Annotated in this window: 49 protein-coding genes and 1 riboswitch; of the genes, 22 read left to right on the top strand and 27 right to left on the bottom strand. The window is 68.0% G+C overall.

The window, feature by feature from the left end:
* Positions 1-44 precede the first annotated feature (44 nt).
* A complete protein-coding gene (locus tag N5D30_RS12880) occupies positions 45-1,358 on the top strand; it encodes an ATP-binding protein (RefSeq protein ID WP_220815704.1) in 1,314 nt (437 codons plus the stop codon).
* Positions 1,359-1,508: 150 nt separating this feature from the next.
* On the opposite strand, the gene rimK is transcribed toward N5D30_RS12880, so the two are convergent.
* Complete coding sequence (gene rimK, locus N5D30_RS12875) at positions 1,509-2,414, bottom strand: 30S ribosomal protein S6--L-glutamate ligase (RefSeq protein WP_220815705.1); 906 nt, start codon at positions 2,412-2,414, stop codon at positions 1,509-1,511.
* Entirely contained in the window at positions 2,411-2,845 is a 435-nt protein-coding gene (locus N5D30_RS12870) for an ATP-dependent zinc protease (protein WP_279909365.1), read from the bottom strand. The genes rimK and N5D30_RS12870 overlap by 4 nt, the downstream gene beginning before the upstream one ends.
* Before the next feature lie 134 nt (positions 2,846-2,979).
* Between N5D30_RS12870 and N5D30_RS12865 the strand changes: the two genes are divergently transcribed.
* Positions 2,980-3,366 carry a S4 domain-containing protein gene (locus tag N5D30_RS12865; protein WP_279909309.1) on the top strand — a complete coding sequence of 129 codons (387 nt, stop codon included), beginning with the start codon at positions 2,980-2,982 and terminating at the stop codon, positions 3,364-3,366.
* 1 nt (position 3,367) lies between these two features.
* Here the strand turns inward: N5D30_RS12865 and N5D30_RS12860 are convergent, their stop codons facing one another.
* From N5D30_RS12860 to N5D30_RS12850, 3 genes are all read right to left on the bottom strand, one after another.
* Positions 3,368-4,165, bottom strand: coding sequence for a phosphatase PAP2 family protein (locus N5D30_RS12860; RefSeq protein ID WP_279909308.1), 798 nt, complete (start codon positions 4,163-4,165; stop codon positions 3,368-3,370).
* A gap of 100 nt (positions 4,166-4,265) precedes the next feature.
* The gene (locus N5D30_RS12855) at positions 4,266-5,141 is read right to left on the bottom strand and encodes a formylglycine-generating enzyme family protein (protein ID WP_279909307.1); all 876 of its coding nucleotides are present in this window, start codon (positions 5,139-5,141) and stop codon (positions 4,266-4,268) included.
* Complete coding sequence (locus N5D30_RS12850; RefSeq protein WP_279909306.1) at positions 5,138-5,977, bottom strand: SUMF1/EgtB/PvdO family nonheme iron enzyme; 840 nt, start codon at positions 5,975-5,977, stop codon at positions 5,138-5,140. Before N5D30_RS12850 ends, N5D30_RS12855 begins: the two co-directional genes overlap by 4 nt.
* 182 nt (positions 5,978-6,159) lie before the next feature.
* Here N5D30_RS12850 and hslO point away from each other — a divergent pair, with 182 nt between their 5' ends.
* Positions 6,160-7,053, top strand: coding sequence for an Hsp33 family molecular chaperone HslO (hslO, locus tag N5D30_RS12845; protein ID WP_279909305.1), 894 nt, complete (start codon positions 6,160-6,162; stop codon positions 7,051-7,053).
* A gap of 159 nt (positions 7,054-7,212) precedes the next feature.
* Positions 7,213-8,754 carry a phosphoenolpyruvate carboxykinase gene (locus N5D30_RS12840; RefSeq protein WP_279909304.1) on the top strand — a complete coding sequence of 514 codons (1,542 nt, stop codon included), beginning with the start codon at positions 7,213-7,215 and terminating at the stop codon, positions 8,752-8,754.
* Between the two features lie 362 nt (positions 8,755-9,116).
* On the opposite strand, the gene N5D30_RS12835 is transcribed toward N5D30_RS12840, so the two are convergent.
* From N5D30_RS12835 to gshB, 7 genes are all read right to left on the bottom strand, one after another.
* Complete coding sequence (locus N5D30_RS12835; protein WP_279909303.1) at positions 9,117-10,388, bottom strand: dihydroorotase; 1,272 nt, start codon at positions 10,386-10,388, stop codon at positions 9,117-9,119.
* The gene (locus N5D30_RS12830; protein ID WP_220815712.1) at positions 10,388-11,389 is read right to left on the bottom strand and encodes an aspartate carbamoyltransferase catalytic subunit; all 1,002 of its coding nucleotides are present in this window, start codon (positions 11,387-11,389) and stop codon (positions 10,388-10,390) included. The genes N5D30_RS12835 and N5D30_RS12830 overlap by 1 nt, the downstream gene beginning before the upstream one ends.
* A 9-nt stretch (positions 11,390-11,398) precedes the next feature.
* Positions 11,399-11,905 carry a bifunctional pyr operon transcriptional regulator/uracil phosphoribosyltransferase PyrR gene (pyrR, locus tag N5D30_RS12825; RefSeq protein ID WP_279909302.1) on the bottom strand — a complete coding sequence of 169 codons (507 nt, stop codon included), beginning with the start codon at positions 11,903-11,905 and terminating at the stop codon, positions 11,399-11,401.
* A 21-nt stretch (positions 11,906-11,926) separates the two neighbouring features.
* Complete coding sequence (gene ruvX / locus N5D30_RS12820) at positions 11,927-12,352, bottom strand: Holliday junction resolvase RuvX (RefSeq protein ID WP_220815714.1); 426 nt, start codon at positions 12,350-12,352, stop codon at positions 11,927-11,929.
* A complete protein-coding gene (locus tag N5D30_RS12815) occupies positions 12,349-12,915 on the bottom strand; it encodes a YqgE/AlgH family protein (RefSeq protein WP_279909364.1) in 567 nt (188 codons plus the stop codon). The genes ruvX and N5D30_RS12815 overlap by 4 nt, the downstream gene beginning before the upstream one ends.
* Positions 12,916-13,000: 85 nt before the next feature.
* On the bottom strand, positions 13,001-13,903 hold the full coding sequence (locus tag N5D30_RS12810) for an energy transducer TonB (protein ID WP_279909301.1): 903 nt from the start codon (positions 13,901-13,903) through the stop codon (positions 13,001-13,003).
* Positions 13,904-13,990: 87 nt separating this feature from the next.
* Positions 13,991-14,950, bottom strand: coding sequence for a glutathione synthase (gene gshB / locus N5D30_RS12805; protein WP_220815716.1), 960 nt, complete (start codon positions 14,948-14,950; stop codon positions 13,991-13,993).
* A 222-nt stretch (positions 14,951-15,172) separates the two neighbouring features.
* Between gshB and pilG the strand changes: the two genes are divergently transcribed.
* From pilG to N5D30_RS12755, 10 genes are all read left to right on the top strand, one after another.
* Positions 15,173-15,580, top strand: coding sequence for a twitching motility response regulator PilG (gene pilG / locus N5D30_RS12800; RefSeq protein ID WP_021698994.1), 408 nt, complete (start codon positions 15,173-15,175; stop codon positions 15,578-15,580).
* Between the two features lie 45 nt (positions 15,581-15,625).
* Complete coding sequence (gene pilH, locus N5D30_RS12795) at positions 15,626-15,991, top strand: twitching motility response regulator PilH (protein ID WP_043216118.1); 366 nt, start codon at positions 15,626-15,628, stop codon at positions 15,989-15,991.
* 47 nt (positions 15,992-16,038) lie between these two features.
* Positions 16,039-16,575, top strand: coding sequence for a chemotaxis protein CheW (locus N5D30_RS12790; protein WP_220815717.1), 537 nt, complete (start codon positions 16,039-16,041; stop codon positions 16,573-16,575).
* Between the two features lie 84 nt (positions 16,576-16,659).
* Positions 16,660-18,702: a methyl-accepting chemotaxis protein gene (locus N5D30_RS12785; RefSeq protein WP_220815718.1), complete on the top strand. Its 2,043-nt coding sequence runs from the start codon at positions 16,660-16,662 to the stop codon at positions 18,700-18,702.
* A 68-nt stretch (positions 18,703-18,770) separates the two neighbouring features.
* Positions 18,771-19,634, top strand: a complete 864-nt coding sequence (locus N5D30_RS12780) for a protein-glutamate O-methyltransferase (protein WP_220815721.1) — start codon at positions 18,771-18,773, stop codon at positions 19,632-19,634.
* A gap of 22 nt (positions 19,635-19,656) precedes the next feature.
* On the top strand, positions 19,657-27,615 hold the full coding sequence (locus N5D30_RS12775) for an Hpt domain-containing protein (protein WP_279909300.1): 7,959 nt from the start codon (positions 19,657-19,659) through the stop codon (positions 27,613-27,615).
* Entirely contained in the window at positions 27,608-28,627 is a 1,020-nt protein-coding gene (locus N5D30_RS12770) for a chemotaxis protein CheB (protein WP_279909299.1), read from the top strand. Before N5D30_RS12775 ends, N5D30_RS12770 begins: the two co-directional genes overlap by 8 nt.
* A 28-nt stretch (positions 28,628-28,655) precedes the next feature.
* The gene (locus N5D30_RS12765) at positions 28,656-29,126 is read left to right on the top strand and encodes a chemotaxis protein CheW (RefSeq protein WP_220813721.1); all 471 of its coding nucleotides are present in this window, start codon (positions 28,656-28,658) and stop codon (positions 29,124-29,126) included.
* Position 29,127: 1 nt separating this feature from the next.
* Positions 29,128-29,919 carry an AraC family transcriptional regulator gene (locus tag N5D30_RS12760; protein WP_279909297.1) on the top strand — a complete coding sequence of 264 codons (792 nt, stop codon included), beginning with the start codon at positions 29,128-29,130 and terminating at the stop codon, positions 29,917-29,919.
* A 79-nt stretch (positions 29,920-29,998) separates the two neighbouring features.
* Complete coding sequence (locus tag N5D30_RS12755) at positions 29,999-30,610, top strand: LysE family translocator (protein ID WP_279909296.1); 612 nt, start codon at positions 29,999-30,001, stop codon at positions 30,608-30,610.
* A 1-nt stretch (position 30,611) separates the two neighbouring features.
* On the opposite strand, the gene N5D30_RS12750 is transcribed toward N5D30_RS12755, so the two are convergent.
* Positions 30,612-31,331: a 16S rRNA (uracil(1498)-N(3))-methyltransferase gene (locus N5D30_RS12750; protein WP_279909295.1), complete on the bottom strand. Its 720-nt coding sequence runs from the start codon at positions 31,329-31,331 to the stop codon at positions 30,612-30,614.
* Between the two features lie 123 nt (positions 31,332-31,454).
* Complete coding sequence (locus N5D30_RS12745) at positions 31,455-32,861, bottom strand: adenosylmethionine--8-amino-7-oxononanoate transaminase (RefSeq protein WP_279909293.1); 1,407 nt, start codon at positions 32,859-32,861, stop codon at positions 31,455-31,457.
* A gap of 406 nt (positions 32,862-33,267) precedes the next feature.
* Between N5D30_RS12745 and N5D30_RS12740 the strand changes: the two genes are divergently transcribed.
* Both N5D30_RS12740 and N5D30_RS12735 read left to right on the top strand, forming a co-directional pair.
* Complete coding sequence (locus N5D30_RS12740) at positions 33,268-33,822, top strand: cytochrome b (RefSeq protein ID WP_279909292.1); 555 nt, start codon at positions 33,268-33,270, stop codon at positions 33,820-33,822.
* 18 nt (positions 33,823-33,840) lie between these two features.
* On the top strand, positions 33,841-34,413 hold the full coding sequence (locus N5D30_RS12735; RefSeq protein WP_279909291.1) for a YceI family protein: 573 nt from the start codon (positions 33,841-33,843) through the stop codon (positions 34,411-34,413).
* Between the two features lie 312 nt (positions 34,414-34,725).
* Here the strand turns inward: N5D30_RS12735 and N5D30_RS12730 are convergent, their stop codons facing one another.
* The 7 genes from N5D30_RS12730 to ahcY form a co-directional block, all read right to left on the bottom strand.
* Positions 34,726-36,597, bottom strand: coding sequence for a DEAD/DEAH box helicase (locus tag N5D30_RS12730; protein WP_279909290.1), 1,872 nt, complete (start codon positions 36,595-36,597; stop codon positions 34,726-34,728).
* Positions 36,598-36,854: 257 nt separating this feature from the next.
* The gene (locus N5D30_RS12725) at positions 36,855-37,238 is read right to left on the bottom strand and encodes a DUF805 domain-containing protein (protein ID WP_279909288.1); all 384 of its coding nucleotides are present in this window, start codon (positions 37,236-37,238) and stop codon (positions 36,855-36,857) included.
* Positions 37,231-37,701: a hypothetical protein gene (locus N5D30_RS12720; protein WP_279909287.1), complete on the bottom strand. Its 471-nt coding sequence runs from the start codon at positions 37,699-37,701 to the stop codon at positions 37,231-37,233. The genes N5D30_RS12725 and N5D30_RS12720 overlap by 8 nt, the downstream gene beginning before the upstream one ends.
* Position 37,702: 1 nt before the next feature.
* Positions 37,703-38,053, bottom strand: coding sequence for a hypothetical protein (locus N5D30_RS12715; RefSeq protein ID WP_279909285.1), 351 nt, complete (start codon positions 38,051-38,053; stop codon positions 37,703-37,705).
* A 188-nt stretch (positions 38,054-38,241) separates the two neighbouring features.
* Positions 38,242-39,618 carry a nucleotide 5'-monophosphate nucleosidase PpnN gene (gene ppnN / locus N5D30_RS12710; protein WP_279909283.1) on the bottom strand — a complete coding sequence of 459 codons (1,377 nt, stop codon included), beginning with the start codon at positions 39,616-39,618 and terminating at the stop codon, positions 38,242-38,244.
* Positions 39,619-39,731: 113 nt separating this feature from the next.
* A complete protein-coding gene (metF, locus tag N5D30_RS12705) occupies positions 39,732-40,577 on the bottom strand; it encodes a methylenetetrahydrofolate reductase [NAD(P)H] (protein ID WP_220812336.1) in 846 nt (281 codons plus the stop codon).
* A gap of 101 nt (positions 40,578-40,678) precedes the next feature.
* Complete coding sequence (ahcY, locus tag N5D30_RS12700; protein ID WP_279909282.1) at positions 40,679-42,088, bottom strand: adenosylhomocysteinase; 1,410 nt, start codon at positions 42,086-42,088, stop codon at positions 40,679-40,681.
* 8 nt (positions 42,089-42,096) lie between these two features.
* Positions 42,097-42,225, bottom strand: a riboswitch (S-adenosyl-L-homocysteine riboswitch).
* Positions 42,226-42,439: 214 nt separating this feature from the next.
* On the opposite strand from ahcY, the gene N5D30_RS12695 reads away from it, so the two are divergent.
* Positions 42,440-42,844: a hotdog domain-containing protein gene (locus N5D30_RS12695; protein WP_279901710.1), complete on the top strand. Its 405-nt coding sequence runs from the start codon at positions 42,440-42,442 to the stop codon at positions 42,842-42,844.
* 62 nt (positions 42,845-42,906) lie between these two features.
* Positions 42,907-43,356 (top strand): cytochrome c, encoded by a 450-nt coding sequence (locus tag N5D30_RS12690; protein ID WP_279909281.1) that lies wholly within the window; start codon positions 42,907-42,909, stop codon positions 43,354-43,356.
* On the opposite strand, the gene N5D30_RS12685 is transcribed toward N5D30_RS12690, so the two are convergent.
* The 6 genes from N5D30_RS12685 to N5D30_RS12660 all read right to left on the bottom strand — a co-directional run bounded on the left by N5D30_RS12685 (position 43,350) and on the right by N5D30_RS12660 (position 49,586).
* Entirely contained in the window at positions 43,350-43,907 is a 558-nt protein-coding gene (locus N5D30_RS12685; RefSeq protein ID WP_279909280.1) for a YbhB/YbcL family Raf kinase inhibitor-like protein, read from the bottom strand. The genes N5D30_RS12690 and N5D30_RS12685 overlap by 7 nt on opposite strands.
* A gap of 76 nt (positions 43,908-43,983) precedes the next feature.
* The gene (locus tag N5D30_RS12680; RefSeq protein WP_279909279.1) at positions 43,984-44,790 is read right to left on the bottom strand and encodes an AraC family transcriptional regulator; all 807 of its coding nucleotides are present in this window, start codon (positions 44,788-44,790) and stop codon (positions 43,984-43,986) included.
* 179 nt (positions 44,791-44,969) lie between these two features.
* A complete protein-coding gene (gene ligB, locus N5D30_RS12675) occupies positions 44,970-46,631 on the bottom strand; it encodes an NAD-dependent DNA ligase LigB (RefSeq protein ID WP_279909278.1) in 1,662 nt (553 codons plus the stop codon).
* 72 nt (positions 46,632-46,703) lie between these two features.
* Positions 46,704-47,093 (bottom strand): DUF1090 domain-containing protein, encoded by a 390-nt coding sequence (locus N5D30_RS12670; protein WP_279909277.1) that lies wholly within the window; start codon positions 47,091-47,093, stop codon positions 46,704-46,706.
* Between the two features lie 293 nt (positions 47,094-47,386).
* Positions 47,387-48,577: a methionine adenosyltransferase gene (gene metK / locus N5D30_RS12665; RefSeq protein ID WP_279909275.1), complete on the bottom strand. Its 1,191-nt coding sequence runs from the start codon at positions 48,575-48,577 to the stop codon at positions 47,387-47,389.
* Between the two features lie 13 nt (positions 48,578-48,590).
* Complete coding sequence (locus N5D30_RS12660) at positions 48,591-49,586, bottom strand: metalloregulator ArsR/SmtB family transcription factor (protein ID WP_279909274.1); 996 nt, start codon at positions 49,584-49,586, stop codon at positions 48,591-48,593.
* 171 nt (positions 49,587-49,757) lie between these two features.
* Here N5D30_RS12660 and cptA point away from each other — a divergent pair, with 171 nt between their 5' ends.
* The 4 genes from cptA (at position 49,758) to N5D30_RS12640 (ending at position 55,259) form a co-directional block, all read left to right on the top strand.
* Complete coding sequence (gene cptA / locus N5D30_RS12655) at positions 49,758-51,539, top strand: phosphoethanolamine transferase CptA (RefSeq protein WP_279909273.1); 1,782 nt, start codon at positions 49,758-49,760, stop codon at positions 51,537-51,539.
* 169 nt (positions 51,540-51,708) lie between these two features.
* Entirely contained in the window at positions 51,709-53,643 is a 1,935-nt protein-coding gene (locus N5D30_RS12650) for an autotransporter domain-containing SGNH/GDSL hydrolase family protein (RefSeq protein WP_279909272.1), read from the top strand.
* Positions 53,644-53,802: 159 nt separating this feature from the next.
* A complete protein-coding gene (locus N5D30_RS12645; protein ID WP_220812325.1) occupies positions 53,803-54,309 on the top strand; it encodes a sigma-70 family RNA polymerase sigma factor in 507 nt (168 codons plus the stop codon).
* Entirely contained in the window at positions 54,306-55,259 is a 954-nt protein-coding gene (locus N5D30_RS12640; RefSeq protein ID WP_279909271.1) for a FecR family protein, read from the top strand. Before N5D30_RS12645 ends, N5D30_RS12640 begins: the two co-directional genes overlap by 4 nt.
* The last annotated feature ends 48 nt before the right edge of the window (positions 55,260-55,307 follow it).

Genomic DNA, 55,307 nt, shown 5'->3' with positions numbered 1-55,307 from the left:
GATTCGCGAGCGGTGCTCGCTCCTACGAGATGTTCCCGCGCGCCATGAAAACCCCCCTCTGGTTTCCACAAAGCTTCTTCGCCCGCACGCTCTGGCTGGTGCTGGTCGTCGTGCTGTTCTCCAAGGCGCTGACCCTCGTCTACCTGATGATGAACGAGGACATGCTGGTGGACCGCCAGTACAGCCACGGCGCGGCGCTGACCCTGCGCGCCTACTGGGCGGCCGAGCCCGAGGACCGGGCGCACATCGCCGAGGCGGCGACCCTCACCCGGGTCTCGGCCGACAAGGTGCCGGCCACCGAGCAGCACTGGCCCTATTCCGAAGTGTTCCTGCGCCAGATGCAGTCCGAGCTGGGCGCGGACACCGAGGTGCGCGTCCGCGTGCAGAGCCCGCCGGCGCTCTGGGTGCGGGCGCCCAGCCTGGGGCCGGACTGGCTCAAGGTGCCGCTCTATCCCTACCCGCTGCGCGGGCAGCGGATCTGGAGCGTGCTCGGCTGGTTCCTCGGCATCGGCCTGCTGTCCACGGCGGCCGCCTGGATCTTCGTCGGCCAGCTCAACGCGCCACTCAAGCGCCTGGTGTTCGCCGCCCGGCAGTTCGGCCAGGGGCGCAGCGTGCGCCTGCCGGTGAGCGACACGCCGAGCGAGATGACCGAGGTGTACCGCGCCTTCAACCAGATGGCCGAGGACATCGAGCAGGGCGCGCGCGAGCGCGAGCTGATGCTGGCCGGCGTCTCCCATGACCTGCGCACGCCGCTGACCCGACTGCGCCTATCGCTGGAAATGCTCGGCGGCGACGTCGAGATGACCGAGGACATGGTCCGCGACATCGAGCACATGGACACCATCCTCGACCAGTTCCTCGCCTTCATCCGCGACGGCCGCGACGAGCGGACCGAGCCGCTGCTGCTCGACGAGCTGGTGCGCGAGGTGGTGGCGCCCTACAACCAGCAGGAAGACCGGGTGCGCCTGTGCCTGGAGCGGGTACCGGCGTTCCCGCTGCGCCGGGTGTCGATCAAGCGCCTGCTGGTCAACCTGCTGGACAACGCCCTGCGCTACGGCGGCCAGAACGTCGAGGTGGTGACCAGCCTGGCCGGGGACGAGAGCGCGCCCTACGTGGTGCTCAGCGTGCTCGACCGCGGCCCCGGTATCGCCCAGGAGGAAATGGGCGAGATCTTCAACCCCTTCATCCGTGGCGACCGCGCCCGTGGCGGCAAGGGCACCGGCCTGGGGCTGGCCATCGTCAAGCGCATCGCCGCCCTGCACGGCGGCAGCGTGGAGCTGCGCAACCGCTCCGGCGGCGGCCTGGAGGCGCGCATCTGCCTGCCGCTGGGCCTGCTGCTGCCGCGCGACGCCAGCTAGGCTGCATCAACCCCTCTCCCTGCGTGGGTGAGAGTTTTCCAGGCAATTCCGAGTGGCTGGCGGCACCCTCACCCCAGCCCTCGGCTTTGGCATCCTGCGTCGCCCTACCTCCTGCATCCATGCAGTCGTCTCCCAAGGGGAGAGGGAGCTTCAGCCTCTGCCCCTGGTCCGGGTCTGCCCCGGCATGGCGTTCTTCTCCAGATACTGGATGATCATGCCGGCCACGTCCTTGCCGGTGGTGGTCTCGATGCCCTCCAGGCCCGGCGACGAATTCACCTCCATCACCAGCGGCCCGTGGTTGGAGCGCAGGATGTCGACCCCGGCCACCGACAGCCCCATGACCTTGGCCGCGCGGATGGCAGTCATCCGCTCTTCCGGGGTGATCTTGATCAGGCTGGCCTCGCCGCCGCGGTGCAGGTTGGAGCGGAACTCGCCGGGCTTGGCCTGGCGCTTCATCGCCGCGATCACCTTGTCGCCGACCACAAAGCAGCGGATGTCGGCGCCGCCCGCTTCCTTTATGTACTCCTGCACCATGATGTTCTGCTTCAGGCCCATGAAGGCCTCGATCACCGACTCGGCGGCCTTCTCCGTCTCGCACAGCACCACGCCGATGCCCTGGGTGCCTTCCAGCACCTTGATCACCAGCGGCGCGCCGTTGACCATCTGGATCAGGTCGGGAATGTCGTCCGGCGAGTGGGCGAAGCCGGTCACCGGCAGGCCGATGCCCTTGCGCGACAGCAGTTGCAGCGAGCGCAGCTTGTCCCGCGAGCGACTGATCGCCACCGACTCGTTGAGCGGAAACACCCCCTGCATCTCGAACTGGCGCAGCACGGCGCAGCCATAGAAGGTGACCGAGGCGCCGATGCGCGGGATGACCGCGTCGAAGCCCTCCATGGGCTTGCCGCGGTAATGGATCTGCGGCTTGTGACTGGCGATGTTCATGTAGGCGCGCAGGGTGTCTATCACCACCATCTCGTGACCGCGCTGCACGCCGGCTTCCACCAGGCGACGGGTCGAATAGAGACGCGGGTTGCGCGACAGAATGGCGATCTTCATTGGGCACCGGAGGCGAGAGGGAACTGGGGTTTGTCTTGGACGTAGGTGAGCGCGGGGTTGACCACCAGCTGGCCGTCGATCAGAGCGTGGGCGCCGAGCAGCACGCGGTAGCGCATGGTCTTGCGGCAGGCCAGGGTGAAATCCACCGCCCAGCTGCGATCACCCATGGCCAGCGTGGTGGTGATCACGTAGCGGGTCTGGGCCTGGCCGTTGGAGCTCTTGATGGTCTTCACCGTCACCACCTTGGCCTCGCACGGATGGCGGCGCTGCACCAGGGTGCCGAAGTGGGCGGTGAAGCGCACCCAGCGCACGCCGTCGCGCTCGAAGGGCACGATGTCACTGGCGTGCAGGGTCGAGGTGCTGGCGCCGGTGTCGATCTTCGCGCGCAGGCCGATCATGCCCAGTTCGGGCAGGTTGATCCACTCGCGCAGGCCGATCACAGAGAGATGGTCGAAAGTCTTCAATGCAGGCTTTCCCGGGAAATTCGCAGGAGTTTAGCTGTGCCATGTGACAACGGCATCAGGCAAGATTCGAACCTTGATCGACAAGATTTCGCGGAACGAGCATGAGCGACAGAGACGACGACAAGGTGCGCCTGGACAAGTGGCTGTGGGCCGCGCGCTTCTACAAGACCCGCTCGCTGGCCAAGGAGGCCATCGAGGGCGGCAAGGTGCATTGCCGGGGCGAGCGCTGCAAGCCCGGCAAGGAACCCAGGGTGGGTGACGAGTACGTGATCCGCGCCGGCTTCGACGAACGGACCGTGGTGGTGCGGGCGCTATCCGTGGTGCGCCGCGGCGCGCCCGAGGCGCAGCTGCTCTACGAGGAAACCGCCGACAGCATCGCCCGCCGCGAGGAGGCCGCCGCCCTGCGCAAGGCCGGCGCGCTGGGCGTGCAGACCGAGGGCCGGCCGAACAAGAAGCAGCGCCGGCAGATCCTCGGCCTGCGCGACTGACTCAGCGCCGCTGCAGCACGCCCCAGCGGCCCACTGCCGGCAGCCGCTGCAGCCAGGGCAGCAGCGGCTGACTGCAGCGCTCCAGGCCGGCGGCGACGAAGCCGGCCAGCGGCGTGCAGTAGCCCCAGGCGAAGGCCAGTGCGGCCAGCAGCACGCCACCGACGGCGACGTCCTCCAGCCAGTGCGCGCCGGCCATCAGGCGCGGCAGGGTGCAGAACAGCACCAGGGCCTGGCTGGCCCACAGCTTCCAGCCGCGGCAGAAACAGGCCATGAACAGGCCCCAGACGAACAGCACCGAGGCGTGGTCGCCGGGGAAGCTGCGGCTGGAACGGTCCTTCACCTCGAAGACTCGCTCCAGGCCGGGGAAGGCGTCGCTGAGCCGATAGCTGCCGGGGATCAGCTCCGACGGACTGGCGTGCTGCCAGTGCATATGCCCGACCAGCTTGCTGAACATCGTGCGCAGGAGCACCAGGATCAGCATCAGCGCGAGCACGTGGAACAGCGCGCGGCGGCTCTCGGCGCCGCGGAACGCCCAGCCGTGATGCAGAAGCAGGGCGAGCATCAGCGCACCGACCAGGATGTCCCACAGGCGCGTACTGCACAGCGCCCACAGGGCATCCCACAGGGCGCTGTGGCCGAGGGTGCCGTGCAGGGCCAGGAAGAAATGGGTGCCGGCCTCGCGCCACACCTGGCGACCGGCCTCTGGCACCCAGCTCGCCAGCAATGCGAGGGCCAGCAGGTGCAGACCGAGGAACGCCGGCCATCGCCAGGCGGCCTGGATGCGTGGGGTTTTGTCCATGAGATACCTCTTCCTTTAGTTACGGGGGCGAGGGGCGTTTCTAACGGCCCTTCAACGGATTGTCATGCTTTTCGGATGAGCGTCATGTCTGGCCGCGACTTCACCCGGCGTCCCCGGGTGTCCGGGCGAGGCGGAAGCCGATGGTGCCGGCCCGGTCCCCGGCCGGCGAGCGGTAGCGGGCGCCGGCGCGCAGGAGCGAGTCGACGTTGTACCAGGAGCCGCCACGGAAGACCTTGTTGGGCTCCTTGACGAATCTGCCGCCTTCGATGCGGGCGATATCGCTGCAGTCGCGGGTCCAGGCGCTGCCATCGGACGGTGCGCCGGTGTAGTCGTCGTGCCAGCAGTCCTGGACCCACTCCCAGGCGTTGCCGTTCATGTCGTGCAGGCCGAAGCCGTTGGCCTGTTTCTGGCCAACCGGGTGGGGTTGCCCACCGCTGTTGCCGCTGTGCCAGGCCAGGGTGCCCACCTCGTCGCCGCCGCAATGGGTGTGCTGGCCGCCTGCGCGGCAGGCGTATTCCCACTCGGCCTCGGTCGGCAGCTGCCAGCCCTCGCCGTGGACGAGATTCAGCCAGTCGATGAAGTCCTGGGCATCGTTCCAGCTGACATGCACCACGGGGGCGTCATCGCCCCAAGCGTTGCGGGCACGGAATTCGTTGCTCAGCAGCTCCTGGCGTCCGGCCGCAACGACGAACTGCATGAACTGCCCCAGGGTGACTTCGGTGACGCCGATCTGGAAGGCGGGGACGTGTACGGGATGCTGCGGACTCTCGCTGTCGTCGGCGGCGAACAGGAAACGGTCCTGCTCGGCTGCGGCACACTCATCGGTGGTGCAGGCACCCATCAGGAAGTCGCCGGCGGCGATGGTCTGCATCCTGATGCCCAGCGGTCCGCCCTGTTCGTCGGGAAGGTCAGGGGCGCAGCCGTACAGGATCAGGGCTGTGGCTATCGTCAGCAGCGGGGCGCAGCGGCGGCTCATGGTGCGCTCCGGCTGTCGATGGGTGTGCGGGCGAGACGGAAGCCCAGCGTGTCGTACTGGGAGGCTGGAAACGCGTGGCTGCGCCAGGCCGCACGCACGACGAAGTCGTAGGTGTCCCAGCTGCCTCCGCGATAGGTCCGGGCGACGAAGGGGCTGTTGTCGTCGCAAGGTGCGTTCCGGGCGCTGCCGTCGGCCGGGGCATTCCGGTAGCTGTCGTGCCAGCAGTCCTGGACCCACTCCATGGCATTGCCGCTCATGTCGTACAGGCCGAAGGCATTCGGCCGCTTGCCGGCGACCGGCTGCGCCAGTCTCAGCGGCGAGTTGCCCGGGCCGCTGTTGCTGGTGTACCAGGCCACCGCGCCGGCGTCGTCGCTGCCGCAGTATCTGTGCTGGCCGCCGGCACGGCAGGCGTACTCCCATTCCGCCTCGGTCGGCAGTCTCCAGCCGCCGCCGTGATGTTCGTTCAGCCAGGCGATGTAGGCCTGGGCGTCGATCCAGCTCACTGCGACCACCGGCACCTGGTTGCCGCGGCGGTTGTATTCGAGGAAGCGGTCATTCACCAGATCCGTGCGTCCGGCCTCGGCGAGAAAGGTCTTGTACTGGCCGAGGGTCACTTCGGTCCGGCCCATTTGGAAGGGCGCCACCTGTACCCGTCGCTGCGGCATTTCGTTGTCGTTGGCCTTGGGGTCTGGGTTCGGGCATCCGTCGCCCGCGCAGGAGCCCATCAGGAAGCTGCCACCGGGAATGTCCAGCATGTCGACGGGATCGGCGGCGTGGGTCGCAGCGCAGCAGAGGCTCAGTGCGAGCGGGGCGCAGCGGCGGATGAGGCTGGGCATGACAGCTCCTGATGAAAGGGTGCAACCGTGGGCCGTGGCGCCGAAGGCTGCCACTGGGGAAGGTTCGCTTGGAGGTAGGCGACATTGTCCCTAGAATTGTGCCCTTCATTGTGCGAGCGCTGTCGCGTTATATCGCGGCGGTACGCTTGCCAGTCATTGTCATGCCCTGCGCGGTTCCCGTCATGCCTACCTACGATTTCACCCAGCGTTTCCTCTTCGATGACACCGACGTCCGTGGCGAAATGGTCAGCCTCGCCGAGAGCTACCAGCACGTGCTGGCCAAGCATCCCTACCCGCAACCGGTGGCCCAGCTGCTCGGCGAGATGCTCGCCGCCGCCGCCCTGCTGGTCGGTACCCTGAAGTTCGAGGGGCTGCTGGTTCTCCAGGCGCGCTCTTCCGGCCCGGTGCCGCTGGTGATGATCGAGTGCTCCAGCGAGCGCGACGTGCGTGGCATCGCCCGTTACGACGCTGAGGCGGTGGATGCCGGCGCCGGTCTGCGCGAGCTGATGCCGGACGGCGTTCTGGCCTTGACTATCGACCCCGCCAGGGGCCAGCGCTACCAGGGCATCGTCGAGCTGGAGGGCGACAGCCTGGCCGACAGCCTGACCGCCTATTTCGCCACCTCCGAGCAGTTGCCGACCCGCTTCTGGCTGCGTGCCGACGGCCAGCGCGCCCGCGGCCTGCTGCTGCAGCAGTTGCCGCCGCACCACCAGGCCGAGCCGGAGGAGCGCCAGGAGAGCTGGAACCACCTGCTGACCCTGGCCGATACCCTGACCGCCGAGGAGCTGCTGGGACTGGACAACGAGACCGTGCTGCACCGCCTCTATCACCAGGAGTCCGTGCGCCTGTTCGAGCCCAGCCCGCTGCAGTTCCGCTGCAGCTGCTCGCGCGAGCGCTCGGCGAGGGCCCTGGTCAGCATCGGCCAGGCGGATGCCGAGGCTCTGCTGGAGGAAAGCGGCGGCCAGGTGGAAGTCGACTGCCAGTTCTGCAACGAGCGCTATCTGTTCGACGCCAGCGACGTCGCCCAGCTGTTCGCCACCGGCGACAGCCAGGCGCCGTCGACGACCCGTCACTGACGCCCATAGCCTGGCTCTATCGAAAGCATTCATGGACAAGAGGCTGCCAAGAACCTCGCTTTTCTGGCATACTCCCGCGACTTTTTTATCGATGTAGTGCGTTACGTGGCTCACTACACAACGTTCGGAAGACTCGGCCGCCGGCCGACGGGGACCCAAATGACGCAAGCCAACACCGCCGTTTACACCGACATCAGCGCTGCCCAACTGGTCGAAGAGGCCATACGCCGTGGCGAGGGTGAGCTGGCCGCCAATGGCTCTCTGGTTGTCCGCACCGGCCACCGTACCGGCCGTTCTCCGGTCGATCGCTTCATCGTCCAGGAGCCGAGCACCGAGGCCAAGATCGCCTGGGGCAGCATCAACCGTCCGTTCCCCGCGGACAAGTTCGATGCCCTGTGGGACCGCGTCGAGGCCTTCAACGCCGCCCAGGATCACTTCGTTTCCTACGTCCACGTCGGTTCCGCCGCCGAGCACTACCTGCCGGTGAAGATGACCACCCAGACCGCCTGGCAGAACCTGTTCGGCCGCTGCCTGTTCATCAACCCGGAAACCTACAACCCGGCCGGCAGGGACGAGTGGCAGGTCCTCAACGTCGCCAACTTCGAATGCGTGCCGGAGCGCGACGGCACCAATTCCGACGGCTGCGTCATCCTCAACTTCGCCCAGAAGAAGGTCCTGATCGCCGGCATGCGCTACGCCGGCGAGATGAAGAAGGCCATGTTCTCCGTGCAGAACTTCCTGCTGCCGGAAGCCGACGTGCTGCCGATGCACTGCGCCGCCAACATCGGCGAGGAAGGCGACGTGACCCTGTTCTTCGGCCTGTCCGGCACCGGCAAGACCACCCTGTCCGCCGACCCGAGCCGCTACCTGATCGGTGACGACGAGCACGGCTGGGGCGAGGGCGTGGTGTTCAACATCGAGGGCGGCTGCTACGCCAAGTGCATCGACCTGTCCGAGAAGAACGAGCCGGTGATCTGGAAGGCCATCCAGTTCGGCGCCGTGCTGGAGAACGTGGTGCTCGACGAGAACCGCGTGCCGGACTACGCCGACGACAGCCTGACCCAGAACAGCCGCGCGGCCTACCCGCTGGAGCTGGTCGAGAAGCGCAGCGAGAAGAATCTGGGCGGCGAGCCGAACGCCGTGATCTTCCTGACCTGCGACCTGACCGGCGTGCTGCCGCCGGTGTCCATCCTCAACGAAGAGCAGGCGGCCTACCACTTCCTGTCCGGCTACACCGCGCTGGTCGGCTCCACCGAGATGGGCAGCGGCGGCGGCATCAAGTCGACCTTCTCCACCTGCTTCGGCGCGCCGTTCTTCCCGCGTCCCGCCGGTGAGTACGCCGAGCTGCTGATCAAGCGCATCCGTGGCTTCGGTTCCAAGGTGTACCTGGTCAACACCGGCTGGACCGGTGGCGGCTACGGCGTCGGCAAGCGCTTCAGCATCCCTACCACCCGTGGCGTGATCGCCGCCATCCAGAGCGGCGCGCTGGTCGGTGCCGAGACCGAGCACCTGCCGATCATCAACCTGGACGTGCCGAAGGCCGTGCCGGGCGTCGAGACCGGCCTGCTCAACCCGCGCAGCACCTGGGCCGACCAGAACGCCTACGACGAGGCCGCCAAGACCCTGGCCAAGCTGTTCATCGACAACTTCCAGAAGTTCGACGTGTCCGACGCCATCCGCAACGCCGGGCCTCAGCTGTAAGCCGAGCGCCCAGTGACGAAAAAGCCGCCCTCGGGCGGCTTTTTCATGGCTATCTTCCCGTGCGTGTTGCGCGGTCAAGCCCCTTTGTCTGAGCGCTGTAGCTGTATGCTCCTGGATTATTCCCCTCCCAGCGCAAGTGCTATCCCGCCTGTACGGGAATGATGCTCCTCGGCAGGAGTGAGTCCTATCTCTACCTCGTCATCCCCGCGCAGGCGGGGACCCAGAACGTGTTGGTGGCGCAATCCCGCTTTTGTGGGAGCGGCTGGGTGGGCTGCGACATTCGCGGATAAATCCGCTCCCACAAGGTGTGCAGCATTTAACGGGGTATAGCCTTCTTCATGTCCGGCGGATTTTCCGCCGCGTCAGCCCTGATAGCTGACGCGGCCGTCCACCAGGGTGTAGCGCACCCTGCCCGGCAGGCAGTGGCCGATGAAGGGGCAATTGGCGCCCTTCGAATGCCAGGTTTCCCCGGCCAGGGTCTGGCCCTCGGCGTCGAGCAGCAGCAGGTCGGCCGGGGCGCCGACGGCCAGACGGCCGGCAGGCAGGCGCAGGGCTCTGGCCGGGCCGGTGGTCAGGCGCGCCAGCAGGGTCGGCAGGTCGAGCAGGCCGTCCTGCACCAGGGTCATGGCCAGCGGCAGCAGCAGTTCGACGCTGCTGATGCCCGGCTCGGTGGCGCCGAACGGCGCCAGCTTGGCATCCGCCTCGTGGGGCTGATGGTGGCTGGCGATGGCGCCGATCACGCCGCTCTTCACCGCCTCGCGCAGGCCGTCGCGGTCGAACGCGGTGCGCAGCGGCGGCTGCACGTGGTAGAGGCTGGAGAAGCCCAGCAGCGCCTCGTCGGTGAGGATCAGCTGGTACATCGCCACGTCGGCGGTCACCGGCAGGCCGCGCGCCTGGGCCGCGGCGATCATTTCCGCGCCGCGGGCACTGGTCAGCTGGCTGAAGTGGGCGCGCACGCCGCTCTGCTCGACCAGCAGCAGGTCGCGGGTCAGGGCCACGGTCTCGGCGCTTTCCGGGATGCCGGCGAGGCCGAGGAAGCTGGCGGTGGCGCCCTCGTGGGCCAGGCCGCCTTCGGCCAGGTCGGCGTCCTGGGTGTGGAATACCACGGTCAGGTCGAAAGTGGCGGCGTATTCCAGGGCGCGACGCAGGGTGCGGTTGTTGACCATCGGTGCCAGGCCATTGGCGAAGGCCACGCAGCCGGCGTCGCGCAGGGCGACCAGTTCGGCCAGTTGTTCGCCGCCCAGGCCCTTGGTCAGCGCGCCGATGGGGAACACCTTGGTGTGGCCGGCTTCCTGGGCGCGGTCGAGGATCAGTTCGGCCACCGCCGAGGTGTCCAGCACCGGCTTGGTCAGCGGCGGGCAGCACAGGCTGGTGACGCCGCCGGCGGCGGCGGCCAGGGTCTCGCTGGCGATGCTGCCCTTGCGGCTGTAGCCCGGCTCGCGCAGGGCGACGGACAGGTCGACCAGGCCGGGGCTGGCGACCAGGCCGCGGGCGTCGATGGTCTGGTCGGCTTCGAAGCCGGCCGGCGCCTGGTCGAAGGCGGCGATCTTGCCGCTCTCCAGGTAGAGGTCGCGGACCTGGTCCAGGCCGCTGGCCGGGTCGATCACCCGGGCTCCGAGGATTCGGCTGCGCATCAGTTCTGCTCCTCGGCGTTGAGTTGGCGCTGGGTGGCCTGGCCGCTCATGGCCATGGACAGCACGGCCATGCGGATGGCGATGCCGTAGGTGACCTGGTTGAGGATCACCGACTGCGGGCCGTCGGCCACCGCCGACTCGATTTCCACGCCGCGGTTGATCGGCCCCGGGTGCATCACCAGGGCGTCCGGCTTGGCCTGCCGCAGGCGCTGCTCGGTCAGGCCGTAGAGGCGGTAGAACTCGCCCTCGCTGGGCAGCAGGCCGCCCTGCATGCGCTCGCGCTGCAGGCGCAGCATGATCACCACGTCGACGTCCTTAAGGCCCTCGGCGAAGTCGGTGTAGACCTTCACCCCGTACTGTTCCACGCCGACCGGCAGCAGGGTCTTCGGCCCGATCACGCGGATGTCCGGGCAGCCCAGGGTCTTCAGCGCGAGCATGTTGGAGCGCGCCACCCGCGAGTGCAGGATGTCGCCGACGATGGCCACGGAGAGGTTCTCGAAGCCGCCCTTGTGCCGGCGGATGGTGAGCATGTCCAGCATGCCCTGGGTCGGGTGCGCGTGGCGCCCGTCGCCGCCGTTGATGATCGCCAGGTTCGGGCACACGTGCTCGGCGATGAAGTGGGCGGCGCCGGAGTCGGCGTGGCGCACGACGAAAATGTCCGCGGCCATGGCCTCGAGGTTGCGCAGGGTGTCGAACAGGGTCTCGCCCTTGCTGGTCGAGCTGGTCGACACGTTGAGGCTGATCACGTCGGCCGACAGGCGCTGGGCGGCCAGCTCGAAGGTGGTGCGGGTGCGCGTGGAGTTCTCGAAGAACACGTTGCACACGGTGCGGCCGCGCAGCAGCGGGACCTTCTTCACCGCTCGGGCGCCGACTTCGAGGAAGGAGTCGGCGGTGTCGAGGATTTCCGTCAGCAGCTCGCGGGGCAGGCCGTCGAGCGAGAGGAAGTGGCGCAGCTGGCCCTGGTCGTTGAGCTGCAGCGAGCGCTTGGCGTCGATGGGCATGGGGTGGTCCTAGGCGGAGAGGCTTTGCAGCTCGAGGGCGAGCGGCGCGGGGCCGGACAATTTTACCCGCTGCTCGGGCGCCAGGGCGAGGGTGGCGCCGAGCACGTCGGCGTGGATCGGCAGCTCGCGGGCGTTCAGGTCGAGCAGGCTGACCAGGGTCACGCTGGCCGGGCGGCCATAGTCGAACAGCTCGTTGAGGGCGGCGCGGATGGTGCGCCCGCTCATCAGCACGTCGTCCACCAGCACCAGATGCTGGTCCTCGATCTCGAACGGCAGCTCGGAGGGGCGCACCTGCGGGTGCAGGCCGCTGCGGGTGAAGTCGTCGCGGTAGAAGGACACGTCCAGGGTACCCAGCGGCTGCTCCAGGCCCAGCTCGCGCAGCAGCGCCTCGGCGACCCAGACGCCGCCGGTGCGGATGCCGATGAAGTGTGCCTGGTCGACGCCGCGCCGCTGCAGCAGGGCACGCAGGTCGGCGGCCATGCGTGGCAGCAGCTGTTGGGGATCGGGCAGGGTCATGGGCAGTCCTCGCAATCAGTCCTAAAGATGGTGTTCGAGCCAGCCTTCCAGCAGCAGGGCGGCGGCCAGGGCGTCCACCGGGCGCTCGCGGTAGCCGCCGCGCTGGCCCTGGGACAGGCGCTGGCCCTTGGCCTCGAAGGTGGTAAGGCGTTCGTCGTGGGTGTGCACCGGCAGGTTGAAGCGGCCGTTGAGGCGGCGGGCGAACTTCTCCGCGCGCTCGCTCATCTCGCTGCGGCTGCCGTCCATGTTCAGCGGCAGGCCGACGACGATGGCGTCCGGCTGCCACTCCTTGATCAGCGCCTCGACCTTCTGCCAGTCCGGCACACCGTTCTGCGCCTTGAGCACGCACAGCTCGCGGGCCTGGCCGGTGACGGCCTGGCCGACGGCGACGCCGATCTGCTTGGTGCCGTAGTCGAAGCCCAGCAGCAGGCGCGGCGTGGCGCTCATGCGTGGCCGGCCTGGGCGGTGAGCAGGCCGAGGTTGACGCCCAGGCGCGCGGCTGCGGCCTCCAGGCGCTGGTCGTAGGGCGTGTCGAAGAGGATGGCGGCGTCGGCGGGGCAGGTCAGCCAGGCGTTGTCGGCCAGTTCGGCCTCCAGCTGGCCGGCTTCCCAGCCGGCGTAGCCGAGGGTGATCAGGTGTTTCGCCGGGCCGTTGCCGTCGGCGATGGCGAACAGCACGTCCTGGGAGGTGGACAGGGCCAGTTCGCCCAGCCCCAGGGTGGCCTGGAAGTCGTGCCCGCTCGGGTGCAGGACGAAACCGCGGTCGGTCTGCACCGGCCCGCCGGCGAAGATCGGCAGGCTCTGGCAGAGCGCGGGCGGGGTCTCGTCGGGGCGCAGCTGTTCGAGCACGTCGGCCAGGTTGAGGCCGTTGGGGCGGTTGATCACCAGGCCCATGGCGCCCTGCTCGTTGTGCTCGACCAAGTAGGTGACGGTCTGCGCGAAATTCGGATCGGCCATGTGCGGCATGGCGATCAGGAAGTGGTGCTTGAGGTAGCTGGCGGCGGTCTTCATGGCGCTAGTTTGGAGCGACACGCTCCAGGTCACAAGCTCGGCAAGGTGCTGCCGGTAGGGTGCGCTGTGCGCACCGCTGGGATTCCTAGTTGCTCGACAGCCGGTCGCCGCGTTCGAAGCGCCAGGTGCGGATGATCTCCAGCCGGTCGATGTCCGCGAGGTCGCCGCTGAAGGGGGCGAACGGGGCGGCCAGGCGCACGATGCGCAGGGCGGCCTGGTCCAGCGTCGGCTGGCCGGAGGACTCCAGCACCTGCACCTCGTAAAGCGTGCCGTCGCGGTTGATCGACACCAGCAAGCGCAGGCTGCCGTAGATGCGCTGGCGCCGCGCCTCTTCCGGGTAGTTCAGGTTGCCGATGCGCTCGACCTTCTTGCGCCACTCGTCCTTGTACCAGGCGCCCTTGTCGCGCATGGTCGAGGCGGCGTTGAGGCGGTGGATCTTCGGCCGCTTGGCGTAGAGCTGCTGCTCCTGGGCCAGCTCCGCCTCCAGGCTGGCGATGTCGGCGGACAGCTGGGCCGAGTCGAACACCGGCGCCGGCTGGGCGTCGGGCTGGGGCTCGTCTTCCTTCTGCTTGGTCGCGGCCTTCTGCGGTTGCGCCTTGGTGGTGGTCAGCGCGGTCTTGGCCGCGGCGGCCTCCTTGCGCTGGGTGGGCTGCGGCGCGGCGGCCGGGGTGACCTTGTTCACCTTGCTGTCCTGGAACGGCGCCTGCTCGGTGGTCTTGGGCGCCGCCTTGTGCTCGAGGGTGCCGCTGCCCTGCTGGTTGTCCTGGGCGAGGTAGTCGGCCTCCTTGGGCTTGTCCTCGCTCTTGAAGGTGGACAGGGTGATTTCCAGCGTCTTGCTGATCTGCCCGGGCTCGGCCATGGTGAAGCCGACGCCGAGGATCAGGGCCAGGTGCAACAGGGTGGCGACGAACAGGGTGAAGCCCAGGCGATCCGCGGGGCGGATGCCTGAGCTGGTCAGTTCGGGCGGTGGTTTTAGGGCTGCGTTCATCTGGCGTGGACGGGGATCGGATTGCCGCGCAGTCTGCCGGCTCGGGTCGTCAGGCTGCAAGCCGCAAGCGCCAAGCTGCCACCTGCTTCAAGCTTTGCGCGCGGCGAGCTTGCCTTCGATGGCATCCATCAGGCGCTCGCCGATGCGGGTGTCGTAGGCCTTGTCGATCTCGCGGATGCAGGTCGGGCTGGTCACGTTGATCTCGGTCAGGTGCTCGCCGATCACGTCCAGGCCGACGAACAGCAGACCCTTCTCGCGCAGCACCGGCCCCACTTCCGCCGCGATCCAGCGGTCGCGGTCGGTCAATGGTCGCGCCTCGCCACGGCCGCCGGCGGCCAGGTTGCCGCGGGTCTCGCCCAGGGCGGGAATGCGCGCCAGGCAGTAGGGCACCGGTTCACCGTCTATCATCAGAATGCGCTTGTCGCCATCCACGATGGCCGGCAGGTAGCCTTGGGCCATGATCTGCTGGGTGCCGTGGGCGGTCAGGGTTTCGAGGATCACGGAAAGGTTGGGGTCGCCGTCGCGGTGGCGGAAGATCGAGGAGCCGCCCATGCCATCAAGGGGTTTGAGAATGATGTCACGCTGCGCTTTCGCGAACTCGCGCAGAATATCGGGTCTGCGGCTGACCAGGGTGGGCGGCATGCAATGAGGGAACTGGGTGGCGAACAGTTTCTCGTTGCAATCGCGCAGGCTCTGCGGGCGGTTGACCACCAGCACGCCGTCGCGCTCGGCTTGTTCCAGCAGGTAGGTGGAGTAGACGAATTCGTTATCGAAGGGCGGGTCCTTGCGCATCAGGATCACGTCCAGTTCGGCCAGCGGGGCGTCCGTTTCCTCGCCCAGCTCGAACCAGCGCTGCGGGTCGTTGAAGACCTGCAACGGCTTCATGCGGGAGCGGGCGTGGCCGGCATTCGTATAGAGGTCGCGCTGCTCCATGTAGAAGAGCGACCAACCGCGCGCCTGGGCCGCCAGGAGCATGGCCAGCGAGCTGTCCTTCTTGAAGTTGATCTGGGCGATGGGATCCATGACGATCCCCAGGCGAATGCTCATGGGCTGAAACCTGTTCCGAGTGACCGAAGGAATGCGCAAGGGTGGCGCCGTGGGGCAGGCCGGTCAAGAAAAACCCGGAGTTCCGGGGGCTTATAGATTGCATCAGGAGAGTGTGCTAAAAAGTCCGGACGATCGGGTCGCAGCCCGTCAGTGTTACGGCCTCAGCCACACTGTGCTGTATATAAAAAACAAACGACTCACCGAGGCGATGGTAGGGCAGACATGGAACAGCATTCCGAGGGTTTGAAGGTGATGGTGATCGACGATTCGAAGACGATTCGTCGCACCGCCGAGACTCTGCTGAAGAAGGTGGGTTGCGAGGTCATCACTGCGGTGGACGGCTTCGATGCGCTGGCCAAGATCGCCGATACGCATCCGAGCATCATCTTCGTCGACATCATGATGCCGCGCCTCGACGGCTATCAGACCTGCGCCCTGATCAAGAACAACAGTGCTTTCAAATCCACCCCGGTGATCATGCTGTCCTCCAAGGACGGCCTGTTCGACAAGGCCAAGGGGCGTATCGTCGGTTCCGACCAGTACCTGACCAAGCCTTTCAGCAAGGAAGAGCTGCTCGGTGCCATCAAGGCGCATGTGCCCGAGTTCGTCCCGGTGGAGCAAGCCTCCTGATGTCCGGCCACAAGCCGGTGATGCCTATTCCGAATGGGGAACTTCATGGCTCGTATTCTGATTGTTGATGACTCGCCGACCGAGATGTACAAACTGACCGCCATGCTCGAGAAGCATGGCCATCAGGTACTCAAGGCGGAAAATGGTGCCGACGGCGTGGCCCTGGCCCGCCAGGAAAAGCCCGATGCGGTACTGATGGACATCGTCATGCCCGGGCTCAACGGCTTCCAGGCGACCCGTCAACTGACCAAGGACGCCGAAACCAGTCACATCCCGGTGATCATCGTGACCACCAAGGATCAGGAAACCGACAAGGTCTGGGGCAAGCGCCAGGGCGCGCGTGACTACCTGACCAAGCCGGTGGACGAAGATACGCTGATGAAGACCCTCAATGCGGTGCTGGCCGGCTGAAGCCGCGCCAGTCCGCAGCCACATAAGAAGAAAAGGCCAAGGCCGGCATGTCGGACGACCAATCCCCCTTCCAGCTTCTCGTTGATCTCGACCGCCACTGTCGCACGCTGGCGGCCGGTCTGCCGTCGCAGCAGCAGGCGGTGCAGACCTGGAGCGGGATCGGCTTTCGCATGGGCGAGCGTTATTTCGTGGCGCCCATGGGGGAGATCGGCGAAGTGCTGCATGAGCCTCGGCACACCCTGCTGCCCGGCGTGAAGAGCTGGGTCAAGGGCGTCGCCAACGTGCGCGGCAGGCTGCTGCCGGTGATGGACCTGTGCGGCTTCTTCGGCAGCGAGCTGTCGCCCCTGCGCAAGCAGCGGCGGGTGCTGGTGGTCGATCATAACGAAGTGTTCGCCGGCCTGACGGTCGACGAAGTATTCGGCATGCAGCACTTCCCGGTGGATACCTTCTCCGAGCAGCTGCCGCCGTTGGAGGCGACCATTTCGCCTTTCGTTCATGGGGTTTTCCAGCGCGAGCGGCCCTGGCTGGTGTTCAGCCCGCACGCGCTGGCGCAGCACCAGGGTTTTCTCGACGTGGCGGTATAGGCAATTTCGGTTGAGTCGGCGCTTGCCGGCTCTTTGGCGTTACACGGAAATCGTTGTGCGGTCGGTCCAGGCGGGGGCCAAATAATGAAGAAAATCGATGCAGGCAATCTCTTGGCAGGTGTGCGCAGTAACACGCTGATCGCCGGACTCTTCATAGTCCTGATCATTTCCATCGTGTTGCTGTTCGCCAACTTCGCCTACCTCAACACCCAGTCCACCTACGACAAGGAATACATCAGCCACGCGGGCGAGCTGCGCGTGCTGTCCCAGCGTATCGCGAAGAACGCCACGGAAGCGGCGGCCGGCAAGGCGGAAGCCTTCCCGTTGCTGAAGGAAGCGCGTCGCGACTTCGAGGAGCGCTGGGGCTTCCTGACCTCCGGCAGCGAGGAAAGCGGCCTGCCGCCGGCGCCGGAATCGGTCAAGCCGAAGATGGACGAGGTACAGAAGGACTGGGACGTGCTGCGGCAGAACGCCGACGCCATCCTGCAGAGCGAACAGACCGTACTGTCCCTGCACCAGGTGGCGGCGACCCTCGCCGAAACCATCCCGCAGCTGCAGGTCGAGTACGAAGAGGTGGTCGACATCCTGCTGCAGAGCGGCGCGCCGGCGGCCCAGGTCTCCGTGGCCCAGCGCCAGTCGCTGCTTGCCGAACGTATCCTCGGCTCGGTGAACAAGGTGCTGGCCGGTGACGACGACTCCGTCCAGGCCGCCGACATGTTCGGCCGCGACGCCAGCCTGTTCGGTCGCGTGCTCAAGGCGATGATCGAAGGCAACAGCGCCATGGAAATCTCCGCGGTGACCGACCAGGACGCCCTGGAGCGCCTGGCCGAGATTTCCGAGCTGTTCCAGTTCGTATCCGGCTCGGTGGACGAGATTCTCGAGACCTCTCCGGAACTGTTCCAGGTCCGTGAGTCCGCCAACACCATCTTCACCGGTTCGCAGACCCTGCTGGACAAGACCTCCGGCCTGGCCGGCGAGTTCGAGGACCTGGCCGACGGCCGTTACTTCAATACCGTCGCCGGTTACGTGCTGGGCGCCCTGGCCCTGGCGGCGATCATCCTCATCGGCCTGGTGATGGTACGCGAAACCAACCGCCGGCTGGCCTCCACCGCCGAGAAGAACGAGCGTAACCAGACCGCGATTCTGCGTCTGCTCGACGAGATCGCCGACCTCGCGGACGGTGACCTGACCGTGGCCGCGACCGTGACCGAGGACTTCACCGGTGCGATCGCGGACTCCATCAACTACTCCATCGACCAGCTGCGCGACCTGGTAGCGACGATCAACTCGACCGCCGTGCAGGTGGCCGCCGCCGCCCAGGAAACCCAGTCCACCGCGATGCACCTGGCCGAGGCTTCCGAGCACCAGGCCCAGGAAATCGCCGGCGCCTCCGCGGCGATCAACGAAATGGCCGTGTCGATTGACCAGGTATCGGCGAACGCCGCGGAATCCTCCGCGGTAGCGGAACGTTCCGTAGCCATCGCCAACAAGGGCAACGAGGTGGTGCACAACACCATCACCGGCATGGATAACATCCGTGAGCAGATCCAGGACACCTCGAAGCGGATCAAGCGCCTCGGTGAATCGTCCCAGGAGATCGGTGACATCGTTAGCCTGATCAACGACATTGCCGACCAGACCAACATCCTCGCACTGAACGCCGCGATCCAGGCCTCCATGGCCGGTGACGCGGGCCGCGGCTTCGCCGTGGTAGCGGACGAGGTACAGCGCCTCGCGGAACGTTCCTCGGCGGCGACCAAGCAGATCGAGGCACTGGTAAAGACCATTCAGACCGACACCAACGAAGCGGTTATCTCCATGGAGCAGACCACTTCCGAGGTGGTCCGCGGTGCCCGCCTGGCGCAGGACGCCGGTGTGGCCCTGGAAGAGATCGAGAAGGTATCCAAGACCCTCGCGGCCCTCATCCAGAACATTTCCAACGCCGCTCGCCAGCAGGCCTCTTCGGCCGGCCACATCTCCAACACCATGAACGTGATTCAGGAGATCACCTCGCAGACCTCCGCAGGTACCACCGCTACCGCCAAGAGCATCGGCAACCTGGCCAAGATGGCCAGCGAGATGCGTCGTTCGGTATCCGGCTTCACCCTGCCGGAAGGCCAGGCCTGATCAGGGGCGTGATGGCGGCCTGAGAGGGCCGCTGTCCGGGACATTCGGCCATGAGCGAGGGGCAAGGCATGCAGCCAAGCGGCGTCTGGGCCCTGAAACCCATGGCCGACATGTCGCAGGGAGAGTTCCGCGACTGGCAGGCACTGCTGGAAGAACGCACCGGCGTCGTGATCAACGAGCAGCGCCGGGCCTTCCTGCAGACCAACCTGACCGCGCGAATGCGCGAACTGGGGGTCGACGACTACGCCAGCTACTACCGCCAGGTCACCGACGGCCCGCGCGGGGCGGTGGAGTGGTCGACCCTGCTGGATCGTCTCACCGTGCAGGAAACCCGTTTCTTTCGTCACCGCCCATCCTTCGATGTGCTGGAAAGTTACCTGCGCGGGCGCCTGGTCACGGACGAGTCGCCGCGACCTCTGGCACTCTGGAGCGTCGGCTGCTCCAGCGGCGAGGAGCCCTACTCGATGGCGATCAGCGTCGCCGAGATACTGGAGGGGGCCGGCAGCGACCGGCAGTTCGGCGTCACCGGCACCGACATCAGCCTGAGCGCGCTGAACAAGGCGCGCGAGGCGGTCTACGGCGCGCGCAAGCTGGAACAGATGGACAGTGACCTGTGCGAGCGCTACTTCCTCGCCCAGGACGATGGTCGTTACAAGGTGGTGCCGGATCTGGCAGCGCGTGTCTGCGCCGCCAGGCTGAATGTGCTGGAGCTGGCCAAGGCGCCGCAATCCGGCATGGACGTAATTTTTTGCCAGAACCTGCTGATCTACTTCCGCCGCTGGCGTCGTCGGGAAATCCTCAACCGCCTGGCCGAGCGCCTGGTGCCGGGGGGCTTGCTGGTGGTGGGCGTGGGTGAAGTGATCGGTTGGCAGCATCCGGACCTGGTGCCGGTGGCCGACGAGCGGGTTCTGGCGTTTACCCGCAAGGGCTAAGACAAGAATGACTGGAGCAGGTATGGGTGATCGGCACGATTATGTCGCCCTGGAATGGGTCAAAGGCGAGATCGCGGAAACCCTGAAGCAGGCGCGTCAGGCCCTGGAGGCGTTCGTCGAGAACCCGCAGGACGCCACGCGCATGCGTTTCTGCCAGACCTACGTGCACCAGGTCCATGGCACCCTGCAGATGGTCGAGTTCTACGGCGCGGCCCTGCTCGCCGAGGAAATGGAACAGCTGACCCAGGCGCTGCTGGACGGCCGCGTGGGCAACCAGAACGAAGCGCTGGAAGTGCTGATGCAGGCGATCCTGCAGCTGCCGGCCTACCTCGATCGCATCCAGAGTGCGCGCCGCGACCTGCCGATGGTGGTGCTGCCGCTGCTCAACGACCTGCGTGCCGCCCGCGGCGAGAACCTGCTGTCGGAAACCAGCCTGTTCTCCCCCGACCTGTCCACCCGCCTGCCGGCGCTGCCTCTCGACTCGCTGGACAAGCTGCGCTCCGCCGAACTGCCGGTGCTGTTGCGCAAGCTGCGGCAGATGCTGCAGATGGCCCTGGTCGGGGTGATCCGCAACCAGGACCTAGCCACCAATCTCGGCTACATGGCGCGCGTGTTCGCCCGCCTGGAAACCCTGTGCAAGGAAGCTCCGCTCGGCGCCCTGTGGCAGATCGCCTCCGGCCTGGTCGAGGGCCTGGCCAACGGCAGCGTGGGCAACAGCGCCTCGGTGCGTACCCTGCTGCGCCAGGTGGACAAGGAACTCAAGCGCCTGGTCGACCAGGGTGCCGACGGCATCAACCAGCGTGCACCGGACGAACTGACCAAGAACCTGCTGTTCTATGTCGCCAAGTCGTCGGCGCAGTCGCCGCGCCTGCGTGCCCTCAAGGATCAGTACCGCCTCGACGACGCGCTGCCCGACAGCGGCGTGGTGGACGAGGAGCGCGCCCGCCTGGCCGGGCCGGACCGCGACGCCATGCGTTCGGTGGTCGGTGCGCTGTGCGAGGAGCTGGTGCGGGTCAAGGACAGCCTCGACCTGTTCGTGCGCAGTGACCGCAAGCAGGTCGCCGAGCTGGATGCCCTGCTGGCGCCGCTCAAGCAGATCGGCGACACCCTGGCCGTGCTCGGCTTCGGCCAGCCGCGCAAGGTCATCCTCGACCAGATCGATGTGGTGCATGCCCTGTCACTCGGCCAGCGCGAGCCGAACGATGCGGTGCTGATGGATGTGGCTGGCGCGCTGCTCTATGTCGAGGCCACCCTGGCCGGCATGGTCGGCCCCGCCGACGACCAGCGGAGCGAGCAGAGCCACCTGCCGACCACCGACGTGGCGCAGATTCACCAGTTGGTGATCAAGGAAGCGCGCACCGGGCTGGAGCAGGCCAAGGACGCGATCATCGAGTTCATCGCCTCGCAATGGAACCACGAGCACCTGGCCCGCGTGCCGGAGCTGCTGACCCAGGTCCGCGGCGGCCTGGCGATGATTCCGCTGGCCCGCGCCGCCGCGCTGCTGCAGGCCTGCACCCGCTACATCCAGGAGCAGCTGCTGGTACGCAAGGCCGTACCCAACTGGCAGAACCTGGACACCCTGGCCGACGCCATCACCAGCGTCGAGTACTACCTCGAGCGCCTGGCCGAAGACCACGCGACCCAGGGCGACCTGATCCTCGACGTCGCCGAGGAAAGCCTGGAGAGCCTGGGTTACCCGCTCAAGGAAAAGCCGTCGATCCTCGACCGCATCGAACCGCGCGAGGAAGCGCCGGCACCGCTGGCCGACCCGCTGCAGGACATCGAAGTGCTGGCCGCCGAAGAGGCTTCCTTCGCGGAGCCGCTGGCGGAAGAGCAGCCGCTGGAATTCGCGGAGCTGCCCGCGCTGTCTCACGAGGAAGCGAGCGAGGAGCTGAGCGTCGAGTTCGCCGAACTGCCGGCCGAGGACGCCGGCGAGCTGCTGGTGTCCGACGATAACTGGAGCTTGGGCGAGGCCGAGTCGGATGAGCCCGCCGGCATCGACCTGAGCTTGGATGCGCCGCTCGAGGTGGTCGCCGCGGATGATCTCCCCGCGCTGTCCGGCGAGCCGGAAGAATTCACCCTCGACAGCGCCTTCATCACGGAAGCCAATGAGCTGCCGGGCGTCGCCGAACTGCCGGCGCTGGACGAGAGCCTGCCGGAGCTGTCGCTCGATGGCGAAGAGCTGAGTCTCGACAGCACCCCGACGCAATGGGACGAGCTGGAGATTGCCGATCTCGAACTGCCGGAAGTCGATCTGCCGAGCGCGCCGCTCGAGCCCGAGCCGGTCCAGCCCGCGGTCGACAAGCCGATGACCATGGCCGAGGTGATGGCCGCTCCGGTGCAGGCCATCAATCCGCCTGCCCAGGACGTGCCGCCGAGCCTGTTGCCGCCGCCCGCCGACGAAGAACCGGTGGACGAGGAACTGCTCGAGGTCTTCATCGAGGAAGTCGGCGAGGTTCTCGAGACCATCAACGAATACCTGCCGCAATGGCGCGCGGATACCGACGACAAGGACGCGCTGACCGAAGTGCGGCGTGCCTTCCACACCCTCAAGGGCAGCGGCCGCATGGTCCGCGCCCTGATCATCGGCGAACTGGGCTGGTCCATCGAGAACATGCTCAACCGCGTGCTGGATCGCAGCATCCAGCCCGACCAGCCGGTGCAGCAGGTGATTGCCGACGTAGTGGCGCTGATGCCGGCGCTGGTCGACGAGTTCGCCGCCAAGGCCCAGCGCCAGCGTGACGACGTCGACCGCCTGGCCGCGACCGCCCACGCCCTGGCCCGTGGCCAGTTGCCGAGCTTCGCCAGCGAGCCGGAGGTCGTCGCGCCGCAGGGCGTGCAGGTGGCCGACGCGGTGGTGGAGGAAGCGGTCGAAGCCGAAGTCGTCGTCGATCTGCCGGCACCTGAAGCGTTCCAGAGTGGCACCAACGACGAGCCCCTCGACCCGCTGCTGCTGGAGATCTTCCGCAACGAGGCCGAGACCCATCTGGACACCCTGGTGGGCTTCCTGGCCGATTGTGCCCAGGAACTGCCGCAGCCGGTGACCGACGACCTGCAGCGCGCCCTGCACACGCTCAAGGGCAGCGCGCACATGGCCGGCATCCTGCCGATCGCCGAGATCGCCACGCCGCTGGAGAAGCTGGTCAAGGAGTTCAAGACCAACCTGATCAGGGTGGACCTCGGCGAAGCCGAACTGCTGCGCGACGCCGAGCACCTGTTCCGCGCCGGCCTGGAGCAGCTGGAAAGCCAGCCGCTGGCGCCGATCCCGGGGGCCGCCGAGTTTCTCGAGCGGGTCCACAAGCTGCACCACGCCCGCCTGGAGGGCGCCGAGAGCGCGCGCCTGGAGCAACAGGACCAGCGCGATCCGCAACTGATCTCCATCTTCCTAGCCGAAGGCATGGACATCCTGCTGGATGCCGAGGACCTGCTGCGCAAATGGCGCGAGCATCCCAGCGAGCAGCAGGAGCTGTCCGCCCTGCTGGAAGAGCTGACCACCCTCGGCCGTGGCGCCGAGATGGCCGAGCTGCCGCAGATCGACGAGCTGTGCCAGGCCCTGCTGGCCCTGTACCAGGCGGTGCTGGACGGTCGCCTGGCGGTCAGCGAGCACTTCTTCGCCGAGGCCGAGGCCGCCCACGAGGCGCTGATCGGCATGATGGACCAGGTCGCCGCCGCGCTGCAGGTCAGCCCGCAGCCCGAGCGCGTCGCCGCCCTGCGCGACCTGCTGGCCCAGGCCCTGAACCCGGCCACCCTGGCGCTGCTGAATACCGACAACGCCATCGGCCTGGAAGTGGTGGAGCTGGACGAGCTGCCCGCCGAGCCCCAGGCCGAAGCGCTGCCGGAACCCGAGCCGGAGCCTGAGATCGAGCCGTTCCCGACCGCGCAGCCCGAGCCCCTGCCGAGCATTCAGCCGGCGCCGGCCGCGCCGCTGGCCAGCATGCCGGAGAACCTCGACGCCGAGATGGTGGAGATCTTCCTGGAAGAGGCTGTCGACATCCTCGACAGCGCCGGCCAGGCCCTCGACCGCTGGCTGAGCGACCCGGACAGCACCCTCGCCCTGTCGTCTCTGCAACGCGACCTGCACACCCTCAAGGGTGGCGCGCGCATGGCTGAAATCAGCGCCATCGGTGACTTGGCCCACGAGCTGGAATCTCTCTACGAAGGGTTGGTCGACCGTCGCTTCAGTTATTCGCCGCCCCTGGCCGACCTGTTGCAGCAGAGCCACGACCGCCTCGCCATCGTGCTCGAACAGTTGCAGCGCGGCCAGCCGTTGCTGGACTCGTCGGTACTGATCGACGCGATACGCTCCTTTCGCCAGAGCGGCACGATAGCCGCGCCGAGTTTCTCGGCAAGCAGCGAAAGCGCACAGCGTGATGCGGACGAACAGCCGCAACCGGCCGAGCCGGCTCAGGAGCCGGAGTTGCCCCTGGCGGAAATCGATCTGGGTGAGCCGGTCGAGGCTGACTTCGGCGCCCTCACGCTAGATGACCTGCCCCTGGCGGACATCGAGCCCTCCGGTGATCTTCCGGTCGACGAGCTGCCGTCGCTGAGCCTGGACGAATGGAATCCTGACGACGCGCTGACGCAGCCGACCGAGGCGCCGTCCGCCGAGGCGCGGGACGAGTCGCCGGAAATGGACCTGGGTGAGCTGGCCGGTGCCGGCTTCGTGGCGCCGCAGATGGACGAGTTGCCCGAACTGCACATCGACTCCGTCGAGCCGCCGGCCGAGGAACTGCCGGAAGCATTGCCGGCGATGACTGCGGAAGAGTGGCACCTGGACGAATCCCTGCCCGCCCTGGGATCGGAGACGCCCGAGGATCAACCCGCCACCGAACCCGAGACGCCCGTCGCCGAGTCACCGGAGATGGACCTGGGCGAACTGGCCGATGCCGAATTCGTGGCACCGCAGATGGACGAGCTGCCCGAACTGCACATCGAGTCCGTGGAACCGCCTGCCGAGGTGTTGCCGGAAGAACTGCCGGCGCTGAGTTCGGAAGAGTGGCACTTGGACGAGTCCCTGCCCGCCCTGGGCGCCGAAGACCTGGCGCCGCTTGCGCAAGAGACTCCGCCCGCCGATGCTGCCCCCGAGCCCGAGCCCGAGCCCGAGCCCGAGCCCGAGCCCGAGCCGGTAAGCCAGGCCCCGGCGCCGGCTGCGCCCGTTGCCGCTGCGCCGGTGGATCGCGATCCCGAACTGGTCGAGATCTTCCTCGAGGAAGGCTTCGACATCATGGACAGCGCCGCCGCGGCCCTGCAGCGCTGGATGGTCGACGTCGACAACACCCTCGAGGTGGAAGCCCTGCAGCGTGACCTGCACACCCTCAAGGGCGGTGCGCGGATGGCCGAGATCCGTGAGATCGGCGACCTGGCCCACGAGCTGGAATTCCTCTACGAAGGTGTCGGCGACGGCCGTCTGAAGGCCGGCGGCGAGCTGTTCGGCCTGTTGCAGGCCTGCCACGACCGGCTCTCCGAAATGCTCGACGCGGTGCGTGGCAACCGCGCCGTGCCCGATGGTCTGGCGCTGATCGAAACCATCCGGCGCTTTCGCGCGGACCCTAATGCCCAACTGAGCGTACCCACCAGCGTGCACCTGCAGCCGGTGGTGGAAGAGGACGCCGGTGCCGAGGCGGACATCCTCGACATCTTCCTGGAAGAAGGCGACGACCTGCTGGAGGCCATGGAGGCCGCCATCGGCCACTGGGAGGCAGACCGCGAGAACGGCAAGGCCATCGACGAACTGCTGCGCATCCTGCACACCCTCAAGGGCGGTGCGCGGCTGGCCGGGCAGAAGCGCCTGGGCGATCTCAGCCACGACATCGAGCAGCACCTGACCGAGGCCCAGCAACAGGGAGCGCCCTGGCCGGACAGCCTGTTCCTCGACGTGCAGTCCGGCTTCGAAGGCCTACAGGGCGAACTCGACCAGCTGCGCAAGCGCCTGGATGACAGCCAGGCGGCCGACGAGCAGGCGCCGAAGGTCGAGCAGCCGGCCGCCGAGCCGGTGCCGGTCACCCTGAGCACGCCGATCGTCGCCGCCAGCAGCCAGCCGCAGCAGGCCCAGCAGGTCAAGGTACTGCCCTTCGTCGAGCGCGCCGCCGAGGCCGCCGCCCGCGCCGCCGCCCAGCGTGCGCCGCAGGAGCTGGTCAAGGTGCCGGCGGAGCTGCTCGAAGGGCTGGTCAACCTGGCCGGTGAGACCTCCATCTTCCGCGGCCGGGTCGAGCAACAGGTGAGCGACGTCGGCTTCACCCTCGGCGAGATGGAAGCCACCATCGAGCGGGTGCGCGACCAGCTGCGCCGCCTCGACACCGAGACCCAGGCACAGATCCTCAGCCGCTACCAGGCCGAGGCCGAGCGGGCCGGCTACGAAGATTTCGACCCCCTGGAGATGGACCGCCACTCGCAGCTGCAGCAGCTGTCGCGCGCCCTGTTCGAGTCCGCGTCCGACCTGCTCGATCTGAAGGAGACCCTGGCGGCGAAGAACCGCGACGCCGAGACCCTGCTGCTGCAGCAGGCGCGGGTCAACACCGAGCTGCAGGAAGGTCTGATGCGCACCCGCATGGTGACGTTCGACCGCCTGGTGCCGCGCCTGCGCCGGATCGTCCGACAGGTGGCCGGCGAACTGGGCAAGCAGGTCGACTTCCACGTCGGCAACGCCGAAGGCGAGATGGACCGCACCGTGCTCGAACGCATCGTCGCGCCGCTGGAGCACATGCTGCGCAACGCCGTCGACCACGGCATCGAGCCGGCCGACAAGCGCCGCGCCGCCGGCAAGCCCGAGGCCGGCAACATCCGCCTCAGCCTCGGCCGCGAGGGTGGCGACATCCTCCTGACCCTGGCCGACGACGGTGGCGGCATCCGCCTCGAAGCGGTCAGGCGCAAGGCCATCGAGCGTGGCCTGATGACCGAGGACAGCGACCTCAGCGATCACGAGATCCTGCAGTTCATCCTCGAGGCCGGTTTCTCCACCGCCGAGAAGGTCACCCAGATTTCCGGCCGGGGCGTCGGCATGGACGTGGTGCACTCCGAGGTGAAGCAGCTCGGCGGTTCGATGAGCATCGAGTCGACGGTCGGCGAAGGCACCCGCTTCCTGATCCGCCTGCCGTTCACCGTGTCGGTCAACCGGGCGCTGATGGTCACCTCCGGCGAGGACTTCTACGCCATCCCGCTGAACACCATCGAGGGTATCGTGCGGGTCTCGCCGTACGAGCTGGAAGCCTACTACGGCCCCGATGCACCGCGCTTCGAGTACGCCGGCCAGGCCTACGAACTGAAGTACCTGGGCGACCTGCTGAACAACGGCCAGCAGCCCAAGCTGGTGGGCCAGAGCCTGCCGCTGCCGGTGATCCTGGTGCGTTCCAGCGAGCACGCGGTGGCGGTGCAGGTGGATGGCCTGGCCGGCTCCCGCGAGATCGTGGTGAAGAGCCTCGGTCCGCAGTTCGCCGGCGTGCATGGCATCTCCGGCGCGACAATCCTCGGTGACGGCCGCGTGGTGGTGATTCTCGACCTGCTGGCGAACATCCGCGTACGCCACGCCCACCTGCTCGGCCAGGTCCAGGCGCCACGCCTGGCCAGCCAGGAGGCGGTGGCGGCGAGCGAGAGCGATGCCGCGCGGCCGACCCTGGTCATGGTGGTGGACGACTCCGTCACCGTGCGCAAGGTCACCAGCCGCCTGCTGGAGCGCAACGGCATGAACGTGCTGACCGCGAAGGACGGCGTCGACGCCATCGCCCAACTGCAGGAGCACCGCCCGGACATCATGCTGCTGGACATCGAGATGCCGCGCATGGACGGCTTCGAGGTGGCGACCCTGGTGCGCCACGACGAACGCCTCAAGGACCTGCCGATCATCATGATCACCTCGCGGACCGGCGAGAAGCACCGTGAGCGGGCCATGGCCATCGGCGTCAACGAATACCTCGGCAAGCCCTACCAGGAGTCGGACCTGCTCGACAACATCCAGAAACTGGTCAAGGACAAGGCCAATGGCTGACAGAACTGCTGCTCGTATCGCGGTCATCGCCGACACCTCGCTGCAGCGCCACGTGCTGCAGCAGGCATTGTCCGGCAGCGGCTACCAGGTGGTGCTCAACAGCGACCCCGCGCGTTTGGACGAAGAGGCCCTGGCCGGTTGCGACGCCGACCTGTGGCTGGTCGACCTGGCCCAGTCGGAAGACTCGCCGCTGGTCGACAACCTGCTGGAGAAGGCCAGCGCCCCGGTGCTGTTCGGCGAGGGCCATGCCCCGGAGCGCCACTCCGAGAACTACCCGCGCTGGGAGCGCCGCCTGTTCGGCAAGCTCAAGCGCCTGGTCGGTGATCCGGCCCAGGCCATCGGCCCGAGCCTGGAGGCCCTGCTGGCCGAGGCGCAGCGCCCCAGTCGCCTGGAGCTGCCGGCCGCGCTGGCCGGCACCCCGCTGGTGGCCGGCGAACCGGCCCGCCAGGTCTGGCTGCTGGCCGCCTCCCTCGGCGGCCCCGCGGCGGTCAAGGAATTCCTCGACGCACTGCCGGGCGGCCTGCCGATCGGCTTCGTCTATGCCCAGCACATCGACGCCGCCTTCGAGACGGCGCTGCCGCAGGCCGTCGGCCGGCACAGCCAGTGGCACGTCAACCCGGCGCGCAACGGCGATGCCGTGCGCTGCGGCGAAGTGGTGGTGGCGCCCATCGCCCATGAACTCGGCTTCACCGAGGACGGCTCCATGCAGGTGGCCGACCGCGGCTGGCCCGAACCCTACAGCCCCTCGATCGACCAGATGATGCTCAACCTGGCCCAGCAGTACGGCGCCAACTGCGGCGTGATCGCCTTCAGCGGCATGGGCAGTGACGGCAGCGCCGCCGCCGCCTATGTGCGCCGCCAGGGCGGTGTGATCTGGACCCAGAAGGCCGACAGTTGCGCCAGCCCGAGCATGCCCGACAGCCTGCGCGAAGGTGGCTACAGCAGCTTCAGCGGCGACCCGCGCGAGCTGGCCGCCGCCCTGGTCGCCCACCTGGCCGAGCAGTGCCAGTAACGGCCTCGCCGTCTTTCAAGGAGCCGCCATGAGCCAAGCCATCGCCAGCCAGAACAGCGTCAGCAGCCTCACCGGGTTGCTGGTGCCGCTGGCCGACAGAACCCTGCTGCTGCCCAACGTCACGGTCGCCGAACTGATTCCCTACCGTCCGCCCCAGGTCACCCCGGGGCTGCCGTCCTGGTTCCTCGGCCAGGTGCCGTGGCGCGACCTGCAGCTGCCGCTGCTGTCCTTCGAGGCCGCGTCCGACGGCCAGCCGCAGATCGGCCCGGGCGTGCGGGTGGCCGTGCTAAACGCCCTGGGTGGCCGTGACAGGGTCAAGTTCATCGCCCTGCTGGTACAGGGCATCCCGCGCTCGCTGAAGGTCGACAGCAGCCTGCAGCGCGCCAGCGCCAGCCTGGCCCCGCTCGAACTGGACGCCGTGCAGCTCGGCGAGGCCGTGGTGAAGATTCCCGATCTGGTCGCGCTGGAGCAGAAGCTGGCGGATGCCGGCCTGATCTGACGTGAGCGGTGTTCGGCTGGCGCGACTCGGCGACCTGGAGGTCGCCAGCAGTTGTCTGCCGGGCCAGCAGTTCGAGAAGCACAGCCACGACGAATTCGTCATCGGCGCCAACCTGCTCGGCGAAGAGCATATCTGGCTGGACGGCCGTCGCTTCACGGCCGGCGTCGGCGCCATCACCACCTACAACCCCGGCGAAATCCAGGGCGGCGGCGTTGCCGAGGGGCAGCCCTGGCGCTATGTCGGCCTGTACCTGGCGCCCGCGCAGCTGGCCGAGAGCCTAGGGCGGGCCGAACTGCAGTTCGAGCGCCCGCTGCAGCAGGCGCTGTCCCTTGCCGCCGACCTGGCCTGCGCGGTGGAAGCCTGCCTGAGCGACGACCCGCTGCTGCGCGAGCGCGGCGAGGAGGGTGTGACCCTGCTGCTCGGTCGCATCGTCGCCGGCGCCGGAGTGCGCCTGGCCGCGGCGCGGGACATGGGTCCTGCCGCCGTGGCGCGGCTGCAGGAGCTTCTGGCGGCGCGCCTGGAGCGCACGCCCGGCCTGGACGAAATGGCCGCCGAGCTCGGGCTCTCCAAGTTCCATCTGCTGCGCAGCTTCCAGAAGCACACCGGGCTCAGCCCTCGGCAGTGGGCCATGCAGTTGCGCACCCGTCGCGCCCAGGGGCTGCTGCGCCTGGGCCTGCCGGCCGGCGAGGTCGCCCACGCCCTGGGCTTCGCCGACCAGAGCCATCTCAACCGTCACTTCCGCGCCGCCTATGGCCTCAGTCCGGGGCGGTACCAGGCGCTGGTTCGGCGCTGAGCGCCGCTGCAATCCGGTCCAAGCCCGCCGGCACCGGCGCGGCGATAATCCGCGCCATTTGTGACTGCGGAGCTTTCCCATGCTGGCCATCTTCCTCGCCGCCATGCTGTTCGGCCTGGCTTTCTGCGCATCTCCCGGCGCGGTGTTCAGCGAAACCCTGCGGCGCGGCCTGATCGGCGGTTTCCGCCCGGCGCTGCTGGTGCAGCTGGGTTCGTTGATCGGCGACGCGGTCTGGGCGCTGATCGGCCTGACCAGCTTGGTCCTGCTGCTGGCCCAGGACAGCGTGCGGGTGCCGCTGACCGTCGCCTGCGCGGTCTACCTGGTCTGGCTCGGCCTGCAGGGGCTGCGCGACGCCTGGAGCCCGCCGGCCCAGGAGGAGGGTGGCGACACCCGGGGGCGCAACGCCTTCGGCGCCGGCGCGCTGCTGTCGCTTTCCAACCCGAAGAACATCGTGTTCTGGGGGGCCCTGGGCAGCGCCCTGGCGGGGATGGTCGAGGGCACGCCGAGCCGGGCGCAGATGGCGGTGTTTTTCGCCGGCTTCATGTTCGCCTCGCTGCTCTGGTGCTTCGTCTGCGCGGCGCTGGTGGACTGGCTGCGGCGCAACACCTCGGCGCTCTGGCATCGCATCAGCTATGCCGGCTGCGGCCTGCTTCTGCTGGCCCTGGCCGGGCTGACCCTGCGCGGGCTCTAGGTCAGAAGTCGCCCCACAGCTGCTGGGCCACGCTGAGCGCCACCACCGGCGCGGTCTCGGTGCGCAGCACGCGCGGGCCGAGTCGGGCGGCGTGGAAGCCGGCAGCCTTGGCGCGCTGTACTTCCGGATCGTTGAGACCACCTTCCGGGCCGATCAGAAAGGCCAGTGAGCGAGGTGGGGTGTGTCCAACCCATGATTCGGCAACTGGGTGCAGCACCAGCTTCAGTTCGGCTTCGACTTGTCCCAGCCAGGTATCCAGCTCTTGCGGCGAGTGGATCAACGGCACGACGGAGCGGCCGCACTGCTCGCAGGCGCTGATCGCCACCTGGCGCCAGTGGGCCAGGCGCTTGTCGGCACGTTCGTCCTTCAGCCGCACCTCGCAGCGTTCGGAGACGATGGGGGTGATTTCCGTAACGCCCAGTTCGGTGGCCTTCTGGATCGCCCAGTCCATCCGCTCGCCCCGCGACAGGCCCTGGCCCAGGTGGATGCGCAGCGGCGACTCGGTCAGGCCATCCAGCTGTTCGCGCAGCTCGACCCTGACGGCCTTCTTGCCGACCTCGACCAGCTCGCCCCGGTATTCCCGGCCGCTGCCGTCGAACAGCTGCACGGCGTCGCCCGCCGCATGCCGCAGCACGCGGCCGATGTAGTGGGCCTGGGCCTCGGGCAGTTCGTGCTGGCCGAGAGAGAGCGGGGCGTCGATGAAGAAGCGGGATAGGCGCATGGAAGTAGCTGTAGGCGGCAAGTGGAAAGACGCAAGCTTAAAGCTTTCGGCCCCGGCAGGGTGCGCCATGCGCACCGCAGTTCGGTAGGGAGGGTGCAACCCGCGGGTTCACCCGCCCTGCGATCAGCCCGGGTCGCGGTGGTTGGGATAGAGGTCGGAGGCGACGCCGACGCTCACCGATTCGCGGGTGGCGATGTCGATGCCTTCCGTGGCCACTTCGGCGAGGAAGTCGATCTGCTCCAGGGTGATCACATAGGGCGGCAGGAAGTACACCACGCTGCCCAGCGGGCGCAGCAGGGCGCCTCGGTCCAGCGCGTGCTGGTACACCGCCAGGCCGCGCCGCTCCTGCCAGGGGTAGGCGACCTTGCCGGCCTTGTCCCGGACCATCTCGATGGCCAGCGCCATACCGGTCTGGCGCACCTCGGCCACGTGCGGGTGGTCCTTGAGGTGTTCGGTGGCGCTGGCCATGCGCGCGGCCAGTGCCTGATTGGCCTCGATGACGTTGTCCTGCTCGAAGATGTCCAGGGTCGCCAGCGCCGCCGCGCAGGCCAGCGGGTTGCCGGTGTAGGTGTGCGAGTGGAGGAAGGCGCGCAGGGTGGCGTAGTCGTCGTAGAAGGCGCCGTACACCTCGTCGGTGGTGAGCACCGCGGCCATCGGCAGGTAGCCGCCTGTAAGGGCCTTGGAGAGCACCAGAAAGTCCGGCGTGATGCCGGCCTGCTCGCAGGCGAACATCGTCCCGGTGCGACCGAAGCCGACGGCGATCTCGTCGTGGATCAGGTGCACGCCGTGGCGGTCGCAGGCCTCGCGCAGCAGCTCGAGGTAGACGGGGTGGTACATGCGCATGCCGCCGGCACCCTGGATCAGCGGCTCGACGATCACCGCCGCCACTTCGTGGGCATGTTCGGCCAGAGTGTGCTCCATGGCGGCGAACATATTCCGCGAATGCTCCTCCCAGTCCATGCCCTCGGGACGCAGGTAGCAATCCGGGCTCGGCACCTTGATGGTATCCAGCAGCAGTGCCTTATAGGTGTCGGTGAACAGCGCCACATCGCCCACCGACATGGCCGCCACCGTCTCGCCGTGGTAGCTGTTGGTCAGGGTGACGAAGCGCTTCTTGCCGGGCTTGCCGCTGTTGATCCAGTAGTGGTGGCTCATCTTCAGCGCTACCTCGATGCCGGACGAGCCGTTGTCGGCGTAGAACACCTTGTTCAGCCCCGGCGGAGTGATCCTCACCAGGCGCTCGGACAGCTCGACCACCGGCGCGTGGGTGAAGCCGGCCAGCATCACGTGTTCCAGGCTGTCCAGTTGCTCGCGGATGCGCGCGTTGATGCGCGGGTTGCCATGGCCGAACACGTTGACCCACCAGGAGCTGACCGCGTCCAGGTAACGCTTGCCGTCGAAGTCTTCCAGCCAGACGCCGTCGCCGCGCCGGATCGGAATCAGCGGCAGGCGCTCGTGGTCCTTCATCTGGGTGCAGGGGTGCCACAGCACGGCGAGGTCGCGCTGCATCCATTGGCTGTTCTGGTTCATGGGGCTTCTCCGAAACGACAGCCGGTGAGACTACCAGAAGCCCCCGCCGGATAGGTCTGGCCGCGTCGGGCCATTGCCGGCGCTGGGTGAGATCGCCCTGGTTTCGTCGCCGGCAAGTCGCTCGTGGAAGACGCCGGCCTACGGTCAGCCGGGACCCAGGGTTCGCCCAATGGGAAGAGGTCGACTCCTTGTCTCGCCTGTTCACCGAGATGGAGGTCGCTCATCACCCGAAAGGCGCCATCCAGAGCCTTCGCGGTGAACCTCCGTGCGGCTGTTCTGACCAAGTAGCACGGCCGCCGCATCGATGTAATCATCTGGTTACCCGATATTTCGAAGCGAAAAATTCCGCTTTTAATCGATGCGTTTGCCGCTAGGCTGTCTCCATCGTTTGTTCGGAAGTTTTCTCATGCAGTGGCGCAATTCGGATTCCACCTATGGCCTGGTCAGCATCCTGCTGCACTGGCTGGTGGCGCTCGCGGTGTTCGGCCTGTTCGGCCTCGGGTTGTGGATGGTCGGGCTGGATTACTACAGCAGTTGGTACCGCACCGCGCCCGACCTGCACAAGAGCATCGGCATCCTGCTGTTCGTGGTGATGCTGGTCCGCGTGATCTGGCGCTTCATCACCCCGCCGCCGCCTGCCCCGGCCAACCACGGGCCGCTGACCCGCCTGGCTTCGAAGTTCGGCCATGCGCTGCTCTATCTCGGCCTGTTCGCCATCATGATCTCGGGCTACCTGATTTCCACCGCCGACAACCGCGGCATCAGCGTGTTCGACCTGTTCGAGGTCCCCGCCACCATCACCAGCATTTCCGAGCAGGCCGACCGGGCTGGCGCATTCCACTTCTATGCCGCCTGGGCGCTGGTGATCTTCGCCGGCCTGCATGCGCTGGCGGCCCTCAAGCACCATTTCATTGACCGTGACGCCACCCTGGTACGTATGTTCGGTCGTACCGGCAAGTAACCCACAAGGAGATCGTTAATGCTCAAGAAACCCCTCGCCGCCCTCACCCTGGGCGTCGCCCTGTTCGCTGGCCAGGCCATGGCCGCCGACTACGCCATCGACAAGGAAGGCCAGCACGCCTTCATCAACTTCAAGATCAGCCACCTGGGCTACAGCTGGCTGTACGGCACCTTCAAGGACTTCGACGGCAGCTTCAGCTTCGACGCCAAGGCGCCCGAGGCGAGCAAGGTCAGCGTCAAGATCAACACCGCCAGCCTGGACTCCAACCACGCCGAGCGCGACAAGCACCTGCGCAGCGCAGACTTCCTCAACACCGGCAAGAATCCGACCTCGACCTTCGAGTCCACCTCGGTCAAGTCGACTGGCGAAGGCACCGCCGACATCACCGGCAACCTGACCCTGAACGGCGTGACCAAGCCGGTGGTGATCAAGGCCAAGTTCCTCGGCGAAGGCAAGGACCCGTGGGGCGGCTACCGTGCAGGCTTCGAGGGTGGCACCACCCTGAAGCTGGAAGACTTCAACATCAAGGGCCCGGGCCCGGCTTCCCAGGAGGTCGAGCTGATCCTGTCCGTCGAAGGCGTCCGCCAGTAATCCGGGTTTGTTGCGCGCCGGCCATGGGTCGTTGGAAAAGGGCCCGGGCAGGGGCTTGCCGCTGAGCGCGCCCGGAGCATCTACTGTTTGTAGACTCCGCGCCCTCGGTCCTCTTCCGCTTGGCCTGGTGCTGGCTCGCTAAACCCTCATCTCTGCGGCACAAAAAAGCCGGCCCTTGGGCCGGCTTTTTCATGGGCTATATCCCCGTTATCTGGTGTTGACCGATCCCGCGTTGCAGGAGCGAATTCATCCGCGAATTCCGCGGCTCAAGTCAGGGCAATATTTAACGGGGACATGGCCTTTTCCAGCCGTCTACGACTCCTTGCGGGTCAGCAGCGCCGGCTTCTCGCCGCGCGGGCGAGTCTCCTGCAGGCTTTCCAGCTGCTCCAGCGTCGGCAGGCGCTCACCCTTGCGGATGATCAGCGGCTGCTTGGCGACGCGGCTGTCCTGCACCGCCGGCTCCTGGCGATCGTAGCGCGGCTCTTCGCGGCGACCGCCGCCGTTGCTGCGACCCTGACCGCCGCTGCGGCTGCGGTTCTGGCCGTTGCTGCCCTGGCGCTGGCCGGGCTTGCCCTGCTGCTTCTGGCCGCCTTGGCCGCCGTTGCCCTGACGCTGACCGCCCTGGGCCTGGCCGCGCGGCTGAGCGCTGCCCTGACCACCACGGCGCTGGTTGCGTCCCTGGGGCTTGGGCTGGGCCGGCGGTACGTAGTCGGCGCGGTTGCCGAAATTGTCGTAGTCGTCGTCGAGGAATTCCTCCGGGTCGCGCTCCGGCGGCATGTCCTGCGGCGTGGCGGGCTTCCTGGCCTTGGCCTGGCGAGGCTGGGCCTGTGGCTGCGACGGTTGCTGGCCCTGGACGGTTTCACCCTGGCCTGGCGTCTTTCCCTTGCCGCGCCGACGCTTGCGCTTCTTGCCCGGGCCTTCTCCGGTTTCGCCATCGGCCTTGGGCTCGTGCCTGGCTTCGTGCCTCGGCTTGTCGGCGCGCGGCTGGCGTTCCGGGCGCGGGCCACGCGCTTCCGGCTTCTCGACTTCGACGCTGGCCGGGTCGAAGCCCTGCATATCGCCATCCGGAATCTGCTGCCGGGTCATGCGCTCGATGGCCTTGAGCAGTTTCTCCTCGTCCGGCGCCACCAGCGAGATGGCCTCGCCGCTGCGCCCGGCGCGGCCGGTGCGGCCGATGCGGTGGACGTAGTCTTCCTCGACGTTGGGCAGCTCGTAGTTGACCACGTGCGGCAGCTGGTCGATGTCCAGGCCGCGGGCGGCGATATCGGTGGCCACCAGGATGCGCACCTGGTTGGCCTTGAAGTCGGCCAGGGCCTTGGTGCGGGCATTCTGGCTCTTGTTGCCGTGGATCGCGGCAGCCGGCAGCCCGTGCTTGTCCAGGTATTCGGCCAGGCGGTTGGCGCCATGCTTGGTACGGGTGAACACCAGTACCTGTTCCCAGGCGCCGAGGGTGATCAGGTGCGCCAGCAGGGCGCGCTTGTGGGTGCTCGGAATGCGGAACACACGCTGCTCGATTCGCTCGACCGTGGTGTTCGGCGGCGTCACCTCGATGCGCTCGGGGTCGTGCAGCAGCTTGTTGGTCAGGGCGATGATGTCCTTGGAGAAGGTCGCCGAGAACAGCAGGTTCTGGCGCTGGGCCGGCAGCCTGGCCAGCACCTTCTTCACATCATGGATGAAGCCCATGTCGAGCATGCGGTCGGCTTCGTCGAGGACCAGAATCTCCACATGGGACAGGTCGACGCTGCCCTGGCCGGCCAGGTCGAGCAGGCGACCCGGGCAGGCCACCAGCAGGTCGACGCCCTTGGACAGGGCCTGGACCTGCGGATTCATGCCGACACCGCCGAAGATGCAGGTGCTGACCAATGGCAGGTCGCGGGCGTAGATCTTGAAGCTGTCGTGCACCTGGGCGGCCAGCTCGCGGGTCGGCGTCAGCACCAGCACGCGGGCCTGGCGCGGGCCGCGGCGGTGTTCGCGGTCCGGATGACCGCCCGGGAACAGGCGTTCCAGAATCGGCAGGGCGAAGCCTGCGGTTTTACCAGTACCCGTCTGGGCGGCGACCATCAGGTCGCGGCCTTGCAGCACGGCGGGAACGGCCCGCTGCTGCACCGGAGTGGGCTGGGCGTAGCCGGCGGCCTCAACGGCACCGGCCAATGCCTCGGAGAGACCGAGGGAAGCAAAGGACATGAGCAATCCTGTCTAAGTGGGGCGAAGGCCCATTGGGAAGTTGCCTGGCTTGAATCGCTCTCGTTGAACGATCCCGTCCGGTACTGCTGGGCGATGGGTGGCCGAGCATCCGGGCGCAAGCCTGGCGGGAACGGCAAGTATAACAGAGCAATGTGGCTGCACCGCTAGTTGCCTGTCGTCTGAATTTTCCGGCTGGCTCGCTCTAGGGAGCGTGCGGCGGTGGACTCATCCGGGTGAGGCTCAGATGAAGCGCTTGCTCAATAGTTCCCGTGCCGTGGATCGGGACCATAGGGATTGTCCCGATTGTCCGGCGACAGGAACAGGGACACCGCCACGACCACGGGCGCGGCTGCCAGGCAGTAGGCGAGGCACAGCAGTCCCGAGCGATTGCTGTCGTGCAGCCGCCTCACGTTGTAGCTGAGCGTCACCAGCAGGGAGAACAGCCCCAGGCCCGCGAGCACATCACGGGAAAGGTCGAGCATGCCGTCCTGGGTGATCAGGAGCAGCAAGCCGTAGTGGAGCGCCAGGAACGCCGCGAAGCTGCGCCGGGTCTCCCGCCCGGAGAAGACCACGATGCGCCGGTAGCCTCGCAACCAGGGTCTTATCAGGTGTGCGTAGAAGAGGGCGACAACCCTATGCATGGGTTCGTTTGCCGAAGACCAGGGCCAGCAGGACACCACCGGCCAGGAGACAGGCAGCCGGGATCACGCCCGCCAGATACAACGGGATTGCGCCTATCTCCATCGACGAGTCGATGATCCGGGCGCCGGCGGTCGACTGGACATGGTCGCGGAGCTTGACGATCGTCACCGTCGTGGCGCTGGCGGCGATGGCGGCCAGCGTGAACAGCGACAGCGCTCTGTGGAGGCCGGAGGCGGGCTTCAGGCAATGACGCAACGCCAAGCCCATGCACAGTCCGAGCAGCACGAGCGAGCCTATGGTCTTGGCCCGGTGCATGAAGACGGCTTCTGGCGTCAGGGCGATAAGCGCATGGGCTTGCCCGGCCGTGACCTGTTCCAGCAGCCAGTCGTAGATCGCGTTGCCGCACAGCGCCAGGATGAGCACGGGTAGCAGGGACAGGGCCCAGATCGAGATGCGCCTCACTTCAGGAGGCTCTTCTGGTCTGCGTCTGCTTGGCCTCGAACTCCCGGATGGCCAGCTCGATTTCGTTGGCGCTTTCCAGCATCACGAGTTCGCCGGTATTGCTGTTGAAACGGGCGATCGCGGTCGACGGTGAAGTGCCGCCGTTGACCTGCCTGAATACGCTGCGCGGATTCCTGTAGAGGCGGGTCTCGGGAGTCGGGTCGGTACCGAAGATGTATGGGCTGGGTGTGCGGAGGAGATATTGCCGGGTCAGGCCCTTGGGAAGGGTATCGCCCAGCTTGGGCAGCGGCTGGATTTCATTGGTGAAATCGGCGCACTCCAGCCCCGTGGGCTTTCCGTAGGTGACGTCCATTTCAACCTCGTCGATGTAGAGCGAACTCGCCGGCCGTGGTGCCGGCTGGCCGCAGTTTATGTGCAACGTCCTTCGATGGGCAGCCACAAGTGGCGGGTTTGAGAGCTGCTTCGGCTTCTGGGAGAGACCGTCCGATCCCGCCACGACGGGACGAGCCCGCCAATGGCTCCGGGAAAGCGCTGGCCGCTCTAGCTCACCACCCGATAGCACGGCACGTAGGCGCTGCTGCCCGGCAACTTCATACGGTGCTGTTCGACGAAGGACTGCAGCAGGCGGTCCAGCGGCTGCATGATGTCCTTTTCTCCGCGCAGCACGTAGGGACCGTGTTCCTCGATCAGGCGGATGCCGTTCTCCTTGACGTTGCCGGCGACGATGCCGGAGAAGGCCCGGCGCAGGTTGGCCGCTAGCTGGTGGAGCGGCTGGGCGCGGGTCAGGTTGAGGGCGGCCATGGCCTCGTGGGTCGGCTCGAAGGGGCGCTGGAAGCTCTCGTCAATCCTCAGCAGCCAGTTGAAGTGGAAGGCGTCGTTGCGCTCGCGGCGGAAGCGCTGCACCTCCTTCATGCCGGCGGCCATGTGGCGCGCGACTTCGGCCGGGTCGTTGGGGATCAGCACGTAGCGCTTCTGCGCTTCCTCGCCGAGTGTCGCGCCGATGAAAGCGTGCAGCTGCTGCAGGTAGGGCTCGGCGACCTTCGGCCCGGTGAGCACCACCGGGAACGGCAGGTCGGCGTTGTCCGGGTGGGTGAGGATGCCGAGCAGGTAGAGGAATTCCTCCGCCGTGCCGACGCCGCCGGGGAAGATGATGATGCCGTGGCCGACGCGGACGAAGGCCTCCAGGCGCTTCTCGATGTCCGGCAGGATCACCAGTTCGTTGACGATCGGGTTCGGCGCCTCGGCGGCGATGATGCCCGGCTCGGTCAGGCCCAGGTAGCGTGCGCCGGCGATGCGCTGCTTGGCGTGGGCGATGGTGGCGCCTTTCATCGGTCCCTTCATCACGCCCGGGCCGCAGCCGGTGCAGACGTCCAGGCCGCGCAGGCCGAGTTCGTGGCCGACGCGCTTGGTGTACTTGTATTCCTCGGTGCTGATGGAGTGGCCGCCCCAGCACACCACCATCCGCGGCTCGACGCCGGCGCGCAGGGTGCGGGCGTTGCGCAGCAGGTGGAAGACGTAGTCGGTGATGCCCTGCGAGCTGTCGAAGTCGACGCGCTGGTTCTCCAGTTCGCTCTGGGTGAAGACGATGTCGCGCAGGGCGCTGAACAGCATTTCCCGGGTGCTGGCGATCATCTCACCGTCGACGAAGGCGTCGGCCGGCGCGTTGCGCAGTTCCAGGCGGATGCCCCGGTCCTGCTGGTGGATGATCACTTCGAAGTCCGGGTAGGCCTCGAGGATGGTCTTGGCGTTGTCGCTGTGCGAGCCGGTGTTGAGGATCGCCAGCGCGCACTGGCGGAACAGGGCGTAGACGCTGTCGGAGCCGGTCTCGCGCAGTTGCTGCACTTCGCGTTGGGAGAGGATTTCCAGGCTGCCCTTGGGGCTCACCGAGGCATTGATCTTGTTGCGTACCAGAGTCATCTAGGCTTCCGTGTCGGACGGCGCGAGCGCGCCGGAATGACGAGGCGCGGGGAGGGATTGTCTGTCATCAGATCGCGCCGCCGTCGCGAAGTTGCCACGGCGGCGCGCTCGCCTCAGCGCGGCAGGCCGAGGTTGTTCCAGATGGCCAGGCTCGGTTCGGCCTGGTTGAGGGTGTAGAAATGCAGCCCCGGGGCGCCGCCTTCGAGCAGGCGCTCGCACATCTCGGTCACCACCTGCTCGCCGAAGGCCTGGATGCTGTCCAGGTCGTCGGCGTAGGCCTCCAGCTGCTTGCGAATCCAGCGCGGCAGCTCGGCGCCGCAGGCGTCGGAGAAGCGCGCCAGCTTGCTGTAGTTGGTGATCGGCATGATGCCCGGCACGATCGGGATTTCCACCCCGATGCGGCGCGCGCGCTCGACGAAGTAGAAGTAGCAGTCGGCGCTGAAGAAGTACTGGGTGATGGCGCTGTCGGCGCCGGCCTGGCACTTGCGCGCGAAGTTCTTCAGGTCGTCCTCGTAGCTGCGGGCCTGCGGATGCACTTCCGGGTAGGCCGCCACTTCGATGTGGAAGTGGTCGCCGCTCTCGGCGCGGATGAACTCCACCAGCTCGTTGGCGAAGCGCAGCTCGCCGCTGGCCATGCCCATGCCGGACGGCAGGTCGCCGCGCAGGGCGACGATACGCTTGATGCCGGAGTTCTTGTACTGGCTGAGCAGGCTGCGCAGCTCTTCCTTGCTGTCGCCGACGCAGGACAGGTGCGGCGCGGTCGGCACGCCGACATCACCGTCCAGCTGCAGGACGGTGTTGAGGGTGCGATCACGGGTCGAGCCACCGGCACCATAGGTGCAGGAGAAGAAATCGGGGTTGTAGGTGGACAGCTGACGGGCGACGTTCAGCAGTTTTTCATGCCCGGCCTCGGTCTTGGTGGGGAAGAACTCGAAGCTGTAACGACGTTCTTGAGACATGGAGAAGGGTTCCTTCTCAGCCGCAGGCTACAAGCCTCAAGCGGCAGGCAGAGCGGTTCGACGCCTGCTTGCTGCTTGTGGCTTGCCGCTTGCCGCTGCGGTTAGTAGCGGTAGCTGTCCGGCTTGAACGGACCTTCGACGGTCACGCCGATGTACTCGGCCTGCTTCGGGGTCAGCTGGGTGACCACACCGCCGAAGCCCCTGACCATTTCCAGCGCCACCTCCTCGTCCAGCTTCTTCGGCAGCACCTCGACGGTCACCTTGGCGGCCTTGTCGGCGGCCGGCAGGGCGGCGAACTGCGCCTCGTACAGGTGGATCTGCGCCAGCACCTGGTTGGCGAAGGAACCGTCCATGATCCGGCTCGGGTGGCCGGTGGCGTTGCCCAGGTTCACCAGGCGGCCTTCGGCCAGCAGGATCAGGTAGTCCTCGTTGCGCGGGTCGAAGGTGCCGGCGCCGGTGCGGTGGATCTTGTGCACCTGCGGCTTGACCTCTTCCCAGGCCCAGTTCTTGCGCATGAAGGCGGTATCGATCTCGTTATCGAAGTGGCCGATGTTGCAGACCACGGCGCGCTTCTTCAGGGCCTTGAGCATGCCGGCGTCACAGACGTTGACGTTGCCGGTGGTGGTGACGATCAGGTCGATCTTGCCCAGCAGGTCGCCGTCGATGCTGGCCTCGGTGCCGTCGTTGAGGCCGTTCTTGTAGGGGGAGACCACTTCGTAGCCGTCCATGCACGCCTGCATGGCGCAGATCGGGTCGACTTCCGAGACCTTGACGATCATGCCTTCCTGGCGCAGCGAGGCGGCCGAGCCCTTGCCCACGTCGCCGTAGCCGATCACCAGGGCCTGCTTGCCGGACATCAGGTGGTCGGTGCCGCGCTTGATGGCGTCGTTCAGGCTGTGGCGGCAGCCGTACTTGTTGTCGTTCTTGCTCTTGGTCACCGAGTCGTTGACGTTGATCGCCGGGATTTTCAGGGTGCCGGCCTTGAGCATGTCGAGCAGGCGGTGCACGCCGGTGGTGGTTTCCTCGGTCACGCCGTGGATCTTGTCCAGCATCGCCGGGTAGCGCTCGTGGATGATCTGGGTCAGGTCGCCGCCGTCGTCCAGGATCATGTTGGCGTCCCACGGCTGGCCGTCCTTGAGGATGGTCTGCTCGATGCACCACTCGTACTCTTCCTCGGTCTCGCCCTTCCAGGCGAACACCGGGATGCCGGCGGCGGCGATGGCGGCGGCGGCCTGGTCCTGGGTGGAGAAGATGTTGCAGCTGGACCAGCGCACTTCGGCGCCGAGGGCGATCAGGGTCTCGATCAGCACGCCGGTCTGGATGGTCATGTGGATGCAGCCGATGATCCTGGCGCCTTTCAGCGGCTGGCTGGCGGCGTACTTGCGGCGCAGGCCCATCAGTGCCGGCATCTCGGACTCGGCGATGATCAGTTCCTTGCGGCCCCAGTCGGCCAGGGAAATATCGGCGACCTTGTAATCGTTAAAAGCAGCGCTCATGCAAAAGCTCTCCATTCGTTGTGTGCGAATGGGCGCCGTTGATGCGTTGGGTAACGCCCCGTCCGAGCCTGACAGGCGGGAGCCGGGTTCGAAGCGGGCGGGCGCCGGTTTCGAAACGGGTCTTGCGGCCTGCTGCAGCGCCCCTCGGACGGGAGGCGGGCACGGCCGGAGCGGAGCCGGCCGTGTGAAGCCGGGCGATTATAGCCAGCCGCGCGGCGCAGCCCAAGGTCTTCCGTCGCGACGCGGGCAATCGGGGCGCCTCCGTGCCGGCCAGGCTATCGCCGTCATTGAAAACATTGCCGGGACAACCGCCGTCCCGCTCGGCCATGATGGCGGCAGAAACTGACCGACAAGACAGGAGTGGCGATGAAATTCCACACACGCAAATGGGTGAAACCCGAAGACCTCAACCCCAACGGCAGCCTGTTCGGCGGCAGCCTGCTGAAGTGGATCGACGAGGAGGCGGCGATCTACGCCATCATCCAGCTCGACAGCCAGCGGGTGGTGACCAAGCTGATCTCCGAGATCAACTTCGTCAGCTCGGCGCGCCAGGGCGACATCATCGAACTGGGCATCACCGCCACCGAGTTCGGCCGTACGTCCCTGACCCTGCGCTGCGAAGTGCGCAACAAGATCACCCGCAAGAGCATCCTGACCATCGACCGCCTGGTGTTCGTCAACCTGGACGCGGAGGGGCTGCCGGCACCGCACGGCAAGACCCAGATCAGCTACATCCGCGACCGTTTCCCGGAGGCGGCTGCGGCATCCTAACCCTTGGCCGCGGGGCGGAGAGTGGCAATACTGTCGACCTCCGTTCCCACCCAGCCGTCACGATGAAGTCGAAAATTTTCCTGGCCCTGCTCGCCTGTACCCTGCTCGCCGCCTGCGACCGGGTCGATCCCGATTCGCCCCTGGGCAAGCGCCAGGCCCTGTTCAAGGACATGCTGCGCACCAGCGAAGACCTGGGCGGCATGCTGCGTGGGCGCCTGAGTTTCAACGAAAAGCGCTTCGCCGAAGGCGCCACCCGCCTCGACGAGCTGTCGCGCCAGCCCTGGCAGCACTTCCCCCAGGCGCAGGATTCCGCCGACCACAGCCAGGCCCGCGACGAGGTATGGCAGCGCCATGAGCGTTTCCAGCAGATGGCCCGCGAACTGGAGGCGGCCACCGCCGAACTGCGCACCGCCGCCCAGGCCAGGCCGCTGCAGGCAGAGGCGCTGGTCGCCCCGGTCGACAAGGTCGAGGCGGCCTGCAAGGCCTGCCACGAGGAGTTCCGGATCTACTGAGCCGGCCGCCCGTAGGTGGCGGTGAGGCTGGCGCGACCCAGGCCGTTGGCGTTGAGCATGTAGCCGACCAGCGCCGGCATGGCGCGCTCGTCCAGCTCCAGGCGCGGCACCTTCAGCGCGTGCACGGTGAAGATGTAGCGGTGCGGCTTGTCCCCCAGCGGCGGGCAGGCGCCGCCGAAACCCGGCTGGCCATAGTCGGTCAGGCTCTGCACGGCGCCTTCGGGCAGCGCCGCTCCGCCCAGCTGGCCGGCCATGGCGGGCAGGCCCTGGCTGTCCGCCGGGAGGTTGAACAGCACCCAGTGCCACCAGCCCGAGCCGGTCGGCGCGTCCGGATCGTAGACCGTGACGGCGAAGCTCTGGGTACCGCTCGGGGCGTCCTTCCAGTTCAGGGCCGGGGCGCGGTTGTCGCCGTTGCAGCCGAAGCCCTGGAACTCCTGGGCGCGGGTCAGGGGCTGGCCGTCGGCGATGTCCGGGCTGCTCAGCTCGAAGGCCTGGGCGCCGCTGGCGAGCAGCAGGCCGAACAGGGGCAGGGCGTGACGTGAAATCTTCATGGAGGACCTCCTTGTGATGGATGGTCCCCACTATGCCGCCCCATGCTTGCCGCCGCGCGCCCCGGGCGCGCAACGACTAGCCCGTTCCGCTCATCTGTCGCAGGCTGCTGGGGGCGCAGCCGAACTGGCGCTGGAAGGCTGCGGCGAAGCGCGATGGCGACTGGTAGCCGCAGGCGGCGGCGATCTCGCCGAGGGGCCGTTGCGAGGCGTTGACCAGGCCGAGCGCGTGCTCCATGCGGGCGTCCTGGAGCAGGCGGCGGAAGGAGATGCCTTCGCCGGCCAGCTTGCGCCGCAGGGTCGCCGGGCTCATGGCCAGGCGCGCCGCGACCGCGTCGGCCTGCCAGTCGTGGCTGAGGTCGCTGCGTAGCAGGTTGAGGAGGCGTTCGCGCACCGGGTATCTGCGCCGGTTGAGCAGCACGCCGCCCTGGCCGGCCTCGGCCAGGGCCAGCATCAATCCCTGCCAGGCATGCTCGGCCTGGGCCGCCTGCAGTCCGCCGCGCTCAGCCAGCGGCAGCAGTTCGAGCAGCCGGGCGAACGCCGCGCGGGCGTCTTCCGACGGTGCGAAGACCTGGGCCGGCGCGTTGCGGTCGCGGCCGGCCAGCTGGGCGCCGAACAGCTCGTGCAGGCGCTGCTGCCAGCCCTCCTGCTGACCCAGGGCCCAGGCCTGATAGCTGCCGTGCGTGCCGGGGCGATTGATCAGCTGCACCCGCTGCTCGCCGGCCAGGGCCAGCCAGGAGCCGGCGGGGCAGCGCCACTCCTGCTCGCCGATGCGCAGCCATTTCTCGCCTTCGACCACGGTCACCAGCAGGGGCGACAGGATCGGCGTGCGGTTGAGCCGCTGTTCGGCGTAGCTGTGGAAGGAGAGCAGGGGCAGTGGGTGCATGGCGGCCTCGCGAATCAGGCTGCAGTGGAAACGCCGGGGCGAGGCCTGTCAACCGCCGGGCATGGCGCACGCCGGAAGCGGGACTGGGCACGATTGGTGCGACGCCGGTAGGGTGCGCCGTGCGCACCGGGAGTTGGAGCGATTACCCAGGTGGTGCGCACGGCGCACCCTACGGCGGGTTAGAAGCCTGCAACGTCGGCCTGGCGCAACTGCTCGCGCAGACGCAGCACTTCTTCGTGGCGGAAGAATTCGACTAGCTGCCTGGCGCGGGTCGCACCGATGCCGCCGTAGGCATCCCAGTCCGTGGCGTCGCGGGCGGCCAGGGTGTCCCAGTCGCCCTGCAGCGGCGCCGAGCCGCTGGGCGGCAGCCCCAGGGCGCCCAGCCATTGCTGGAACGGCCGCTGCCGCGCGCCGGCGAAGCTGCGGTGCAGGGCCGCGGCACTGCGACTGCCCAGGCCCGGGCGCTGCGCCAGTTCGTCTTCCCGCAGTTCCAGCCAGTCCAGCAGCCCCCGCAGGCGCAGCTTTTCCCAGGTGCCCGCGCCGACGCCGGGCAGCGCCAGGCCGCGCCTGCCGCTCAGCCACTGCTGGCGGGCGGCGAACTGGCCCTCGCAGCCGGGCGTCGGTCGCCAGCAACTGAGCGGGTGGTGGGCCGCCGGATCGGGCACGGCCAGGGCGAAGCGCTGCTCGCTGCGCCAGACGACGTCGCCGACCTGGGGAATGGTCAGGCCGGCGAGGGTGACGGCCACCTGGTCGCCGGGGCGGATGTCCAGGGCCTGCCAGCGCTGCAGCGAGCCGAGGCCGACGCGGCTCACCCGGCGCCCGTCCAGCTCGACCGGCCGCAGGCGCAGCAGCGGAGTGATGCGCCCCGTGCGGCCGATCTGGAACTGCACGGCGCGCACTTCCGCCAGGGCCTGGCGCGCCGGGTATTTCCAGGCGGCTGCCCAGCCCGGCGGTTGGGCGATCCAGCCTGCGCCGGCGGGCCGATCTCCCTGGCGCAGCACCACGCCGTCGCTGGCGAACGGCAGCTCGGCGCGGTACCAGCGCTCGCGCCATTGCCCGGCTTCCTCGGGCGTTCGTACCGGCTGCGTCAGTTCCGCGCTGTCGGCGAAACCCATTTCGCGCAGGCCCCGCAGGCGCTCGGCCATGGTCGCTGGCCCGTTGGGCCAGTCCCAGACGAACAGGCCGATCCGCTTCGTCTCCGTCGCGTTCGCCTCGTGGCGGGCCATGGCCCCGGCCGCCTTGCCGCGCAGGCCGTTGCCGCCGTCGCGCGCCTGGATGTGGCCGGTGGCGCGCCAGTACAGCTCGCCTTGCAGGATCGTTTCCTGGCGGCGCGATAACCGTGCGGGAACGGCTTCGAGCGCGCGCACCTGCGTGGTCCAGTCCTGGCCGCTGCGGCCGTCGCCACGGCTGATCGCCTGCTGCAGGCGACCGTCGCGGTAGAGCAGGGTGACGGCCACGCCATCGACCTTGGGCTGCACCCACAGGTCGTCGCGGCCGGCCATCCAGGTTTTCACCGCCGCCTCGTCGCGCAGCTTGGCCAGGCCGGTCTGCGCCACTGGATGGAGGACCGGTCCGCCGGCGCCCCGCAGCGGGTCGCCGGGCGCGGCATCGTGCGCTGGGAAGCAGGCCCGCCACTGGCCGAGCAGCTCGCGGCTCTGGTCGTAGAGTTCGTCCGCGACCAGGGCGCGGCCATCGACGTGGTAGGCGTGGTCCCATTCGGCGATGCGCCGTTCCAGGGCGGAGATCTCCCCGGCGGCCCGGGCGGCGGGCCAGTCGGGGCAGGGGGCGGCGTTGGCCGCGCAGGCGAACAGGGCGAACAGCGGGGCGATCCGTCTTGGCATGGCGAGCATCCTTGCTCCATGGGGGACTGACGCCAGCGTAGCCACTCGCCGGCGGATTGCACAAAAGCGCCGTCAGCGCTGCAGCGCTTCCTGGGCCTGGCGCAGTTCCTCGCGCGCCTCGGCCAGCTTGGTCTTGCGCTTGTCGATCTTGGCCGGGTCGCCTTTCTTCAGCGCTTTCTCCAGTTCCGCCTCGCGGGTGCGCACTTCGTGTTCGGCCTCCAGCACCTTTTCCTCGCGGGTCTTGTGCAGGCTGGCGTCGTCGCAGTGGTCGACGACCTTGCCCAGGGCCTTCTCCAGCCCGGCCTGGCGGTCGCGGTTGCCCTGCGACTTGGCCTCTTCGAGCTGTGCCTCCAGGCGCTCGCGCTTGGCGGCGCAACCGGTGGCTTCGGCCGCGCCGGCGGGCAGGGCGAGGGCGGCGCAGCCGGCCAGGAGGAGGGCGGACAGCAGGGGCGTGTGAGTCATGGCATGTTCCTCGTTCGGGTGTCGGATGAGTCGACCCTTCGGGAAGGGGAATGGTTGCAGCATGGCACGGGGCAGGCGTGTGTCGACTGGCCCTGTAGGGCGAAACCAGATGTATAGGAACACTCGGCAATCGACTGGAAACCCAAGCGCCAGACCAATGCTCCCGGATTTCATCCGGGCTACGACCGGCGCGCGGCGCACCCTACGGCAGCGCTAGTCCCACAGCTTTTCATGGTGCCGTAGCCAACAAAAAAGCCCCGCCAAGGCGGGGCTTTTTTGCTGCGACGCAGGCCTTACAGGCCGGCCGCGGCGCGCAGGGCGTCGACCTTGTCGGTCTGCTCCCAGGTGAAGGTGGTGAAGCTGTCGTCGCCGACGGTCTTCTGCTGCGGAGTGCGGCCGAAGTGGCCGTAAGCCGCGGTTTCCTGGTACATCGGGTGGAGCAGGTCGAGCATCTTGGTGATGGCGTACGGGCGCAGGTCGAACACTTCGCGCACCAGCTTGATGATCTTGTCCTCGGCGATCTTGTGGGTGCCGAAGGTGTTGACCGAGATGGAGGTCGGCTGGGCCACGCCGATGGCGTAGGAGACCTGGATCTCGCACTTGTCGGCCAGGCCGGCGGCGACGATGTTCTTGGCCACGTAGCGGCCGGCGTAGGCGGCCGAACGGTCGACCTTGGACGGGTCCTTGCCGGAGAAGGCGCCACCGCCGTGGCGGGCCATGCCGCCGTAGCTGTCGACGATGATCTTGCGGCCGGTCAGGCCGCAGTCGCCCACCGGGCCGCCGATCACGAAGTTGCCGGTCGGGTTGATGTGGAACTGGGTGTCCTTGTGCAGCAGTTCGGCCGGCAGGGCGTGCTTGATGATCAGCTCCATCACGCCTTCGCGCAGGTCGGCCAGCGAGACTTCCGGGTTGTGCTGGGTGGACAGCACCACGGCGTCGATGCCGACCACCTTGCCACCTTCGTAGCGGCAGGTGACCTGGCTCTTGGCGTCCGGGCGCAGCCACGGCAGCAGGCCGGACTTGCGGGCCTCGGCCTGGCGCTCGACCAGGGCGTGGGAGAAGCGGATCGGCGCCGGCATCAGCACGTCGGTCTCGTTGCTGGCGTAGCCGAACATCAGGCCCTGGTCGCCGGCGCCCTGGTCTTCCGGCTTGGCGCGGTCGACGCCCTGGTTGATGTCCGGGGACTGCTTGCCAATGATGTTCATCACGCCGCAGGTGGCGCCGTCGAAGCCGACGTCGGAGCTGGTGTAGCCGATGTCGCAGATCACGTCGCGGACGATCTGCTCCAGGTCGACCCAGGCGCTGGTGGTGACTTCGCCGGCGATGATGGCGACGCCGGTCTTGACCAGGGTCTCCACGGCCACGCGGGCGTGCTTGTCCTGGGCGATGATGGCGTCGAGGACGGCATCGGAAATCTGGTCGGCGATCTTGTCCGGATGGCCCTCGGACACGGACTCGGAGGTAAACAGGGAGTATTCGCTCATTTCAAGATCCTATTCATTCCTGGGTTTGCTTCGCATCCGGCTTGGCGAAGTGCCGTACCTGAATCTGAAAGCCGTTCTTGAGGCCCACATAGAGGCTCTCGCCGGGCGTGAGCCCCGCGGCATCGGCCCAGTGGGCCAGATCATCCTGATCGAAGCCGAGCCAGAGGTCGCCGCAGGCCGTCCTGGCCCAGCTCTGGTCGTGGCTGCACAGCTCGGTGATCAGCAGGCTGCCGCGCGGTTTCACCAGGCGGGCCAGCCTCTTCAGCGCCTCGGCCGGGGCGGCGAAATGGTGCAGCACCATGTTCACCACCACGCAGTCGGCGGCGCCGATGTCGTCGTGCAGGGCATCGGCGAGCTGCAGCTCGACGTTGTCCAGTCGTTCCTTCTGGCAGTGCTGGCGCGCCAGCTCCAGCATCGCCTCGCTGTTGTCCAGCGCGGTCACCCGGTCGAAGCGGCGGGCCAGCTCCGGAAGAAAGCCGCCGTCGCCGGGGCCGACTTCCAACGCCGTCGCCTCGCGGGTAAAGCCCAGGGCGTCGAGCAGGGCCAGCAGGCTGTCGCGGTACTGCGGCAGGCCGGCGATCAGGTCCTGGCGGGCCTGGAACTTGTCCGCCGTGCGGGCGAAGTAGTCGCGACTGGCCGCGGCGCGCTGGGCGTGCACGGCGGCGATGCGCGCCAGCACCTCGTCCGGCAGCTGCAGTTCGTCCACCGCCTGCAGCAGCGCGCCGTGCAGGTTGGCGCCAGGCAGCTCGCTGCGCTGCAGGGCGCGGCGATAGAAGATCGCGTTGCCCTCGCGGCGGGTCGCCACCAGGCCGGCCTGCGCCAGCACCTTGAGGTGGTGGCTCATGCCTGACTGGCCGATGGCGAAAATCTGTGCCAGCTCCAGCACGCCGAAGGAGTCGTTGCTCAGCGCGCGCAGCACGTTCAGGCGCAGCGGATCGCCGCCGGCCTTGCACAGGGCGGCCAGGTCGTCGGCTGGCTCGAAACGGAGCTGGGGAACGCGCATGTTCATGGGGCCGGCAGTCTAGTCGGTCACTTTTCACACAGCAACCGCAATATCAAAAAGTTTTGATATTGACTCGGCGGCTCCGCTCCGCCGGGGCGGCATTTGACGAAGTTTTCACGCCCGCCCGGGCAGATTGCCGGGCCACAAGGGGACTTCCCGCTTCGCTCTGGGGCTGTAATGACAAACGCGCAACGCGCCGACGCCTCCCGCGGCGCCGCGGATGGGGCCGGCATCGACTGGGCCGGCCTGGGCTGGGCCTTCCTGTTCTTCTGGTATTTCTCGGGTGTCACCCAGATCCTGATCTACGCCAGCGACAGCGCTGGCTTCGCCGGCCTGCGCCAGTCGCTGGTGCTGAGCCTGCTGTGGCTGGTGCCGCTGCTGCTGTTCCCCGCCCGCGCCAGGCTGCTGGCGGCGCTGATCGGCGTGCCGCTATGGCTCTGCTCGTTGGCCGGCTTCGGCTACTTCCTGATCTATGGCCAGGAGTTCTCGCAGAGCGTCATCTTCATCCTGTTCGAGTCGAACGTCAGCGAAGGCAGTGAGTACCTGGCGCAGTATTTCGCCTGGTGGATGGTGCCGGCCTTCCTCGCCTACGGCCTGGGCGCCTGGCTGCTGTGGCGCAAGGTGCGGCCGGTGTACCTGTCGCGGCCGGTGGCGCTGCTGGCCTCGCTGTTCCTGCTGTTCTCCTCGCTCGGCTACCCGGCCCTGCGCCAGTTCAGCAAGCACGACGACCCGCGGATAGCGCTGGAGAACTTCGAGGAGCGCATCGAGCCGGCGACGCCCTGGCAACTGGTGGTCGGCTTCCGCCAGTACAGCGCCCAGCTGGCCAGCATGCAGGCGCTGCTGGAGGGCCGCCAGCGCATCGCGCCGCTGACCGGCCTGGCCGACGCCCATGCCGGCAAGCCGGCGACCCTGGTGCTGGTGATCGGCGAATCGACCAACCGCCAGCGCATGAGCCTCTACGGCTACGGCCGCCAGACCACCCCGGAGCTGGACAGGCTGCGCGACCAGTTGCAGGTGTTCACCGGCGTGGTCACCCCGCGCCCCTACACCATCGAGGCGCTGCAGCAGGTGCTGACCTTCGCCGATCAGGAGAACCCCGACGCCTACCTGGAAACCCCGTCGCTGGTCAGCGTGATGAAGCAGGCCGGCTACAAGACCTACTGGATCACCAACCAGCAGACCATCACCAAGCGCAACACCATGCTCACCACCTTCTCCAAGCAGGCGGACGAGCAGTTCTACCTGAACAACAACCGCGAGCAGAACGCCCGCCAGTACGACGGCGACGTGTTCGCGCCGTTCGCCAAGGTGCTGGCCGAGGATGCGCCGCGCAAGTTCATCGTGGTCCACCTGCTCGGCACCCACATGAGCTACCAGTACCGCTACCCGCCCGAGTACGAGCGCTTCACCGACCGCAGCGGCGCGCCGGCGCACGTCACCGACGATCAGCTGCCGACCTACAACGCCTACGACAACGCGGTGCTGTATAACGACTTCGTCGTCTCCAACCTGATCGAGCGCTTCTCCGCCACCGATCCCGACGGCTTCCTGCTGTACCTCTCCGACCATGGCGAGGCGGTGTTCGACGCGCCGCGGGCCGAGGTGCTGGGGCGAAACGAGGCGGCGCCGACCGGGCCGATGTACACCATCCCGTTCATCCTGTGGAATTCGCCGAAGTGGCAGGCCCGCCAGCCGCGCGATTTCAGCCAGGCGCTGGCGCGGCCGTTCAGCAGCTCCAGCCTGATCCACACCTGGGCCGACCTCGCCGGCCTCGACTTCGCCGAGCGCGACCGCAGCCGCAGCCTGGTCAGCGCCGACTTCACGCCGCGCCCGCTGCTGATCGGCGACCCCCAGCAACCGCAGAACCTGATCGACTTCAGCCTGATCAAGCCGAAGACCGCCGTCGACAGCGAACTGGCCCAGCAGGAGCCGCGCAAGGGCGGCGCGCAGCCGCTCTAGCCGCGGCGTCATCGCCCCTAGGAGCGAACGCCGCGCCGCCGGAGTAATCCGTCGTCCGGCGCCTCCGACTTAGTAGGGAATTGCACGGAGCGATCGTGCGTTTCCCCGCGCCGCTCCCCTACAGTCCCTCGCCGCTTGCCCATAACGACAAGAACGAGGGACATGGATCATGAAGCGACTACTGACTCCGCTGGCGACCGCCTGCCTGCTGGCGGGCGCCGCCTCGGCCCACGCCGCCGCCTACAGCGGCATGGTGGTGTTCGGCGACAGCCTGAGCGACGCCGGCCAGCGCCCCGAGAGCGGCGCGCCCGGCAACCCGGTGCGCCACACCAACCGCGTGGGCCCCGACTTCGCCCTCGGCGAGGCCTACGGCCACACCTCGCCGATGCTGATCAACCAGCGCCTGGGCCTGGCCCCGCAGATCGCCTCGACCAACGTCGTGCGCGCCCTGAACGGCCAGGCCGACGGCGACAACTGGGCGGTCGGCGGCTACCGCACCGAGCAGATCCTCGAATCCATCACCAGCGTGTTCGACCCGCTCACCGGCATCGGCGGCTCCCAGGTGCGCGCCGGGCTGAACTACAGCGACCCGCTGATCCGCCAGCGCGACGGCTACCTGGTGCACCTGCGCGAGAATGGCCTGGGCATCGACCCGGACACCCTGTTCTACCTCAACGGCGGCGGCAACGACTTCCTCCAGGGGCTGATCGTCGACGACGCCAGCGCGCGGGCCGCCGCCGGGCGCCTGGCCGAAGGTGTGCGCGTCCTGCAGGCCGCCGGCGGGCGCTATTTCATGGTGCCGCTGCTGGTCGACGTGGCCAGCCCGGTCACCGGCGGCGCGGTCAACGCGGCCCAGGTGCCCCTGGCCCAGGCGTTCAATGCCGAACTGGCGGCGCAGCTCGGCGCCGTGCGCGCGGAAGTCATCCCGCTCAACGTGCCGCTGCTGTACCGCGAGGTGCTGGCCGACCCCGCCGCCTTCGGCTTCGACCCGACGCAGAACCTGCTCGGCACCTGCTTCGCCGGCTGCGGCGCCGGGGTCAATCTGGTCCACGGCCTGGGTTCCGCCACGCCCGACCCGGAGCGGCTGATCTACGCCGACTACGTGCACCCGACCACCGCCATGCAGCGGATTCTCGCCGACCAGGGCTACTCGATCCTGGCCGCACCCTGGGAGATCGGCCTGCTGCCCGAGGCTGGCGAGTCCGCCCTGCGCGGCAGCCAGGAGCGCCTGCGCCAGCAGTGGCTGGGCGACCACGGCGCCTGGCAGGCGGTTGGGCGCTGGCGCGGCTTCGTCGACGGCAGCACGCGCCGCGCCGAACTGGACGGCGCCGCCACCCGCGCCGACGGCGACCTGCGCGGCAAGGGCCTGAGCCTGGGCGGCAGCTATCGCCTGGCCGAGCGCTGGCGGCTGGGCGCCGCGCTGGATGTGCAGGAACAGGACCTGCGGCTCGGCCCGCGGGACTCCGACTACGGCCTGCGCAGCTACCTGGCCAGCGCCTTCGCCCAGTACCGCGACGGCCTGCTCTGGGGTGACGCGGTACTGAGCGCCGGCCACCTCGACTACCGCGACCTGGAACGGCGCTTCGCCCTCGGCGCCACCACCCGCACCGAGCGCGGCGACACCGACGGCCAGGTGCTGGCCCTCGGCGGCCGCCTGGGCGTCGAGCTGCAGGCCGGCGCGCGCCTGCGGCTCAGCCCCTACCTCGGCGCGGACCTGGCGCGTATCGAGGTGGACGGCTATCGCGAGTCGGGCGCCAGCTCCACCGCGCTGGGCTTCGGCGACCAGACGCGCGACTCGCGGCGCCTGGGCGTCGGCCTGCAGGCCCACTACCGGCTGGCCGAGGATGCCGAGCTGTTCGCCGAGGTGGTCCACGAGAAGGAGTTCGAGGACGACCGGGGCGACGTGGACATGCGCCTGAACAGCGTGCCCGGCGTGGGCTTCACCCTCGCCGCGGCGGAACGGGAGGAACACCAGACCCGCGCCGCCCTCGGCCTGCGCCAGCACCTGGCGCCCGACCTGGCCCTGCGCCTGGGCTACGACTACCGCAAGGCCGGGGGCGACGCGCTGCATGGCGTCGGGCTGAGCCTGTCGCTGGACTGGTAGCGGGGTGGTGCGCGCGGCGCACCCTACGGTGTCTGCGTGGCATCGGTAGGGTGCGCCGCGCAGCACCGCTGCCACTTGTGAGAGGCGCATCACACGGATAGCATGAGAAGCATTCTCATATGAATGCTGGCGCCTGGGGCTCCAGCCCGGAGTGCGTTCATGTCCGCTGTCGACAGTTCCCTGCACGAAGCCGTGCAGCACCTCTACCGTGACCATCACGGTTGGCTGTACGGCTGGCTGCGTCGCCGTCTGGGCTGTGCCGACAACGCCGCCGATCTGGCCCAGGACACCTTCGCCCGCCTGCTCGCCTCGCGCCGGGTTTTGGAGGCGCGCGAGCCGCGCGCCTACCTGACCACCGTGGCCAGGGGCCTGCTGGTCAACTGGTACCAGCGCCAGTCCCTGGAGCGCGCCTACCTGGACGCCCTGGCCGCACTGCCCGAGGAACTGGCGCCGCCGCCGGAACGGCGCCTGCTGGTGCTGGAGACCCTGCACGAGATCGACGCCATGCTCGACGGCCTGCCCGAAGGGGTGCGCCGGGCGTTCCTGCTGTCCCAGCTCGAAGGCATGAAATACGAGGCCATCGCTGCTGAGCTGGGGGTTTCCCTCGGCTCGATCAAGCGCTACATGCAGCAGGCCTTCCGCCAGTGCCTGGAACTGATGGCATGAGCCGCGGCGAGGCGCCCATCGCCCCGGCCATCCTCGACGAGGCCGCCGCCTGGCTGGTGCAACTGCACTGCGGCCAGCAGAGCGAGGCGGACCGGCAGGCCTGTGCCCGCTGGCGCCAGCTCAGCCGCGAGCATGCCCTGGCCTGGGAGCGCGCCGAACGGCTGATGGCGCGCCTGGGCAGCCTGCCGCCGGAACTGGCGGTGCCCGCCCTGGCCCGCGAGGGCAACCCGGCGCGGCGGCGCGCCCTGAAGCAATTGGCGATGCTGATCGGCGCCGCGCCGCTGGCCTGGGCCGCCTGCTCGCAGGCGCCCTGGCGCCCCTGGCTGGCAGACCGGAGCACGGCCGTCGGCGAGCAGCGCGAGAGCGAACTGCCCGACGGCAGCCGGCTGACCCTGAACACCGACAGCGCCGTCGACCTGCGTTTCGACGCCGAGCGCCGGCGCCTGCGCCTGCTCCAGGGCGAACTGCTGCTGAATGTGCGCGACGAGGCGCGGCCGTTCGGCGTCGAGGTCGGCGCCGGCACCCTGCTGGCCCGGGCGGCGCGCTTCAGCCTGCACGAGCGCGGCGCCCAGGCGCGTCTGGTGGTGCTCGAAGGTTCGGTGCGGGTGGTGCCGCGCGATGGCGCGGCGGTGCGCGTCGACGCCGGCCGCCAGGGCTTGTTCGATGCCCGCACGGTCGGCCCGCTGGCGCCCGCCGACGCCAGCGCGGTGGCCTGGTCCCGGGGCATGCTGATGGCCGACCGCATGCCCCTCGGCGACTTTGTCGTCGAGCTGTCGCGCTACCGCCGCGGCGTGCTGCGCTGCGCGCCGGAACTGGCCGGCCTGGCCATCTCCGGGGCCTTCCCGGTGCGCGACATCGACCGTTCCCTGGGCATGCTGGAGGCGACCTACGCGCTGCGCGTACGGCGCCTGACCCGCTACTGGATCAGCCTGGAGCCGGTGGTCGGATGAAAACCGTTGCCGGTGAGCACAACCCCTGTAGGAGCGGACTTGTCCGCG

Source organism: Pseudomonas sp. GD03875 (assembly GCF_029840585.1).
Taxonomy (GTDB): Bacteria; Pseudomonadota; Gammaproteobacteria; order Pseudomonadales; family Pseudomonadaceae; genus Aquipseudomonas; species Aquipseudomonas paralcaligenes.
This window is presented reverse-complemented; position numbering and strand designations above follow the sequence as displayed.

What these genes read in the sequence shown, in the direction of transcription:
- N5D30_RS12880 (WP_220815704.1), top strand. Translation starts at nt 45, where the DNA reads ATGAAAACCCCCCTCTGGTTTCCACAAAGCTTCTTCGCCCGCACGCTC.
- rimK (WP_220815705.1), bottom strand. Translation starts at nt 2,414, where the DNA reads ATGAAGATCGCCATTCTGTCGCGCAACCCGCGTCTCTATTCGACCCGT.
- N5D30_RS12865 (WP_279909309.1), top strand. Translation starts at nt 2,980, where the DNA reads ATGAGCGACAGAGACGACGACAAGGTGCGCCTGGACAAGTGGCTGTGG.
- N5D30_RS12860 (WP_279909308.1), bottom strand. Translation starts at nt 4,165, where the DNA reads ATGGACAAAACCCCACGCATCCAGGCCGCCTGGCGATGGCCGGCGTTC.
- N5D30_RS12855 (WP_279909307.1), bottom strand. Translation starts at nt 5,141, where the DNA reads ATGAGCCGCCGCTGCGCCCCGCTGCTGACGATAGCCACAGCCCTGATC.
- N5D30_RS12850 (WP_279909306.1), bottom strand. Translation starts at nt 5,977, where the DNA reads ATGCCCAGCCTCATCCGCCGCTGCGCCCCGCTCGCACTGAGCCTCTGC.
- hslO (WP_279909305.1), top strand. Translation starts at nt 6,160, where the DNA reads ATGCCTACCTACGATTTCACCCAGCGTTTCCTCTTCGATGACACCGAC.
- N5D30_RS12840 (WP_279909304.1), top strand. Translation starts at nt 7,213, where the DNA reads ATGACGCAAGCCAACACCGCCGTTTACACCGACATCAGCGCTGCCCAA.
- N5D30_RS12835 (WP_279909303.1), bottom strand. Translation starts at nt 10,388, where the DNA reads ATGCGCAGCCGAATCCTCGGAGCCCGGGTGATCGACCCGGCCAGCGGC.
- N5D30_RS12830 (WP_220815712.1), bottom strand. Translation starts at nt 11,389, where the DNA reads ATGCCCATCGACGCCAAGCGCTCGCTGCAGCTCAACGACCAGGGCCAG.
- pyrR (WP_279909302.1), bottom strand. Translation starts at nt 11,905, where the DNA reads ATGACCCTGCCCGATCCCCAACAGCTGCTGCCACGCATGGCCGCCGAC.
- ruvX (WP_220815714.1), bottom strand. Translation starts at nt 12,352, where the DNA reads ATGAGCGCCACGCCGCGCCTGCTGCTGGGCTTCGACTACGGCACCAAG.
- N5D30_RS12815 (WP_279909364.1), bottom strand. Translation starts at nt 12,915, where the DNA reads ATGAAGACCGCCGCCAGCTACCTCAAGCACCACTTCCTGATCGCCATG.
- N5D30_RS12810 (WP_279909301.1), bottom strand. Translation starts at nt 13,903, where the DNA reads ATGAACGCAGCCCTAAAACCACCGCCCGAACTGACCAGCTCAGGCATC.
- gshB (WP_220815716.1), bottom strand. Translation starts at nt 14,950, where the DNA reads ATGAGCATTCGCCTGGGGATCGTCATGGATCCCATCGCCCAGATCAAC.
- pilG (WP_021698994.1), top strand. Translation starts at nt 15,173, where the DNA reads ATGGAACAGCATTCCGAGGGTTTGAAGGTGATGGTGATCGACGATTCG.
- pilH (WP_043216118.1), top strand. Translation starts at nt 15,626, where the DNA reads ATGGCTCGTATTCTGATTGTTGATGACTCGCCGACCGAGATGTACAAA.
- N5D30_RS12790 (WP_220815717.1), top strand. Translation starts at nt 16,039, where the DNA reads ATGTCGGACGACCAATCCCCCTTCCAGCTTCTCGTTGATCTCGACCGC.
- N5D30_RS12785 (WP_220815718.1), top strand. Translation starts at nt 16,660, where the DNA reads ATGAAGAAAATCGATGCAGGCAATCTCTTGGCAGGTGTGCGCAGTAAC.
- N5D30_RS12780 (WP_220815721.1), top strand. Translation starts at nt 18,771, where the DNA reads ATGCAGCCAAGCGGCGTCTGGGCCCTGAAACCCATGGCCGACATGTCG.
- N5D30_RS12775 (WP_279909300.1), top strand. Translation starts at nt 19,657, where the DNA reads ATGGGTGATCGGCACGATTATGTCGCCCTGGAATGGGTCAAAGGCGAG.
- N5D30_RS12770 (WP_279909299.1), top strand. Translation starts at nt 27,608, where the DNA reads ATGGCTGACAGAACTGCTGCTCGTATCGCGGTCATCGCCGACACCTCG.
- N5D30_RS12765 (WP_220813721.1), top strand. Translation starts at nt 28,656, where the DNA reads ATGAGCCAAGCCATCGCCAGCCAGAACAGCGTCAGCAGCCTCACCGGG.
- N5D30_RS12755 (WP_279909296.1), top strand. Translation starts at nt 29,999, where the DNA reads ATGCTGGCCATCTTCCTCGCCGCCATGCTGTTCGGCCTGGCTTTCTGC.
- N5D30_RS12750 (WP_279909295.1), bottom strand. Translation starts at nt 31,331, where the DNA reads ATGCGCCTATCCCGCTTCTTCATCGACGCCCCGCTCTCTCTCGGCCAG.
- N5D30_RS12745 (WP_279909293.1), bottom strand. Translation starts at nt 32,861, where the DNA reads ATGAACCAGAACAGCCAATGGATGCAGCGCGACCTCGCCGTGCTGTGG.
- N5D30_RS12740 (WP_279909292.1), top strand. Translation starts at nt 33,268, where the DNA reads ATGCAGTGGCGCAATTCGGATTCCACCTATGGCCTGGTCAGCATCCTG.
- N5D30_RS12735 (WP_279909291.1), top strand. Translation starts at nt 33,841, where the DNA reads ATGCTCAAGAAACCCCTCGCCGCCCTCACCCTGGGCGTCGCCCTGTTC.
- N5D30_RS12730 (WP_279909290.1), bottom strand. Translation starts at nt 36,597, where the DNA reads ATGTCCTTTGCTTCCCTCGGTCTCTCCGAGGCATTGGCCGGTGCCGTT.
- N5D30_RS12725 (WP_279909288.1), bottom strand. Translation starts at nt 37,238, where the DNA reads ATGCATAGGGTTGTCGCCCTCTTCTACGCACACCTGATAAGACCCTGG.
- N5D30_RS12715 (WP_279909285.1), bottom strand. Translation starts at nt 38,053, where the DNA reads ATGGACGTCACCTACGGAAAGCCCACGGGGCTGGAGTGCGCCGATTTC.
- ppnN (WP_279909283.1), bottom strand. Translation starts at nt 39,618, where the DNA reads ATGACTCTGGTACGCAACAAGATCAATGCCTCGGTGAGCCCCAAGGGC.
- metF (WP_220812336.1), bottom strand. Translation starts at nt 40,577, where the DNA reads ATGTCTCAAGAACGTCGTTACAGCTTCGAGTTCTTCCCCACCAAGACC.
- ahcY (WP_279909282.1), bottom strand. Translation starts at nt 42,088, where the DNA reads ATGGAGAGCTTTTGCATGAGCGCTGCTTTTAACGATTACAAGGTCGCC.
- N5D30_RS12695 (WP_279901710.1), top strand. Translation starts at nt 42,440, where the DNA reads ATGAAATTCCACACACGCAAATGGGTGAAACCCGAAGACCTCAACCCC.
- N5D30_RS12690 (WP_279909281.1), top strand. Translation starts at nt 42,907, where the DNA reads ATGAAGTCGAAAATTTTCCTGGCCCTGCTCGCCTGTACCCTGCTCGCC.
- N5D30_RS12685 (WP_279909280.1), bottom strand. Translation starts at nt 43,907, where the DNA reads ATGAAGATTTCACGTCACGCCCTGCCCCTGTTCGGCCTGCTGCTCGCC.
- N5D30_RS12680 (WP_279909279.1), bottom strand. Translation starts at nt 44,790, where the DNA reads ATGCACCCACTGCCCCTGCTCTCCTTCCACAGCTACGCCGAACAGCGG.
- ligB (WP_279909278.1), bottom strand. Translation starts at nt 46,631, where the DNA reads ATGCCAAGACGGATCGCCCCGCTGTTCGCCCTGTTCGCCTGCGCGGCC.
- N5D30_RS12670 (WP_279909277.1), bottom strand. Translation starts at nt 47,093, where the DNA reads ATGACTCACACGCCCCTGCTGTCCGCCCTCCTCCTGGCCGGCTGCGCC.
- metK (WP_279909275.1), bottom strand. Translation starts at nt 48,577, where the DNA reads ATGAGCGAATACTCCCTGTTTACCTCCGAGTCCGTGTCCGAGGGCCAT.
- N5D30_RS12660 (WP_279909274.1), bottom strand. Translation starts at nt 49,586, where the DNA reads ATGAACATGCGCGTTCCCCAGCTCCGTTTCGAGCCAGCCGACGACCTG.
- cptA (WP_279909273.1), top strand. Translation starts at nt 49,758, where the DNA reads ATGACAAACGCGCAACGCGCCGACGCCTCCCGCGGCGCCGCGGATGGG.
- N5D30_RS12650 (WP_279909272.1), top strand. Translation starts at nt 51,709, where the DNA reads ATGAAGCGACTACTGACTCCGCTGGCGACCGCCTGCCTGCTGGCGGGC.
- N5D30_RS12645 (WP_220812325.1), top strand. Translation starts at nt 53,803, where the DNA reads ATGTCCGCTGTCGACAGTTCCCTGCACGAAGCCGTGCAGCACCTCTAC.
- N5D30_RS12640 (WP_279909271.1), top strand. Translation starts at nt 54,306, where the DNA reads ATGAGCCGCGGCGAGGCGCCCATCGCCCCGGCCATCCTCGACGAGGCC.